Raw genomic sequence first — 55,291 nt, forward strand, 5'->3', positions numbered from 1 at the left:
GGCGTGTAGGGCTATGGCTTTGCTTGGCATGAGTTATTATCTACATAGATTTGGTATAATTCGTCGTCCAGGGTGAAGCCTGCAGCCAGGAACTCTGCCAGGGCCTGCTCCACCTCGCGGTCGCCTGGCGCCGGGTCTAAACGGGCCTGGGGGCCAGAGATTTGCAAGGTTTCGGGTTGGGGTAGGTCGGGGGCCCGGCGGGAGAGGGCCTGGTCGAGCCGCACCATAGGGTTCATGAACTGGGCCCGAATCTCGTCGGCAGCCGCGTGGATATCCCGAATCTGCTGCCGCAGCTTGCGCCGCATCTCGCGGGCTTCCTCGCCCAGGGCGCTCCAGTTCTGGGATTCGAGTGCGCCCAGGATCTGCAGGCTGCCGTCCCGCCGAGGCAGGGCCGCGGTGTACTGGGCCGCCGGGAGGATTTCGTTGATGAGCACCACCACGTCCATGCCCTGGTAGCGGATCAGGCTGCCGTCGGGCAGACCCCAGGCCCGCCCGCGCAGGGTGATGGTGCCGTTGCCGCGCACCCGCCGGGTCTCCTGGCGGGAAAACAGCAGCATCAGGTCGCCGAAGTCGTAGCGCACCCGGCTGCTGTTGGCTGCGGTTTGCACGAACAATTCCTCGCGGGTTTGACTGCCCAGGAGTGATTTGTGGTAGTCCTGGGTCAGCCACAGCAGGGCCCGGTGCTTGAACTCCTCCTCGGTCAGGAGGCGCTCGGGGTAGGGGTCGGGGCCGCCCTCGGCCATCCAGCGGCGGGTGTTGTGCAACAGCCGGGCCAGGCGCTGGTGATCCCGCTCGTGCACATCCGAGCCGGCGTAGCCCGGCAGACCCGCCTCGAACTGTTGGTGGAAGAGACCGAAGAAGCGCTCGATGTTGCCGCGGCTGTGCGAGACGTAGGGCCGCGAGTGGGTGGACTCGATGCCCAGGTCGGCCAGGATGCGCTCGGATTTCTCCGATCGATAAACCTTGCCGTTGTCCCAGTAGATGCGCTCCGGGCGGCCCCAGATGGGCCAGTGGGCCCGCCAGGGCTCAGGCTTTTCCAGCAGGGCCAGCATGAGCATCCGGTCGGTGGCGGCCTGGTCCTCGTCGCGCGAGAATACGAAGGCCGGCACTGCGCCGCTGAACACGTCAATGGCCGCGTGGATGCGCAGCCGCAGCACGTGGTTGGTGTAGGGGTCGTACACAAACGCATCGCAGCGGGTCATGTCCACCATCCAGAGTTGGTTGGCCCGCTCGGTGAGGATTTCCCCGCTCCAGACCCGCAGGTGTTCCTTGCGGGCGCGATCGTCCATCAGCGTGACCCGCAGTACGGGGTCAGACTCCATCTGTTTGCGGATGCGCCGAATGGTGGTTGCGGACAGGACGCTCCAGTCCCGGCTGTTGGGGAAGGGGCGGTAGCGCAGCAGGTTTGGGTCGTTGAGTTCGATGATGCGCCGGATGCGGGGGGCGCTGTAGCGGGGGTAGGTCATCCACAGGCCCACCACCAGCTCGTAGAGTTCCCGTGGCAGCCGAACCACCCCGGCGTCCCGCCGCATACGCCGGGACAGCGCCTGTTCGGACAGCTGGGAATGCTGGAGGCGCTGCACCAGGCGGATCACCTGCCTCTTGGAGTAGCCGTGTTGCTGGGCCGCCTGCTCCAGAAGAAGGTTCTTCTCGCCGGGGTTGGCCGCACGGTATTCGGCGTAGAAGGGCAACAGCCAGCTCATCAGCCGGTGGGCCTGCTGCATGCGCTCAGGGGTGATCTCCGGCTGGGAAGTTGGTGCGGTATCTGATGGGGCAGGCGGCTCTTCCAGGGGCGACTGCAGGATAGGGGGACTGTTCTGCTCGAATACGCGCCGCAGGGAATCCAGGTTGACCAGGCGCTTGCGGGTGTAGCCGCCGCGCTCGAGGGGAACCTCAACCAGGGTGGATTCGACATCTGGATGCTCCAGATATCGTTCGATGGTGCGAATGCCCTTACTAAGGACTCTCGCGGCTTCGGGGATAGAAACAAAACGCGCTGTCATAGACGTGTTGTCTCCATATGTGGCGTTTCAGATGAAAAAAAATCGGTGCTTACGCCGTAAACCTTAGCGATACGCTCTACCACATAGAAGCTGACGCGCTTGCCCCGGCGACCCGCCAGGATGTGCTCGATGGTTCCTACTGCCAGGTTTGCCTTCGCCGCTAGCGATCGTGGAGTATCCCCGTGTTGGCTCATCAGATCGTAAAGCTGCTTTTTCATGTGCAAACACCTCTTGGCAACATATGGAGCATTAGTAAGATGCTACATATGGAACCCACATCTGTCAATGGCCTGGAAGCTGCGCTAGCAAAACGCAAACCAGGGCCGTTACGAGGCCCTTTCAATGATTGGATTCTTGAGACAATGAAGAGGCGAGGTATTAACACCCTTGAGGAGTTCGCTAAGCAGTCGGGTATTTCGAGAGGGACGTTGTATCATCTTGTTAGGGGACGAGTTTCTCCGAAGGGGACTTGGGTAAAGCCATCAGTAGACACCCTGTTAGTTCTTGCTAGATTCCTCGAGCGTCCCATTCAAGACCTAATTTTTCGGCTTGAGCCAGACGCGCCTGGAGTGTCTGAACAGGATCGGACTATCGCCTGTGGGACGGTAAAGGTTTTCGGTGTCGTAGGCGCTGGCCCCGGCCAGTTCGAGCCCACGTTAAAGAGCGTCTACGTTCCCGCCGCTGTGGCCAAAGGGCGCCCGCTTGCGGCATATGAGGTCAGGGGCGACTCGATGTGCGGAGGCAAGCGGCCCATCTGCGATGGCGACATCATCGTGGTAAATATGGCCGATAAGGGTTGCAGCGGCCAGGTGGTGGTAGCCCGCCTTGTGGATGGGAGTTTTGTGTGCAAGGCTCTGAAGGAGGATAAGTTTGGCAGGCGGCTAATGTCGCTCAATCCCCTTTACACCAACTCCGCCCCACCGGTTATTCCTGCTGAGGACGTGGACGAGGTCATCGGGCGCGTGGTCTGGGTGCAGGGGGCGCTGAATGGTGTAGAGGAATAGCTGCGCGGCCCACCGCTACATGCTATATTAGAGATAACCTAGCCAGACATTCCCCGGAGGAAGCTCCGGGGGTTTTGTTTGGCCCAAAGGAGGAAGTGTGTGCTGAAATTCGCATCAATCCTGGCTGTCGCCAAGCTCGTCTACGCCGCGCTGGGCCTGGTGGTGCTGGTCGTGGAAGACATCATGGACGGCCAGCCAGGGGCGCAGAAAAAGGAAGCTGCAATAGCTCGGGTAAAGGAAGTAGTGACGGGCATTCTGGGGTACTGGCCCGGCTTTATTCCCGATGCCCTGCTGGGATTCCTCATTGACTGGGTGGTGAGTCGGTTCAACGCCGATGGCACCTTTCGTAAAAGCTCTGGCCCTCAGACCAGCACCCCAGCCGCATCCTGACGCATGGCCGCTTTCGCCACAGACCGCACGATTAGAAAACCGCAGCTATTGGCGGTTGAAAACGGGTTTGCCTTTGGAGTTGTTCGAGCGGCTCCCCTGGGAGGTTCAGTTTGCACACCCTGACCTCTTCCGGCGTCACTTCGCAGATATCCTTGCAGGACGGTGGCGTCCCTAATCGGATTCCGCTGCATCCGTTCGGTGAGTTTTTCGGCAATGGCCGCCGGTTTGTGTTCGATGAGGCCAGTCTGGCGGCAGTGCGGGAGCAGCTGCGCCAGAATGGCCGGCCCTGGGTGCTCGACTGGCACCACGCCACGCTGGATGTGGAGGCTGGCAAGCGGGACAAAGCCCCAGCCGCTGGCTTTATTCAGGATGTGGTGGTCGAAGAGGGTTATGTGTATGGCCTGGTTGAGTGGACCCCGGAAGGGGCGGCGGATGTGATGAAGGGGGCCTTCGCCTTCATCTCCCCGGTGCTGCTCCACACCGAGGACGGGCACGTCGTCGGCTACCACTCGCACGCGCTCACAAACCGCCCCGGCACGCAGTGGCAACGCCGGATCGGTATGGAGGAAAAAATGGACTGGTTAAGACAGATGGTAGGACTCCCCCCGGATGCCGGGGAGGAGCAGGTGCGCGCCGCGCTGGAGGCTCTGCAAGCCCGAGCCCAGCTGGGCGATCTACTGGTGCAATCGCTCGGCCTCAGCGACGCCACCGTGACCCCCGAGCTGCGGGCCCGGGTCATCCGGTTGGCCGCCAACGAGCAGGTGCTCGACGAGGTCAGCCGCCTGCGCCAACAGTTGGAGCAGGAGGCCCGTCAACGCGAGCAGCAGCGCATCCAGGCCCTGGTGGAGGCCGCGCTGGAGGACGGGCGCATCCTGCCCAACCAGCGTGAGTTGTTCCTGCGCCTGGCCGCCAGCGACTTCGAGGCCACCCGCATGGCCCTGGAAGCCCTGCCCCCCCGCGTGCCCACCCAGCTACCGCAGTTACAGCCTGCCCAGAAGCAGGAGCGCGCCGCGCTGAGCGACAACGATCTGGCCGTGGCGCAGCTGGTGGGCGTTTCTAAGGAAGCTCTACTTAAATACGGAGGTGATGAGTAATGCCTGCTGCTACCACCCCGCGCGACACCTTCATGCGTGAAGGGGATTTATTTCTGATCCCAGTAAAGGCTAACACCAAGATTTTCCAGGGCACCCTGGTCGTGGTGGATGCGGGCTACGCCGCCCCTGGCCACACCGCCCTAAACCTGCGGGTAGTAGGCCGCGCAGAGGAAACCGCGGACAACACGGGCGGGGCCAACGGCGCGGTCAGCGTGCTGGTGCGTCGCGGCGTGTTTAAGTTCGATAACGACTCTGCCGACGCCATCACCCAGGCCGACCTCTGGGCCGATTGCTTCATCACCGACGACCAGACTGTTTGCCGCACCAGCGGTGGCAACACCAAATCCCGGGCAGGCCGCGTTGTGGATATTGAACCCGATGGGGTCTGGGTGGATACCCGCTAATGGAGGTAGTGCGTGATCATCACTGATGCCAACCTTGCCAGCCTGCGTCGCAGCTTCCGCGCGCTGGCCTATGAGGCCCTCGCCCAGGTCGATCTGCAATGGAACCAGATCGCCATGCAGGCGCCCAGCAACACCAGCGCCAACACCTATGGCTGGCTGGCGAACGTTCCAGGAATGAAGGAATGGCTGGACGAACGGGACGTCAAAAACCTGAGCGAGTCCAGCTACACCATCAAGAACCGAGACTTCGAGCTGACCGTAGCGGTCAAACAAAACGACATCGAGGACGACAACCTGGGTGTGTACACCCCCATGTTCCGCATGCTGGGCGAGGAGGTGGCCTATCACCGCGATCAGCTGGTATTCGATGTGCTCAAGGCCGGCTTCACCCAGACCTGCTACGACGGCAAGACCTTCTTCGCCACCGACCACAAGGTGGGCAAGCAGACCGTCAGCAACCGGGGCAACGTGCCCCTGACCGCGGCCAACTTCGAGGCCGCCCTGGCCCAGATGCAGAAGATTCCCAACGCCGCCGGGCGGCCCATGCGCCTGTTCATGGGCACCGGCGAGCGGGCCCCGCTGCTGGTGGTGGGGCCCGACCTGCGGGCCACCGCCGAGAGTATCGTGGCGCTGCGTACCCTCTCCGGTGGCGGGGAAAACCCCAACTATCAAAAAGCACGTCTGCTGGTAGTACCCGAGCTGTCGGGCGCTGCTTCGGCCTACTGGTTCCTGCTCGAGACCAGCCGGGCGGTCAAGCCCCTGATCCTGCAGGTGCGGCAGGAGCCGCGATTCACCGCGCTGGATCGCCCCACCGACGAGAACGTCTTCAAGCGCAAGGAGTACGTCTACGGATTCGATGACCGTAAAAATGCCGGGTACGCCTTCTGGCAGCTGGCCTACGGCAGCACCGGCGCTTAATTAAGAGGTTAGACCATGTTCACCATCGCGGATGTACGGGCCAACCTGGCGGAGGATGTGCTGATCTATCTCGTGGACGACGAGAATGAGAAGGCCATCACCCCCGCCGCAGAGGCCCGCATCCAGGAGGACATCCGCAAGGCGGTGGCCGAGGTCAACTCCTACGTGGCCCAGCGCTACACCCTGCCCCTGCCGGAAATCCCGGATGTGCTGCGCGATAAAGCGATGGACGTGGTCAAGTACAAGCTCTTTTCCCGCCGGGGCATCCGTCCCGGCACCGCCGACGAGACCATCCGCCAGAACTACGAGGACGCCCTGCGCTGGCTGCGCGACCTGGCCCTGGGCAAAACCAGCCTGACCTTCAGCGGCAACAGCGGCTCCGACGGGCCTGCGGTGCCCCAGGGGGTACTGCCCCGCATACGCGCGGCCAGGCGGGTATTTTCCCGCGAGAAACTGGAGGACTTCTGATGGGCGTGCGGATCGTGGGGGATGTAACCCGACTCAACCGCGCGCTGCGCAAACTGGCCGCTACCCGGCTGGATCGCGCGGCGGCCAGCGTGGGGGAGGCCCTGGTCTCCTCCACCATCCAGCGCTTCAACGAGCAGAAGGGCCCCGATGGGCGGCCCTGGGAGCCCCTGGCTGCGGCCACCGTGGCCCCGCGCAAAAAAGATTTCAAGAAGTCTGGTGGGCTGCGAAAGCAGGCACTGGAGCGAATGGAGAAGCGAAAAATCCTGATTCAATCGGGCCGCCTGCGCAACTCCATCACCGCCAGGCGGGACGGCAGCAAAGTGGCCGTCGGCACCAACCTGGTCTACGCCGCCATCCACCAGTTCGGCGGTCTGGCGGGCCGCGGGCGCGGGGTGCGCATTCCGGCCCGCCCCTACCTGGGCATCTCGAAAGCAGATGAGGCCGAGATCGAGCGCATCCTGAAGGAGGCCCTGGGTGGTTAGCCTGGTTCGCCAGCACCTGACCCGCGGCCTGGTCTCCACCGGGCTGCCGGAGCGGTATATCCGTCAGGAACAGCGAAATCGGGGGGAGGCGTATCCCACAGACCTGTCGGCCTGGCTCTACCCGCTGCAGGGCGAGCTAAACCGGGCCGGCAAACGGCTGTCGGTAGAGCAGACCCCTGTGCGCTCCCGCCGCTGGCTGTGGCTGGGCGGGGCCAATATGCGCTGTGAGCTGTACGCCCGCAACGAGCCGGAGCTGAACCAGATTCTCCAGGGCTTTCTGACCTGGCTGTTCGATCACACCCTGGTGGACAGCGCGGGGGTGCGCTTCAAGGTTCCGGCGGAGCGCATCCGCTTCAGCTACCAGGATGAGGAGGGGGTGCTCATTGCCCAGAACGGTATCTGGCTCGAGATCCCGGTCGAAATCGGCATCTACCGCGACAACGCCTGGACCCCGATCACGGTCGAGATCGAGCGCGAAATTGAAGGAGGCGCAAGTGGCGAGTGAGAAGGATAAAGAACCGCTGGAGCTGCCCACGGTGGAGGAGCTGGCAGCTCAGCACGGCGTGGAGGCCTGGGCCCTGGCCGGTGTGCGGGTGCGCGAGCGCTGGCCCATCGGGTTTCGGGTCAAAGAAGAGGTGTTTTTGAAGGCGGTGGAGCGCTTTTTGAAAGGCCCCACCGATGGAGGAAGTAGATGAGCCTGCCGGGTGTTTATCCGATTATTCAGGATGGCGGCCTGGGCGCAGTGGCCCCGTCCGGGGATGGGGCTCGGGTGGTGGTGGGGGTTTCCAGCGCGGGGCCCCTCAACCAGGTGATTGGCCTTTCCGACCTGGGCGCGGTGCCCTCCACCCTGGGCACGGGCCCGCTGGCGCGGGCGGTGGCCGACCAGCTCGCCTATGGCGGGGGCCAGGTCTACGCGGTGCGGGCCAGCGCGGATGTGGCTGGCACCGTGACCCCCGACGCGGGCAACCCCGCCAGCCCTGCGGTCACCATCACGGGCAGCCCGCTGGATGCCTACGATTTGCAGGTGCGGATCACCCGCGCCGGGGCACTGGGCACATCGGCGTTCGTGTACAGCCTGGACGGGGGCGACAGCCTCAGCCTGGAGATCGCCACCGCGGCCACCTACGTCATCCCCGGCACCGGCCTGACCCTCAACTTCGCGGCGGGCAGCTACGTGCTGGGCGATGTTTACAAGTTTGCGGTGACAGCGCCCAGGTGTAGCGTATCGGCGGCCCAGACCGCCATCCGGGCCGCGCTCGGCTCGGCCCTGCTCTACGAGTACATCCAGCTGGCCCAGCCCAGCGACGCCGCCATGTGGGCGGCCCTGGATGCGCTGGCCCTGGAGGCGGAAAACCAATTCCGTTACATCTACTTCGTGGCCGAAACCGTTCCTCCGGGCAGCGATGCAGATGCCTGGGTCAACGCCCGGCTGGCGGAAAAGGCCAGCTTCGCCTCCAAGCATGTGCAGATCGTGGCCGCCTGGGGCGAGGTGGTGGATACCCTGAGCGGTCGCCTCGAGGTGCAGAGTCTGGCCTCGCGGATCGCTGCCCGCAGCAGCCGCAACCCCGTGCACATCAAAACCTCCTGGGTGCAGCAGGGCCCCCTGGCGGGGCTGGTGGTGCCCGCACCCTTCACCACGGGCCAGTACGGCAAGGCCACCAGCTTCAACAACGCCCACGCCCTGGCCCTGGACAATGCTGGCTTCACCACCATCTATAAGTTGATTGGCCGGGACGGCTGGTTCGTGGTGGACGACCGAATGGCCGCCGCCCCCACCAGCGACTACAAGATCGTGCCCAACCGGCGGGTGATGAACAAGGCCACCACCCAGGTGCGCCAGGCCCTGCTCGATTTCGTGCAGCAGGGGGTGGATCCGCTCGATCTCAATGCCTCCCTGGCTACCCTGGTGGCCCGCGCCAATACCCCCTTGCGCATCATGCAGAGCAAGGGCGAGATCGTGCGGGGCCGGGTCATCATTCCCCCCGGCCAGGACATCCTGGCCAGCTCGTCCCTGCGGGTGCAGGTGCGCATCGTCCCGCTGGGCTATCTGCGGGAGATCACCCTGGACATCGGCTTCGAGAACCCCTTTCTGGCGGCCTAGGAGGTGAATCGTGATTAACGGCAGATACTACGACTGGGAACACATCACCCTCAACCTGAAGGGCCGCACCCTGGTGGATGTGAAGTCCATCAGTTACGGCGACGAGCGAGGGGCCGAAAAGGTGTACGGCAAGGGATTGCGCCCGCGCGGATACCGCCTGAAGCGCTACAGCGGCAAGGATGGGCAGGTGGTCTTGCTGCGGGAGGAGTATGACCGCATGCTGGAGGATTCCGAAATCCAGCAGAAGGGCCTGTACAACATCGACCCCTTCGAGATCGTGGTCAGCTACGACAAGGGGGATGGGAACCCCAAGACCGACGTACTGCAGGACTGCATCTTTACCGAGCGCAGCTTCGACAACATCGAAGAAGACGGCGACGAACTGACCGTTACCCTGAGCTTCCAGTACCTGAGCCTGAAGTCCAACGACCAGGACGCCCTGGTGGAGTGAGATAAATGGCCGACAAATCCAACGCCTATCACGTTTTTGAGACCCCGGAGGGCAGGAAGTTTGCCTTCCAGAAACCCACCACCGCCCAGATCGACGCCCTGGTGGCCCGCACCCGCAAAAGCCCCACCCAGGCCACCGCGTTTTTCACCCTGGCCATCATCGAGCCCGCGCAGCGGGCCGAGTGGGAGGCCCTGCTTTCCGACAAGCCGGGCTATGCCACCGAGGTGGTCGAGGCCGTCATGGAGAAGCTGGGTTTTCCGATCAGGGGCTGATCGTAGATGAGGCCCCGAGTCCCCTCGAGCAGTACGCCGCCCTGGTCGAATACTGGTTGCACCAGCCAGCCAGCCAGGACATAGACGAGCTGCGCAGCCAGGTGCGCCGGGCGCTGTGGCTCGAGAAGCGCTACCTCAAACCCCCACCCTGACCCGGGTGGGGGTCAAATCTTAATCTTTTTCTCTCATAATTGCCCTTTATCGTATTAGAATCTCATGATAGTTTTGGCCTATTTATGAGTGCAGCTATTTCACTGTGGCTTTGGTTACTTTTACGCAATATGTTTCACGCCGGGTTGCTTTTGTTATCGCAAAAAAGCAACTTTTTGATGTTTCACCCACTCCGCCAATGTAGCATTGTTCACTTTTGGCGGAGTGGAAAATTATGTTTCACGATTTTTATCTGTTGTACACAGGTTTTTTAGCTTATTTTTGTATGTTTCACCCACTCCGTCATGGCGGAGTGGCGTTTTAAGTAATAAGGTTATAACTTTTTAGGCTGCTGGACGTTGTTTTTTCCACTCCGCCATTTGGTTTTATTTGACTTAGTCTATTTTGGCGGAGTGGCTTTATGAGAAATTTTCTTGACTTAGTACAAAATGGCGGAGTGGCTAGCACTACATTATATACTTAGTACACGCAATGCTATTTTATTTATTTTTGCCACGTTTATCGCATTATTCTAGTGTGTTGGGCTGCTTCGTTTGATTTTTTATTTTTGTATTAGTGACTCTCATTTCTGTTTTTTGCTAAATTTATTGTACTCATTGTTTTCATAATACCCACATAGTGAAAAATAGCGCGTTTCGTTTTGACATTTAGCGTGGCGCAAAATGGGCGTTAGTGACATTTAGCGTGGCGCGCCCCAGTTTTCAGGCGCTTCCACCTCGATCTCACTTTTTTGCAGTTCCATACGGCATTTTTCCGCTTCATTCCGCTTCATTCCGGTTCTTCCACTGGTGACATTTAGCGTGGCGCGTAACAACTGGTGACATTTAGCGTGGCGCGTAACAGAAGCTTATCTCGTAGCAATACAGGATACCCGGCGCCGGGTGTGATGGCGTTTTTATCGTCTTACACAATGTTTTCACGCCCACACCCGGGGCCTTCGGGGGTGGGGTGGATTTGGTGGGAAACCCGCCCAATTTGAACCCCGAAGGTGGGAAAAAGTGGGAGTCAGGTGGGAGATAGTGGTAAAAAGTGGGGATTGCGTGGTACATTACGGTTCAGAACAGCACCTCCGGTGGGAAACGCTCGTGGCGAGACGAGCCCTAAAAACCGAATCTGCACAGGAGAACAGGAGAACACGAGATGCCCTTCGGTGAACACCAGTATAGCCTCGATGACAAAGGTAGGGTTGTGATTCCGCAGCCCTTCCGCTCGTTTATCGAGGATGGGGTGGTGATTACCCGGGGCCTCGAGGGCTGCCTCTACATGTACCCCCTGCTGGCCTGGAGCAACATCGAGCGACAGCTGCAAAACGTACCGCTGATTGATCGGGACGCGCAGGAGCTGGTGCGCTTTTTGTATTCAGGAGCCCACAAAACCCAGATGGACAGCGCTTCACGGGTAACCATTCCCCCGCCCCTGCGCAAGTTTGCCGGCCTCGAGGATACCAACGAGGCCGTTGTGGTCGGCGCCCCTACCCGCCTCGAGCTCTGGAGCGAGAGCCGCTGGTGGGCCACCATCACCAAGTTTGTCGAAAACCCCACCACCCCCGAGGCTCTGCGCGGCCTGATTGGATGAAGCATGTATGCGCGCCATCACCTGTATTTCTCAACCCAGCCTGCCTCGTGGCCGGGAGGGCCAAGCATGAACCATACCCCGGTGCTCTACCAGGAAGCCCTGGACTGGCTGGCAATCCGGCCCGGTGGGGTCTATGTGGATGCTACCCTGGGCGGAGCAGGCCACACCCGGGGCATCCTCGAGCGGGGGGGCAGGGTGGTCGCTTTCGACCAGGATCCAGAGGCCATCGCGCGGGCCAAAGCGCTGGGCCTGCCCAACCTAACCCTGGTCGAGGCCAACTTTAGCGAACTCCTGCCCCAACTGCAAAAGCTAGGTATCGGCCAGGTGGACGGCATCCTGGCCGATCTGGGGGTGTCCAGCTTCCATTTCGACGACCCCCAGCGCGGCTTTAGCTACCAGCTCGAGGGCCCGCTGGACATGCGTATGGGCTCGGGCGACCTGACCGCCGCCGAGGTAGTAAATAGCTATAGCGAGGAGGAAATTGCCGACATTCTTTTCAAATACGGTGAAGAGCCGCGTGCGCGCCGCATCGCCCGCTTCATTGTAGAGAACCGCCCCTTCACCTCCACCACCCAACTGGCCGAGGTCATCCGCCGGGCCACAGGTTTTCGGGAAGCCGGCCACCCGGCCCGCAAAAGCTTCCAGGCCCTGCGGATTTATGTCAACGATGAACTAGGCGCCCTGGAGCAGCTTTTGCGGAGCGCCGAAGCGGTGCTGAGGAAGGGTGGAAGGCTGGTAATCATCAGCTTTCACTCGCTGGAGGACCGTCTGGTCAAGCATTTCTTGCGGGAATCCGCAGTCCTGCAACCCCTTACCAAGAAACCCATTGTGCCTTCCGAGGCCGAACAGCGCGAAAACCCTCGAGCCCGAAGTGCCAAGATGCGCGTGGCCGAGCGCATAGACGGAGGCAACCCATGAAAACGGTATTGCGGTGGGGCATGGTGTATTTGCTGCTGCTGACCGGGCTGACCGCATTGGGGCATTACAATCAACAGCTCAACGCAAACCTGGCCGCTCTGGAACAGAAAGAAGCGGACTTACAGCAAAAGGAGACCCGGCTGCTATTGCAGCGCTACCAGCTCACCGCCCCCCTGGCCTTGCGGGCCTGGGCCGAGGCCAACGGCTTTATCCCCATGAGTCTGGGCCGCTGGGTGCGGCCAGAAAGGAGCACCCCTTGAACCAACTGGGCACCCACGAGCAGGCCACCCTTAACCGAGGCAGGGTGGTGCTATTGGCCATAGTGGCTTTTATGCTGGGGCTGGGGTATGGCTTTTATATCCTGTGGCACAACGCCCCAAGCCTGCTGCTACGCCCCCCTACTGCCCAAGCCGCACCAGCGGTTCGCGGCCGTCTGGAGGCCGCCGATGGAACCCCCCTAGCCCTGAGCACGCCCCAGGAGACCCGGCTGTATCCACTGGGACTCTCAGCAACCCAGTTGGTCGGTTTTGGCGAGCGCAGCGGGGGCAAGGGGCTTTCGGGCCTCGAGCTCGATCTGGAGCCCCTGCTGGCCCAGGGCCAGAACCTGCGCCTGACCATCGACCCCCAGGTGCAGGCCATCGCCGAGCAGGCCTTGTGGAAGGGCCTCGAGGCGGCCAAAGCCGACTGGGGTACGGCGGTGGTTATGGAAAGCCAGACCGGCCGACTTTTAGCGGTGGCCAATGGCCCAGCCTTCGACCCCACGGCCCCCCGGGGCGATATTCGCAAGGACATCGCCTGGCGCAACCACGCTTTTATGTATGCGCTCGAGCCGGGCTCAACCATCAAAGCCCTGACCGCTGCCGTGCTGCTGGAAGAAAACGTGGCCCGGCTGGACACCAAGGTCTATGCCCCCATGAGCCGGCGCGTGGCTGGCTGGACGATCAACGACGTGGTACGGCACCCCGAGACCCTCACCCTGAGCGAGGTGCTCAAGTACTCCTCGAATGTGGGCATCACCACCCTGGCCGAGCGAATTCCACCCAAGACCCTATTCGATTTCTTCAAGCAGCTACACTTTCTGGATGACCAGCTTCTTCCACCGTTGTCCTACCAGCCGCCAATTGCGGTGCAGATAGCCGCCCCCCAGGTGCGCCCTATACAGCGCTGGGGGCCTGCCGAGTACGCCAATGCCACCTTTGGGCAGGGTTTTCTGATTACCCCCCTGCACCTAACCGCTGCCTACAACGCCCTGGCCGCCGATGGTGTCTACCGCCAGCCCATCCTGTTCGAGGGCAACACCTCGCAAAGCAAGGCGGTCTTCCGACCGCAGGTGGCCCGTGCAATCCGCCAGGCCCTCACCCAGGGCATAACCGAGAACGCCAAGCTCCGCGGCTACACCCTGGGCGGCAAAACCGGTACCGCCCAGGTGGTGGTGAATGGCCGCTACAGCAGCAGTGTGTACACTGCCCTGTTCGCCGGCTTCATCCCCTCCGATACCCCACGCGTGACCGTGGTGGTCGCGCTGTACCATCCCAAGGGCAGCCGCATCCACGGAGCCCAGGTGGCCGCCCCCATCTACCGCGAGATTGCGGCCCGGCTCTTCGCGCTCTGGGGCGTTCCACCCCAGCCGCAGTTGGAAGCCTCGCCCAATACCAGTAAACTGGTTCATTGATGTGCATCTTGTGTATGTTGAGCAAAACACTCATATGGGCTTATGGTACCGTCCAACACTCCTAAGGAACTCCGCCCTGAATGGGTGGCCAGTCTGACCGGCGGCCAGGTGCACCCCGGTGCCTCGGTGGCCCACGACCTGCACTGGGACTCCCGCCAGGTTGGCCCGGGGGTGGCCTTTTTCGCCCTGCCGGGCGCCCGAACGCATGGGCGCGAGTTCGGTCAGCAGGCTGTGCAAGCCGGCGCCGCTTTCGTGGTCAGCGACCTGAACCACCCCGGTGCGGTGCAGGTGGCCAGGCCTGAGCGGGCCTTGCTGGCGGTTGGGCGGGCCTTGCGGGATCAGTTCAGGGGAAGCGTGCTGGCGGTAGGCGGCAGCTCGGGCAAGACCACCACCAAGGAATGCCTGGCCCAGGGGCTGGCCTGGCCGGCCCCGGAAGGCAATCTTAACAACGCCCCCGGCCTCACGCGCTTCTTTTTCCACCTGGAGCCGGCCGAAGGCTGTGTGGTGGAGCTGGGCATCGACCGGCTGCTGGAAATGGCCGAACTGACCTACCTGGCCCGACCCGATATCGGGGTGCTCACCGGCCTGGGCGTGGAGCATCTGGAAGGGCTGGGGAACCTCGAGAACGTCGTTCGGGAGGAAAGCTGGCTGTTGCAGGTCAGCCCCCTGCGGCTGGCCAGCGTGCAGGCCGCTGAGCTGCTGGACTTACCCAACCTGGTCACCTATGGCATCGAAGCCGGCGACTTCCGCGCCGAAGGGGTCGAGATGGGCCTCGAGGCCACCCGCTTCCGCTTCGAGGGAAAGGTTGTCCACCTCCCCTACCCCGGTGTGGGGCCGGTGATGGGGGCGCTGGCTGCGCTGGCCGTCGCCCGGATGCTGGACAAGCCCCTCGCCCAGACCATCGAGCGGCTGGCCGCCCTCCGGCTGCCCCCCGGCCGGATGCAGCGCCTGCGGCTGGGTGGTATCGACTTTATCCACGATGCCTACAACGCCAACCCCCTGTCGTTTAAGGCCGGAATGGCGTTTTTACAGGCGCAGCCTGGCCGCAAGTGGCTGGTGCTGGGGCGCATGGCCGAGCTGGGCCAGGAAGCCTTAAAGCACCACCTCGAGGCCGCCCGCCTGGCTGCTGCCGTCAGCCCAAACCTGGTTTTCGTCGGCCCGTTTGCAAAACAGCAGGCCGCCGAAGCCGGTGGAACCGCCGTAGAAACCATCGAGGAGGCGGTGCAGTTGCTTTTTGGCAAAGTTCAACCCGGCGACCTGGTCTACCTCAAAGCCTCGCGCAGCGTGGGCCTCGAGCGCCTTTTAGAGCTCTGGCCCAAGGAGCATCCAGCAGCGGCTGTTCATTCAAAGGAGGGGGCATGAGGGCCGGACTGGCAGCCTGTGGCCTCTGGCTGGTAGCCTACGCACCCCAGCCAGTTACCCCACCCACCAGCACACCCATCCTGATTGAAGGGGGGGTGGTGGAAGGCCGGGTGGTGCGGGCCGGGGCGCTGCAACTGGCCCTGCCCAGTCCCACCCCCTGGGTGGCGCGCAGCGGCTCCACCCTCCTGGCCGCCTATCCCTTCCAGCTTTTGATCTATCAAGATGGCCTCATCCAGGAGAGCCAGCCGTTGCCGGGGGTTCCCGCTTTCGTGCGGGCCAAACCGCTCCCGCTGGTAGGCCTGGAAGACCGCCTCTTTGTGCCGGGGCTGGGCACCCTTCCCTACAAGGCCAAAGACGCGCTCTACACCAAAGAGGGCGTCTACTGGATCGACCAGCAGGGCCTCTACCTGGGGCGCCGCCTGCTGGCCGAAGGCCGGTTTAGCTTTCTGGCCGCCAGCGAGCGCTACGTGTACGCCTTTGGGCGTGAAGCCCTCCGCCTGCCCGATAACCTGCGGGTTCCTTTGCCCGCTGGCGTGCAGGCCGCCGTGGTGCAAGACGACCTCTACGTGCTTACCTCCGAGGGAATTTACCGGCTAAGCCCGGAGGGGCTTCAACTGGGCTTCCGAGCCGGGGTGTACAAGGGCCTCGAGACCGACGGCACCTACCTCTACACGCTCGAGGCGGGCCGCCTGCGCACCCTGCAGCTTAACCTGGATACCGCGCACCGGTTGGAACTCCAAGCAGGTATGGCAAACACCCGACCCCTTTTCCGTTTGGAGGTACCATGAACACCCTCGCAGCGGCACTGCTCCTGAGCTGGTTCCTGGTGGGGCTTTGGATTACCCTCATGCAGTCGCTGCGGCTTGGCAAGCAGGTGCGGGCCGATGGGCCGCAAAGCCACCTGGCTAAGATGGGCACCCCCAGCATGGGCGGGGTGGCGTTTCTGCTGGCGGCGGGGGTTGTGTACGGCCTCTCGGGCGGCGATAAGTGGGCGGGGCTCTGGCTGCTGGTGCTGGGCATGGCCCTGCTGGGCTTAGCCGACGACCTGGCAGGTTCGCTGCGCCGCCCCCTGAGGGCCCGGGAGAAGCTGGTGGTGCAGGCGCTGATGAGCCTGATCTTCGCCGTATGGGCCGCGCGCCAGGTGCAGTACACCCCCTACCCCGTGCTGGATGTTCTGATCTTTACGCTGGTGGTGATAGCCGCCTGCAACGCCTTCAACTTTACCGACGGGGTGGACGGGCTGCTGGCCAGCGTCACCACGGTCATACTGCTGCCCTTCGTGGGCCTGCCCATCGCCCAGGCCATGGTGGGGGCGCTGCTGGGCTTTTTGTGGCACAACGCCCCCAAGGCCACGGTGTTTATGGGCGATACCGGCAGCATGGCCCTGGGCGCGCTGACCGCAGGGCTTTTCATCCTGGAGGGCAAGCTGTGGTGGCTGCCGCTGGCCGCGCTGATTCCGGTACTGGAGGTGCTCTCGGTGGTCATCCAGGTAAGCTATTTCCGCCGTACTGGAAAACGCTTCTTCCGCATGAGTCCGCTGCACCACCACTTCGAACTGTCCGGCTGGCCTGAGAGCAAGGTGGTCTTTCGCTTTGTCGTTGTCACCGCATTGTGCACAGCCCTGGCGGTGCACCTGTGGGGAGGGATGGGATGAGGCGGCTGGTATACGGGCTCGGTCGCAGTGGGCTGGGGGTGTTGGCCTACCTGCAGCGGCACGGCCTCTCGGCTGCCTTCTACGACGACAAGCTCAAGCCCGAGGAGGCTGAGCAGGCTCTAAGGCTGGGGTTTGCCCTCGAGCCCAACCCCACCCCCGGCCTTTACGACCAGGTAATCGCCGCCCCTGGCGTCCCCATCCAGCACCCCCGGCTGGCCGCGCTCAGGGAGGGAGGGGCCGAGGTGATCGGCGAGGCCGAGCTGGTCTACCGGCATTCGCAAACCCCGCTCATCGGCATCACCGGCACCGCCGGCAAGACCAGTTGCACCCTATTCACCGGGCACTTTTTGCGGGCGCTGGGCTTCAAGGCGGTTGAAGGGGGTAACATCGATCCCCCCCTGGCCAGTGTGGTGGACGACGCCGAGGTGGTCGCGGCCGAGATGAGCAGTTTTCAGCTCGAGCGCGTCGTGCATTTCCGGCCCAGGGTGGCGGTACTCCTACTGCTGGGCGTGGATCACCTCGACCGCCACGGCAGCCTCGAGGCCTACCACGCCGCCAAGCTCAACCTGATCAAGAACCTCACCGCCGAGGATGCCCTGGTCTACAACGCCAAAGACCCCAGAATTCTGGCAGGCATCGAGGGAAGCCCAGCCCGTCGCTACCCCTTTGAGCCGGCCAATAGCCCCCGCGAAACCAATCTGAACGCCGCCCTGCAAGCAGCCCTGGCCTATGCCCAGATCGTCCAGCGCGAGCAGCCAGGCCGAACCTGGGCGGTCGAGCCCAGCGCACAGGGCCTGGCCCCGTACCGGGCCAGCGCCCCCCAGCCCGAGGCCCGCTACGAGGTGTTTGCCCGCATGGGCGGTTTGCAGTTCATCGACGACTCCATCGCCACCCGCCTCGACTCGGTGCGCATGGCCCTGGAAGCGGCCCCCGGGCCGGTGGCCTGGATTCTGGGGGGTGTGGACAAGGGCGCACCGGCCGCCGAGCTCCTGGGGGTGGTGGAGCGCAAGGTGCGGCTGATTCTGGCGGTGGGTCGGGATGGCCCCCGCCTGGCCGCGCCGTTTCGGGGCCGGGTGGAGGTGGTGGAGATCAGCGAGCCCGACGGGCGCAAAGCCCTGCGCGAAGCGGTGCTCGAGGCCCGCCGGCGGCTCACTACCGGCAGCGTGCTGCTGGCCCCCCTGGCCACCTCCTTCGACCAGTTCAAAGACTACAAGGAGCGCTCCAAGGTATTCCGGGAAGTGGTCATGGAGCTGGGAGGAAGCCATGGATAGCATCCTGCTTCTGGCCCAGCTCCTGCTGTTTGCCCTCTCGGCCCTGGGGGTGGCCACCTCCGACTGGATGCGGGCCGCCCCTGAGCAGCACAGCCTGGAGAACCTGCGCAACATCGCCCTCTCGCTGGCCCTGATGCTACTGGTCTCGCGCCTGCGCCCCCAGTGGGCCCTCCAGACGGCTCGGCCCATCTTTCTGCTATCGCTGGGGCTTTTGCTCGCCAACCTGCTGGTAGGTTTTGGGCCGGGCAGCGAGCGTCGCTTTATCGACCTACCCTTCACCTCGTTCAACATCCAGGCCTCGGAGCTGGCCAAGCTGGCGGTGGTGCTCTACCTGGCTGCCTTTTTCCACAACAAACCCACCGACTACCCCATCATCGGCCCCATCCTGGCCATCAGCCTGGCGGCCGGGCTGATCATCGCTTCCCCCGACCTGGACACCGGCCTGTTCGTGTTGCTCCTATCAGGCTTCTTGCTGATCGTCATCGGGGTGCCCTGGCGGCGTTTGCTGGCCATTGGGCTGGCGGCCTGGGTGCTGGCGCTCTCGGTCTCGGGGCTGTACCTGCACCGCTTCGAGAAGGTGCGCGACCGTTTCGAGGGCTGGAGCACCTACATCAGCGGGCGGGTTGACGAGCTGAGCCCAGAGGTCATCCGGGGGCCGCTATACCAAATCACCCAGGCCCACAAAATCATCGTCAACGCCGGGCCGTTTGGGCAGGGGGTGGGTTCGCGCATGCCCAACCTGCCGGAGTCCCACAACGACTTTATCCTGGCCTCAATCATCTGGTCGGGGGGGTGGCTGGCGGGCTTTATGGTTTTGCTGGCCTGGTGGCTCATTCTGGCTCGAGGGCTGCAAATCGCCGCCAACCTAGAAGGCGCCCAAAGCGTGCTGGCCCTGGGTCTGACGCTGTACCTGGTGTTGCAAGCCGCCCTCAACATCGCCGCCGTGATCGGCACAGTACCCATCGGTGGCTCGCCGCTGCCCATGGTCAGCATGGGCGGCAACTCCATGCTGATGGCCGGGGTGGCTATGGGGCTCTTGCAGGCCCTCTCGAGGGAAGCCTTTGCCGGACAAAGCAAGACTCGCAAACAGGAGGCGCACCCATGAGGTTGCACAAGCCCTCTGTACCACCCACTCGAGGAGGCGCATGGTGATCGTTACCGGCGGCGGCACCGGCGGCCATCTCTATCCGGGGCTGGCGGCGGCGCGGGCCCTGCTGGCCGCCGGCGAGCCGGTGACCTATGTGGGGGCCCTGGGGGGCCTCGAGGAGCGGGTGCTCCCGGAATCCAGGCTGCCGTATCGGCTCATCCCGGCCGGCAAACTCTCGCGCGAGGCGCTGCGTCCGGGTGAGGGGGTGAAGGTGCTGCGGGGCCTTTGGCAGGCCCGGCGGGTGGTGCGGGAGCTGCGGCCCCGGGCGGTGCTCTCTATGGGCGGTTACGCGGGCTTTCCGGTGGCTTTCGTGGCCGCACTGCTGGGCATTCCCATGGTAATTCACGAGCAAAACGCCAGGCTGGGACTGGCCAACCGCATCCTGGCCCGGCTGGCCCGGCGGGTCACCCTCTCCACGCCCATACCACTGGAGCCCCGGCTGGCCGCCAAAAGCCAGGTGGTGGGATACCCGGTGCGCGAGGAAAAACACAGCCCGGCCGAGGCTCGAGCCGCCCTGGGGCTAGATCCCACACGCCCCACCATCCTGATTCTTGGCGGCAGCCAGGGCAGCAAGGAGCTCAACGAACAACTGCCCCAGCGGCTCTATCCCCTCCTGGGCGCGTGGCAGGTTCTGCACCAGTGCGGGGTGCGTTGGGAGGGCGAGCTCAAGGCCCGGGAGCGGGCGCACTACTTTGTGCGCGGCTATGTGGATAGCGCGCTGGCCTGGAGCGCCGCCGATTTTGCCATCACCCGCGGGGGGGCTGGCACCTTATCGGAAGCGGCCTTCCACCAGGTACCGGTGCTGGGCGTACCGCTGCCACGCCACCTGGACGGGGGGGCGCAATGGGCCAACCTGGGCTTTTATGCCGAGCGGGGCGCGGCCCGGCTGCTTCACTCCTGGGATCAGTTCGAGGCCGAGCTTAATGCTTTGCTCGACCCCTCCACGCGGGCCCACATCCGCGATAGACTCAAGGGGTTGTCGCCAGCCGGAGCCGCCGAACGGCTGGCCCGGATTGTCTTGGAGGTAGCGTGAAGCATTATCACCTGATGGGCATTGGGGGAATAAGCATGAGCGGGCTGGCCCGCATCCTGCGCAAGGACGGGCATCTGGTGAGCGGCTGCGACAGCCAGCCCTCCGACCTGACCCGGCAGCTCGAGCGCGAGGGCATCCGGGTCTACCAGGGCCACAGCCCCGAACACCTGCACGCCGTGGACGTGCTGGTGGCCTCCACCGCCATCAAGGACAGCGAGCCCGAGCTGGTCACCGCCCACACCCTGGGCATCCCGGTCTGGCGGCGGATCCAGGTGGTAGCCGAGATTTTGCGCGGTGGCTTCAGCCTGGGCGTCACCGGCTCGCACGGCAAAACCACCACCACCTCGATGCTGGCTAGCATTTTTATCGCCGCTCAGACCGACCCCACCGTGCTGCTGGGGGCCGAGCTGGGCCTGATCGGTGGCAGCGCCAAGGTGGGCTCGGGCCGGTATCGGATTGCCGAGGTGGACGAGTCCGACCCCTTGTTCCGTTTTTTGGAGCTGGACGTGGCGGTGCTGACGAACCTCGAGGCCGACCATGTCTCGCCCGATGGGCAGGCCCGCCCCAACTACCACACCTCCTTCGAGGCCCTGCAGAAGGCCGTGGGTTCCTTCGCTGGTCGGGCCAAGCACGTCATCTACAACGGCGAGCCCCGCTGGCAGTTGCTGGACGCGCTCACCCAGGGCCGCCCCCGCAGCAGCTTCGGGCTTTTGACAGGCGACTGCCACGCTAAAGAAATTGCCCTCGAGCCCTTCGGCAGCCGCTTCGAGCTGGTCTGGCAGGGTCAGGTGCTGGGCCCGGTGCACCTGCAAGTCCCCGGCGAACACAACATCACCAACGCCCTGGCCGCCTCCACCGCAGCCCTGGTGGCCGGGATACCCTTCGAGGCCATCCAGCAGGGCCTCTACCAGTACACCGGGGCCAGCCGTCGTTTTGAGAAGATTGGCGAACTCAACGGGGCCCTGATCGTGGACGACTACGCCCACAACGCCACCAAACTGTTCGCCCTGCTCAAAGCCGCCCGCAACACCGGCCTGCGGGTGCGGGCGGTCTTCCAACCCCACCGCTATGGCCGCAGTGAGCAGGAATGGCCCCTGTACGCCCAGGCCCTCGAGCAAGCCGACGAGACCCTGCTCCTCGATGTCTACGCCGCCGGGGAAGCCCCCCTCCAGCTCACCAGCGCCCAGATTGCCCAGCGCATACTCGAGCACCTCCGCGCCAAGGGCCGCCGGGCTTCCTATCAGAGCTGGGAAAGCGCCCTCGACTACCTGCGCCAGAGCGCCGCACCGGGTGAGCTGATTCTGACCATCGGGGCCGGCAACGTCTTCAGGCTGGGGCGGCTGCTGGTGACCGAAAAGGAGGCCGTGTGAGGGGTTTGGGAAAGGCCACCAATCTGAGGTAGGAATTATGAAAATTGCGCGCCTGCCACTCGCCAAGCTCACCACCATCGGGGTGGGGGGGGAGGCTGAGGTCTGGACGGTAGAGACGCTGCGTGATCTCAAAACGGCCACCCAGGCCCCCTACCGGGTGCTGGGCAACGGCTCCAACCTGCTGGTCTCGGACGCGGGTGTTCCAGAACGGGTCATCCGGCTCTCGGGGGAGTTCGCCGAATGGCGCCCCGACCTCTCGGGCTGGGTGGGGGCGGGCGTCCTGGTGCCCAGCCTCTTGCAGGCCGCGGCCCGGCTGGGTCTGAGCGGCCTCGAGGGCCTGCACGGGGTGCCGGCCCAGGTGGGCGGCGCGGTCAAGATGAACGCCGGTACCCGCTTCGGCGAGATGGCCGACGCCCTCGAGCTTGTCGAGCTGTACCACGATGGCGGCCTGCATGTGTACCGCCCTTCGGAGCTGGGCTTCCGCTACCGGCATTCCGAGCTCCCCGAAGGCAGCATCGTCACCCGCGTCAAGCTGCGCCTGACCCCTTCCACCGAAGAGGCCGTACGGGCCAAAATCGCCCTGGTGGACGCCGCCCGCAAGGGCCAGCCCAAAAAGAAGAGCGCGGGCTGCGCCTTCAAAAACCCCCCCGGCGACTCGGCGGGCCGCTTGATTGATGCAAACGGCCTCAAAGGCACCACCATAGGCCGGGCCATGATCAGCCTCGAGCACGGCAACTTCCTGGTCAACCTGGGTGGGGCCACCGCCGCCGAGATGTACGCCCTGATCCGCAAAGTACAGGCCGTCCTGCCCCTCGAGGTGGAGTGGGAAATCTGGGGTGAGATCGCACCTGCTGAGACAGAGGTGAGCCGATGAGGACAGGTATGTTTCCAGAAGGGAGGTTGGCGTGATCCGGGCCGGGCTTCTAACCCTGCTGCTGGCCTCCCTGGGGGTGGGTTCGCTGGTGGTGCTGCCCATCGAACGGGTCGAGGTGGTCGGCCACCGACAGCTCTCCCCCACCCAGGTTCAGCAGATCACCGGCCTCGAGCCCGGTGCGCCGTGGCTGTGGGCCTGGCCTTACAGGCTAAAGCCCCTGCTGGACAACCCCTGGGTGCGTTCGGCCACCCTCGAGCGCCCCGCGCCCGGGCAAATACGCATCGTGTTACAAGAACGCACCTCGATAGCCAACCTTCTACTCGGTAAAACCCGAATGGGCCTGAGTGCAGATGGCGTTCTGCTGCCCAATCCACCGGCCCAGACCCCGGTGATTGAGGGGCGGGGTGATGTGCCCATTGACGATCTGCTGCTCCTGGTACAGGCGTTCCCCAACGCAAAGCACATCCGCTACGATGTGGGCGGTTATCAGATCTTGGCCGATGGGCTTAATGTTTGGGGTAAGAACGTCAAAGAGTTGCAAGATTGGGCTAAACTCAGCAGAATAGGCAAAAGTGACGCAAGCGCGGTTCTTGCGCACCCCGCCGCGTGGTCAAACGGCCGTATATATGTGTATTCTTGGGGGGTGAGTGCTCGCCGATGATTCTCGTAGGCCTAGACGTTGGAACCACCAAAGTAACAGCAGTCATCGGTGAACTGTCCGCGGATGGCATCCTCGACATTATCGGGGAGGGCACGGTGCCCTCCCATGGGCTCCGCCGCGGCGTGGTAACCAACCTCGAGCGCACCACCGAGTCCATCCGCCAGGCCATCTTCCAGGCCGAACGGGTGGCCGGGGTCAAGGCCGAACAGGTCTGGGTGGGGGTGGCCGGGGCCCACGTGCGCAGCGTAACCAGCCATGGCCTGGCCGCCATCCGGCGGGGCCAGCAGATCACCGCCACCGACGTAGAGCGGGCCATCGAACAGGCCAAGGCCTACCCCTTCGAGGGTGATTTCGAGCTAATCCACGCCCTTCCACTGGAGTTCCGGGTGGACGGCCAGGAGGGCATCCGCGATCCCATCGGCATGGCTGGGGTGCGGCTGGAGGTCGACGTTCACCTGGTAGCCGGTAGCAAAGGCCCGCTCACCAACCTGCGCAGGGCCGTCGAGGACGCCGGCCTCGATCTCCAGGGCATGGTCTTGCAGGCCTACGCCTCGGGGCTGGCGGTGCTCTCGCCCGAGGAGCTCTCCATGACCATCATGCTGGTGGATATCGGCGGCGGCACCACCGATGTGGCGGTCTTCCGCCAGGGCCGGCTGGCCCACTCGGCCGTCATTCCGCTGGGGGGCGACCATGTCTCACAGGATATCGCCAAGCTGCTGCAAATCCCGGTGGAGGAAGCCGAGCGGGTGGCTAAAAAATACGGCGCCGCCCTGCCTGAGCTCGCCGATCCCGAGCTGGTGCTCGAGGTGAGCCAAGAGGGCACCGCCCAGATCTCTTACCAGGCCCCCGACCTGGCCCGCATCATCCGGCCCCGCCTGCGGGAAATTCTGCACCTGGCCCGTCAAAGCGTGGATGAAGCCCTGGGTCCCCTGGAAATCACCGTGGGCAAGGTCATCCTGACCGGCGGCACCAGCATGGTACGCGGCCTGGAGGAGCTGGCCCGCAAGCAGTTCAACCTGCCGGTGCGGCTAGGCAAGCCCATCGGTGTGCAGGGCCTTACCGACGTGGTGGCCTCCCCTACCCACGCCACCGCCGTGGGCCTGGTGCGCCACGCCGCCAGCCTGGCCGCTCAATCCCACCCTGTCCGCAGCCACCGGCCCAGCCGCAGCAAGGCCGGCCAGGCCAGCAAACCCCTGCTGAACAGCGAGAACGCGAGCAACGCAGCCAGCGGCCTCTGGGAGCGCATTAAAGGGATGTTCAAGAACTTCTTTTAGTTATTTTCGTGTTGGTGCGGTAATCTAGTGCAATAAACCAGGAGAGATTATGGGTGACGTGCAGATTAAAGTGATCGGGCTTGGCGGCGCAGGCAACAATGCGGTCAACCGCATGATCGAATCGGGCCTTACCGGCGTTGAGTTCATCGCAGCCAACACCGATGCACAGGTTCTGGCCAACAGTCTGGCCGAGGTACGCATCCAGTTGGGTGACAAGCTCACAAGGGGGCTGGGGGCCGGGGCCAACCCAGAAATTGGTGAAAAAGCAGCCCAGGAAGCCGAAGAGCTGATTAGCGAGTACCTCGAGGGCGCCGATATGGTCTTCATTACCGCCGGGATGGGCGGTGGCACCGGTACCGGCAGCGCCCCTGTGGTCGCACAAATCGCTAAAAACCTGGGCGCCCTTACTGTGGGGGTGGTGACCCGCCCATTCTCCTGGGAGGGCCCCCGCCGCCTGCGGGCGGCCGAGGAGGGCATCAAACGCCTGCGCGAACAGGTCGATGCCATGGTGGTCATCTCCAACGACCGCCTGCTGGGTGCACTGGACAAAAAGGTCTCGGCCAAGGATGCCTTCATGATCGCCGACCGGGTGCTCTACCACGGGGTCAAGGGTATCACCGACGTCATCAACCTGCCCGGCCAGATCAACCTCGACTTTGCCGACGTGCGCACCCTGCTCACCGGGGCCGGCCAGGTCTTGATGGGCATCGGGGCCGGCCGGGGTGAAAACAAGGTACAGGAAGCCGCCCAGTCGGCCATCCAGAGCCCTTTGCTCGACCGCTCGGTGGAGGGGGCTCGTAAACTGCTTGTCAACGTGGTGGGCGATGAAGATATCTCGCTGATGGAGGCCAGCAGCGTGGTCGAGCAGATTCGGGAAGCCACCGGCGTGGAGGACGTGGACGTGCTGTACGGTCTGACCTACGATAACCGGGCCCAGGACGAGATGCGCGTCATTCTGATCGCCGCGGGTTTTAACGAAAGCGCCGTGGTCGCCAAGCCCGGCGGGCGCCCCCTCATCGACTTTCCCACCAGCAATGTGGACATCAGCAACTTCGACATCCCTGCATTCATACGCTATGGCGATGGCGACTACCCACCCAAGCGGGGCAACTAGTCTGTAAAACCGATTCCCAAGCCTCCACGCCCAATGATCGTCTTAGGCATTGACCCTGGCATCACCAACCTGGGGATCGGTGTGGTAGAGCAGGCCGGAAAACAAACCCGGATGCTGCACGCCGAGGTGGTCAAAACCACCCACGGTGAAACAGCGCCCGAGCGGGTGGGCAAGCTTTATCGGGCGGTCTACCAGGTGGCTGCCACCTACCGCCCCCAGGCCATTGCGGTAGAAGAGCAGTTCTTTTACCGGCAAAATGAGCTGGCCTACAAGGTGGGCTGGGCCATGGGAGCGGTGTTTTTGGTGGCCGATCAGCTCGAAATTCCGGTCTATGGCTATGGCCCCCCCAAGGTCAAACAAGCCCTGGTGGGAACTGGCCAGGCCGACAAGCACCAGGTGGCCTACATGGTACGAGCCCTGCTGGGCCTAAAGAGCTTGCCCAAACCCACCCACCTGGCCGATGCCCTGGCTATTGCCCTTACACACTGCTTCTATCAGCCGCTGGCCCCAGGCCAGCCGGTTAGCTAGGGTGCAAATATGAACCAGACTGAAAGCCCACGCGCTCTACAATGACTTCTGCTATGAATCGTCTAGTCGGCGTCATGGTCTTTATCTTGATGTGCGGTTTTTCCTGGTCGCAAGGCGTGCGCAGCCTGGGTATGGCCGGCCTGGTCTTGCCCGGCCCCGAGGCCGCGTACCTCAACCCTGCCTACGCCGCCTATCCCGCCGGGCGGTATGGCAGCGATCAGGGCTTCCGGTTACCAGTGGGACTTCTGGGCCTGTTGTTGCGGCCCGAAAGCAGCCCGCTGCCTGCCCTCTCGGGCCTTTCCAACCTTACCAACGAGAACAGCCCCTTTGACCTGCTGACTTTTTACGATCAGCTCACCCATCTGAACGAGTTTCTGATCAACCCCGCCTCCTCGAGGACCTTTATCAACCCCGATACCGGTTATCCCGAAATCCAGATCAATGTAGCGGCCAACGGCATCCAGGTCACCGATTACCAGGGCAACCGCATCCTGCACGACCTGGGGCTGGGAAGCCAAACCTCCATCAGCAGCACCAAAGCCCTCACGCCGGCCCCGCTTTTTCGGGTGCCGCTGGCCCTGGAGAACAACCTCTACCTGGATTTCGGCGCGTATGCCGGGGGCTTCGGCCTGAGTCTCTCGCCCAACGCCAGCCTGCGGCAGGCCTTGCAAGGCAGCCAGCTTCAGCCCAACACCGAGTATGCCGTGATTACCAATGCCAGCGCCCAGGCCGGCCTCAGCCTGGGGTTTGGCTATGCCTCCCAGCTACCCGATCTACCCATCCCCGAGGTGGGTCTCACCAAGGTGTATGTGGGGGCGCGGGGTGAGGCTTTTTATGGGCTGACCTACCTCGAGGGCAACTTTAGCATTGGGGTGCAAACCGACGCCCAGGGACAGATTGACCCCAACCAGCCACCGGTGTACAGGGGCACCGCCTTTTACACCATCCCCGGCAACGGCAACGGCTTTGGAGCCCGGGCCGATCTGGGTGTGGTGATGGAAGCCCAGGGCACCACGGTGGGGCTGGGCATCCGCAACGCACTGGGCTTTGCCCGCTGGAGCGGCACCGAATTGCAGTGGAACGGCTCATCCGCAAGCCCCACCTCAACCCCCAGTGAACGCAGCAGCTTCGGCTTCGTGCCGGCCTTCTACCTGAACGCGGCCACCCAGGTACCCCTCGAGACCGGTACGCTGCTGGTAGGAGGAGACCTGGGCTACGAGGGTAGTCTGTTCGGCCGTATCGGCGGCGAGTACAGCCTGGGCCCGGCCCGCTTCCGCGCTGGACTGGGCTTCGACAATGGCTTCCGCTTTGGACTGGGCGCTGGCTTTGTGGCCCCCGGGTTCAGCCTGGACACCGCCCTGACCACCCACCGCGCCCCCATCGTAGGCCACACCGTCTTCGGCATCGCCCTGAGCCTTGGCTTTAACTTTTGAGGTAGACCATGCCCAGAATCGCCTTCGCTCTACTGCTTCTGCTCCTGACCGGGTGCAGCGCCAGCACCCGCTACAACTTCAAGTTTGATATCCTCAGCTTTATCCCACAGAACCAGCGCAGCCTGAACATTCCCAGCGGTTACTACCCGACAGTGTACCCCAACCTCGAGGGTCAGCTAGTACCCCTACCGATTAGCCTGGACATCCTCGAGCGCGGCCAGCTAACCATCCAAGGCAGCCTTGTCAACAACGGAAGCATCCCTATGACCGGAAGCTACGAAATCCGTCTGGCTCCGGAAAGCGACAACAACCTCAACGACAACTCGGGCGGGGATGTGGGTCTGGGCAGCAACAGCTTCAACGTCGCCGCCGGGCAAAGTCAGTCGATCGCCACCTCGGTTAATCTCAGTGCCACCGATAACAGCGCGGCGTTTAACATCATCAAGTCGGGCTCGTTCCGAATCGCCATCCGGGTAGAAGTCAACAGCAACGGTGGCCGCTTCAATCTCACCACTGCCCAGGTCACAGTCATCGGGCGCCCATTTGCCCTAATCAAGTAGCCCGTTTCCCGCGCCTGGATGTGCGGCCTCCGTTCTGGAGGTCGCACAACTTCTTGCTTTAGACGTACCTACTTAACCTCAAGCTGGCGGCGGGCCAGCACAATCTCCTTGGTCGGAATGCGGCTATGAATAAACCAGAAGCCCACCACCCCCACCAGCAAGACCAGCACCTTAACCCAGAAAACCGGGATAAAGAAGATGGCGCTGGTTAGGGCAAAAAAACTCAACATGCAAAGCGCAAATATCTTGGCCCGGCGTGACATCCCCAGGCCATTGCGGTAGTCCCGCACGATGGGCCCTACCTTGGGCAGGTTGAGTATCCAGTTGAGAAAGCGCTGGCTGCTTCTAGAGAAAAAATACGCGGCCAGAATAAAAAAAACCGTCGAGGGCATCCCAGGCACCACCGTGCCGACAAAACCCAGACCGGCAAAGAAAAACCCAAGGGAAAGCCAGAGGGGTCGCAGAGGATCAAGGGGCGATCGCATAACCTCTAAATAGTATGACAAAACCCCCACGGGGATAAATGTACCCGCGACCCTCAAAAGTAATCAGCCGACACGTGACGTATCGGCTGACCCCTGAACGGTTTGAGAGCTAGGAGGCTTTAGAGCAAACCGGCCTCACGCAGCAGCCTGAGCGCAGTATCGAGGGGGAGCTTCTCAAAATCCACTTTGGGGCTCTTGGCCACTGCCTGGTTGATGGGCAGCAGGCTCGAGCTGAGCACAACCCCCTGGGTCACCGGATACTCGATGATCTCGCTAGCAAAGAACTGCTGACCCTTGGGCGAAAGCAACCACAGCAAGAAACGGTTGGCCGCCGCTGGGTTTTTGCTGGTTTTGAGAATGCCAGCCCCGGTCACCAGGGCCAGGCCGCCCACATCCCCATCGGCAAAGTAGTAGGTGGCAATACGCTGCCCCGCCCGGGCGACGCGCTGAATGTAGTAGTGGTTGGTCGTGCCCAGGTCGATCTCACCAGCCCGGATGGCTTCCATCATGGCTGGGTTGGAGGCGTAGGCTTTGGGCTCGAGGGCCTTCATATCGGCTATCCACTGCCGAGTGCGGGCCTCACCATGCTGTGCCACCATAGCCGCAATCATGTCCTGGAAGCTGCTGTAGGTCGGCGTCCAGCCAATGCGCCCTTTGTACTGGGTCAGCTTAGGCAGATCCATAATGCTTTTGGGCAGGTCTTCGGGCTTGACCCGGCTGGGTTCATAGGCCAGCACCCGCAAACGAACGGTCAGAGGCACCCACAGGCGGCTGGCCGGCACAAAATAGGCCGGCGTGCGCGTGATGGTATCACCCAGGCGCACCAGCAACCCTCGCTCAGAAGCCACGCCCAGCGCACCCGCCGTGTTGGCCCAGAAAATATCGGCCGGACTGCGGCTGCCCTCTTCCTGTAGCGCAGCCAGAATCTCGGCATCGCGCCCATAGCGCACATTGACCTTAATACCGGTCTCGGCTTCGAACTGTTTTACCAACGGCTCCACCAACCCCTGTCCACGGCCCGTGTAAACAGTAAGGCTTTGCTGCTGAGCCTGCGCCAAACCTAGCAAGGTTAGAAGGGCGGTTACAAGAACAGCTTTTTTACGCACTGTACTCCTCCTGCAGTTATTTAAGCCGTCTTCGGCTCGAGGGTGAGTCTATGAACGAGCGGGCAAAATGTCAAGTATTCCAGTCGGATTTATGTAGTTAGAAATGGTATTCATTCTCAACAAGCCCGTTCTCCAGCGCATGCCCTGGTGCTCAAGGTAAACTGGAGCAATGCGTAGGTTCTTCACACCCCCTGTAATTCGGGCCATCGGCCAGATCCTGGCAGTTTCCTACCCTTTGCTGGCGCTTTCCGCTGGAGCTCGCTCAATCTACCAGCTATTCTTCAAGCCCGGTGTGACCGACTACCTACCCCCTATCCTCTCAGCCATCGCGGCGACGGTCTATCTGGTAGCCACCGTTGCTTTTGTTATACGAAAACCCTGGGCCTGGTGGGTTTCAGTCGGTGCCCTGAGCTTCGAGATGGCAGGGGTTTTGCTGGTGGGCACCCTAAGCCTGCTCATGCCAGAGGTGATAGGCCGCACCGTCTGGCACGACTTTGGCATCGACTACGGCTTCCTGCCCCTCATCCAGCCGTTGCTCGGGCTCATCTGGCTGCTCTGGCCCGAGAACCGCAGGCTTTTTTTCGACCCAGCCCCCCGGTCGCCGGCTCGGTAGAGATCAGGGCGAACCACCTTCAGAATCGGGCGACCGGACGGCCTCGGCGATGAAGGCCCACAACACGCCCATCAGAAGCCCCAGCACACCAGCAACGACGGTAAAGAGCGCTGGCCTGGGGAAACTGGGGCGCAACGGCTCAGCCGGGGGCACCAGAACCTGCACCAACAAAGTCTGATTCACCAGTTGGCTGGTTGATTGGGGCTGCATCAATAAGTCGTTGAGAGTGTTGATGCGGGCCTCGAGCTGGGCAATCTGCGAACGCAACCGCGACTCATCGAGGCTCAGGCTGGTGTAGGCGGGGTTGGTCGCCCGGGCGGTCTGGGGGTCGTTACCCCGGGCCTCGAGGGCCGCGGCCACGGTGGGGTTGGAGACCACCTTGTCTGGCGCCTGGGCGAGCTGGGCCTGGATGCTCTTGAGCGCGTCCTGGGCGGCCTGGAGGTCGAGCCGGGTCTGGGCCAGGGCCGCCCGCAGGTTGGCCTGGGCGCCCTCGAGCAGGTTGCGCTCGAGATACTTTCGCGCCACCTCGAGAATCCGCTCGGCACGCTCGTTGGCCTCAGCAGCAGTGCCCCCTTCTGCGGTGAGGAAAAGTAATCCCCGCTTCTCGTCGAAGCGGGCCTTATAGAAGCGCGTGGGGTCATCCACGCCAAGCTGGTTGGCTAGCAGCTTGGTCTGCTGCAAGTCCACAAACCCCTGGGCCAGCCCCGGAAGGGAAGGCAGGTTGTTTAGCAGGCCCTGGTTGGACTGGTTGGCCAGACTCAGGCTCACTACCACCTGACTGGTGTAGGTTTTAGGCCAGAGCAGGCTAAAGGCCAGGGTAAGCAAGGCCAGCCCCAAGGTCACACCGACGATAAGCCGGCTGCGGCGCTTGAGGATCAGGTACAGGTCGCGCAGGGAAATCTCGTCAGAAGAAGAAGTTGCTTCACTCACATCGGTATTGTACATGCCCCAGTGCCCAACCTACTGCAATCCACAGCGTGCCAAACACCCCCGCATAAAAATAGCTATAGTCGAGAATATTTAGCCCCAAGGCTAAAACCCATAAGGCTACTACCGGCCAGCTTCGACCTGCTACCAATCGGTAGAGCACCCCCACATTCAGAAGCAAAAAGGCCACCAGCAAGGTAATCCCTCCCTCGGCAAGCAACGACAATACCAGGTTGTGGGCATGGGTCGGAAGCTCGATGAAGTCCGGTGGCGGATTTTGCAGAAAGAAAAGAGGAAAATGGCTCCATCCTATACCCCACACTGGGTGTTGCAAAAAAGCCTCCCAGGCCACCTGCCAGAACTGCAAACGAGACTGTCCGCTGGAGTCCAGACCAAGCTGACCCAACCGGCCCAGCACCTCGGGCCAGCGCCAAAATACCAGCATCGAAACTCCCAGCGTCAGGAGCACCCATCGCCGTCCCCTAGGCAAACTCCAAACCCAGAAAAGACCCAGTGCCAGCAATGCCAGAAAGGCCGTCCGACTTCCCGAGACTGCAACCCCAAGGCCAGCCCCCAGCAAACCCAGTAAGCCAATCCGCCATCCGCCCAGCAACTGCAACAGTCCCCCCATCATCACCGCCGTGTGGCCTAGCAGATTCGGCTGCGGTGTGAGTCCCCAGGCACGTCCCAGGTTGTGATCCTGAAGCTGCCAAAGCGCGTAACCCAGATGCAATGTCAGTCCCAGTAGCACAAACCCCACCACCCAGCGGACATCCACATATCTGCGCCAGAACCACCCCCCCACCAGCACCAACCAACCCAAGAGCATCTGGCTGCCCCACGCCCAGGCCCTCTGAAGAGAGGATTGCTCCCCGGTATGGCCGGGCCGATAAGAGCCGGGCTCAGTGCCTGCCTCGAGCTGCGCCCAGCCAATCTCGAGGTAAGTAAAGTCTCCCCCCTGGTTCAACAAATCGATGGCCCGTACCGAGCTATCTCCCTCTTTTGCGGTATAGCTGCCCCAGACACGGTATACCCCGGTTCCTACAGACTCCACATAAGTGGGTACGGGATTATGTTGACCTCGATTAGTGAAAAAAGTGATTTGCAGGCGAGCCTGCTGACCATCGTGGCGGAGGTAGAAACTCTGAGTGTAGGTCTGCCCAGGCTCCACGGGATACCAGTGATCAGTCAAGAACTCCGATTGCTCACGCCCGGACTCTGGGTTGTAACGCGGCAGTCGCCAGAACCCATCCCCCAGGGGGACGGCCCAACCCCCTCTTTCATCGCTATGGTTCCAACCATGCAAAGCGTTCAGATCGAATGGTCTGATCAGGTTGGATGCCTGGGGCTCTGATTCTGTTTGCTGTATGTACTCCGGCAAGGCCGGGACGGTATACAGGCTTGTGGGGGTTAGGAACTGTCCTCCCATCCCTAGCAGCGCTGCGAGTCCAAACCAGCCCGCCAAAGGTCGCAAACCTCGCATTACACCCCAAAGCCCAACCAGGGCCGCCACAGCCATGAACCAAGCCGGTTGCAGGGGCAATAACACAAAAGGTAAAGCCCAGATCCATTTCAAGGCTAGTAGGCCCCCTTGGCATACAACACCACCCAGACCGTACGGGCCAGGATGTAGAGGTCTAACCAGGGTGACCAGTTTCGCACGTAGTAGGCATCCATAGCCACTCGCTCAGCGTAAGTGGTATCGTTGCGCCCGGAAACCTGCCACAATCCGGTCAGGCCTGGGCGGACTTTGGTGTACAGAGCAAAGAGAGGGCCGTAGCGGCGCACTTCCTCCTCGACGATAGGCCGGGGCCCTACAAGACTCATCTCTCCTCTGAGCACGTTCCAAAGCTGGGGCAGCTCATCCAGGCTGGTCTTGCGGAGAAAACTACCTACACGGGTGATACGAGGGTCGTTCTTTAGCTTCTGATCACGGATCCACTCCTGCATAAGTTCAGGGTGCTGCCTCAGGTACTCCTCCAACTTGCGGTCTGCGTCCGGCACCATCGAACGGAACTTCCAAGCAAGAAACTCTCTACCCTGGAAGCCCAGACGCTTGTGTCCGTAAAAAATCGGCCCAGCAGAGTCCAGGCGCACCAGCAGACCCAGTATTCCCACGGACACAAATAAAAAGGGGGCTAACAGCAAGCAAAAAGCAATGTCCATAGCACGCTTAATCCACTGCGGCCCTGGCTGGAGAAGTCGCTGCCGAACCTCGAGGCCCAGCACACCGCCAAGATCCCGTGCCGAGACCCACAGACTCGACAGACCGAATAGATCTGGTACCAAAAGAAGATGGGGGAACACCGTCCCGTGGCGCTCGAGGAGCTCCAGCAACTGGTTTCTGGGAACCCCTGGCATGGCAACAATGGCATATTTCACCCCTTGACGGGCCAGTTCACCCGCCCGATCCAGTCCTCCCAGCACACGAACGCCCTCTATATCCTCCCCTTGCTTGGCGGGGTCGTCGTCGAGCAGCCCCACTGGTTTTAGACCCAAACCCGGCTGCTTGTTTAGGGCGCGTATCACACCCCGCCCGGTCTGACCCGCTCCCAGCACCACTACCGGAACACCCCACCAGGGCTTTCGCACCCACCACTCCCGTACCAAAGCCCGCGCCAACGGCGCGAATAGCATCATCAAAACCCAAGCAAATACAAACGCACCCCGCGAGTAGTCGGCCCCGGCCTTATACATGAAGGTAGCCCCACCCAGCACAACAAACACCAGGCTGGTTGCATAACTCAACCGACGCAGCTCTTCGGGCGGGGCAATTCCCACCCCATACAGCCCTGCCAGCCCATAGGCTATCGGAAACAGGAACAACGCAGGCCACAAGTCCAGGTAGACCTCCCAAAGCAACGAACGATCCCACAGGTAGCGCAGCCACACCGCCAGCAGCAAAGAGGCCACCACTGTCAGCACATCTGTGAGCAACAGAACCAGCGCCGTGCGGCGGGGTGAGGCCAAGGGAGCTGATAGGCCGAGTTGGGCTTCGTGGCTCAGCAGTTGCATATGCTTCACAAGCTTACTACGCTCTGCGATGTTACTTAGTTCCTACGGGCAAAGTATTTCTTGTTCATCGCCAAATGCCGCTTCAGCCAGCCAGGCAAATAGGCTTCTGAGCGGCCCAGGCGGTACGCCCCATATTTCAGAACTGTCCGCAGCAAGGCCGAGGGTATCTTTTGCGGTGCATTCTGCAGCAAGTAGGCCATCTCGGAGCGCAAAAACCGCAGACCCTCCCCTTCTGCCCTACCGAATGCCGCCAGTAGCGCACGTTCTCGAGCATGAAAAACCCCGATGTCGAAGTAGCGTTCGAACTCTTGCCTGAGGGAATAGTCGTGCGAATGGTAGACCTGTGCCTCGGCAACGTAGGCTACTTTCCACCCCGAGAGCAGCATTTTAGCTGCTACATAAGAATCTTCCCCGAAGATGATGTCGCGCGGGAACCCCCCCACCTGCTCGAGCGCCCTTCGGCGATAGCAAGCAAAGGAATCGGAGTTGAAGGCAGCTTTGAGCCCCTTAGAGGCAATATCTTGTTGACTGCGAACCTCCGAATGTGCGGGATAGTTGAACAACCGAGCGTGAGCTCCAATTGGGCCTGCACCTGGGTGGGGCAGTTGCCGCCCGTAGGCCACTCCAACCCCTGGGTCTTCAAAGGCTTGTACCAGGCGTTCCAGTGCATCCGGTCTCGCCAGAACAGCATCCTGGGTCATGTAGATTAGCAGCTCTGCCTCGGGCAGCAGGTCTGCCGCAAGTTGGCGTGTACCGCCGTGGTCAAATGTGTGGGGTTCAATTGGTATTACCTTAAAGCCAGCTTCGGCTGCCAAATGAGCGGTATCGTCCACGGAAGTCGAATCTATGACCAGGGTGTACTGGGGTTTAAAGGTCTGAGAGGCGTATGCCTTAAGCCACTTAATAAAATCTGAGCCAGCATTTAGCGTAGGAACTACCAAACCGACGCTGCTCATAAATCATCTCGTGGGAACTCTTGGGAAAAGCACAAAGCCCCGGATTCTAGAAACAATCGAAAGCCGGCGTTTGCGAAATTCCCTGCGGTCAGTTCGAAGAAGCGATTTGGCAAGGCCAAAAGCGTGGTAAAGCAGTACACCCAAAAACCAATACAACATGACGGGCGAAAGGTGTTTACGGACCAAAGCCCCAAACCCCAAACCATATTGCTGTAACTTGTTCTCGTCAAAGACATGGATGTTCTGATCCTCGTGCCAAACTTCTACGCTCGGATCGTACAGTGCGGCCCCATCTCGCAACAAAACCCTATAAACAAAGTCGGCATCTTCGTAGGAGCCAAAATAGGTTCCCACCCCTATACGCTCGTCAAACAGAGGGCTCTGTCTGGCGAAAATCGTAATGGAACTGTAGTGAGTCAAAAAATTCGATTTGGTAATTTTCTTGACTTTCGAGGGCCAGTTGCGAAGCATGGACTTTCCTGACTTGCGATCCACCACACGACCCAAAACCAGATTGACAGTCGGGTTTCTCTGGAAAGCAGCCCATACTTTTTCGAGGGTGTCCGGGTAATACGTGCAGTCATCATCTGGGAAAGCTACCACCTGCCCCTCAGCCACCCTAAGCCCTATGTTTCTATTGAGAGAGAGGCCCGTTTTGGAGCTAGGGATGTGCACGATATGAAGCCTGTTTTGGTACTGATTTAAAATAGGTTTTAGGTCTATTTCCTTATTCTGATCTACCACAATCACCTGAACTGCCGAAAGATCGAAGGTCTGCCTGGTAAGGGACTTCAAGAAAGTATTCAGCTCTTCTTCACGCCCAAGTGTGGCAACAATAAGGGAGATGAGGGGCTTGTGTGGTCTGTTCTGCATAACAAGTCTATGTACCTATAATAGGGCTCTGTCGCCGCTTTGGGTTGTCAAGGCGATTCCTGGTTTCCTCAGACACTGCTGGCACTTGAAGTATTAGCCATGCAGCCGCTAAGTACGCCATGATGTCGTTGTCATAGCCTACATATTGAAGGCTGATACAAGCCAGTAAAGGAAGCAAAAGTAGAAGTCTGGTAGACAAGGCTTTTGGACGAGCAAATATAATGACGAATAGCAACGCATATAGTACCAGTCCAACCACACCGGAGTCTACAAGATGGTTCAGAAAGGCATTGTGGAAATTGTCGTTTCCCAAAAAAGCGATTTCAGATGAGACCTCAGAAAAATAGTATCGACCGTACTGAATGCCGTTACCCCACAGAAAGTTGAAGTTGCTCAGGTTGTTCAAAAAAGACGTCCATAAAAACAGGCGGCCCCGAAAGCCGTCGTCCTGGGTACCTTGCGAAAGATCGAACAGCGACCAGTCGAACCGCAGCAGGCCAGCCAACCACTGGAGAATAAATGGAATCAACAGCAAGATCGCTCCCAGTAAGGCATAGCGTGCCAGTCTTTGTCTGGAGCTCAGAACTATCAAAAAAATAAACAAGGCAAGTCCAACAAATGTTGTCAGCTGGGCTGTTCGACTAAAGGTATACAAGACGCTAAACAAGCCCAATCCTATGACGATCCAAGACGTCCAGCTTGTGTTTCGCTTGACCCAAAGAATGCCAATATACAAGCAAACTACAAGGGCAATTTTGGTAGCCCAGATGTTTTTTTCCGCCCCTCCAAAGAATACCCCCGGAGTAACAATCAGATATGCGGCGGACGAGTTGGATACCTGCCCACTGAACGGCCACAACCAGGCATTAAGCAACACCACGTTAAGAGCGACCTGAGCTGCGCTCAACACAATGAGCAAGGTCAATAGACGCTTAAGCGAGGAAAACATAGAGCTTAGGCGATGCCGATGCATCTCAAAAAAAACGACCGAGGCTAGTAGGAAAGAGCTGTTGAGAACTAGCTTAATGTATTGTTCGTGGACTGAAAAATCTCTGTTCAAAATAAAACTTACGCTGGCCCACATGATGTAAGTGAACCCGACCAGCAGCAGAGATACGATAGGGGGCCGAACCAAGGCAAAATGTGCGCGCAAAATAGCCAACATCGCCACAGAAAAAATGAAGAGTGTGAAAAGAGGAACGTAGAACTGAATGGGGATAAATAGCGAAAAGATACAAACTAGCCACAAGCCAAAGGTTAGGTTATCTAACCTTATATCAAATCGTTTTGCAGTTGTTACGAAAATAGTGGTCATGTATATAAATGAACGAATCGTAGTAACCTATTAGTATTTATCTTCTTATCGCCATGATACCTGAACGCAAGTGAAGCTCAAGATATGGAATCGACGTAGGTCAAGGCCACTTTTCCTCAATTACAGCTCCCCTTAGTTTCGCTTTACCAATCTGATACCCCTTTAGAGTAGCCCTCACTCGGTTCCAATCTCCCTTTAGCATCCGCTTTAATAGTCTGCCTACGGTACCCACCGTAATGGGTAACATTGGAAAACGAGCATGTCTACTAAAGAATCTAACTGCCGTAGAGTTGAAAAATACATCCATTCGCGCACTTTTCTGGCCGGTGCTTGCTGAGTCTTTGTGATAAACAATTGAATCGGAAGCCACTGCCAAAGCCCAGCCAGCTTTACGAACCCGAAAGCTATAGTCGACATCATCCCAATACATAAAATAATTCTCATCAAGCAAACCCACCGTTTCCAGTACCTCACGACGTATGAGCATACTTGCACCGCTTATATAATCTGGTTGACCTGGGGACGTAAGGAGCCATGGGCGACCAGAATACAAACTGACTTTCCCCCCACCCCAAGCTTGAATCCTCCCTGGCTGATCCATGTAAATAAGAATAGATCCGACCAAGCCTATTCTGGATTCCTCTTCGGCACATTTGACCAAGAAACTGAGGGCTTGGGGATCGACCTTTGTATCGTTATTCAGTAACCATACGTATTTTGCACCTTTCTCAAGGGCGTAGCGAATCCCAACGTTATTCCCACCTGAGAAACCAAGATTCGCTCCGGTTTCCATGAGGGTAACATCTGGATGCACCTCACGAATACGCGCCACAGAGTCGTTTGTAGAGGCGTTGTCCAGAACCACTATCTCGTAGTTGGGATATGTAAGGGATTTGAGCGACTCAATGCACTTGACTGTATCTTGCCAGCCATTCCAGTTGAGTACCAGCACAAAAACAGTCGACTCATTTTTATTATTCGGATTCGACATTCCTACCCTTTCACATAAACCACAGCCGCCGTCTTATTAGAACCAGCCACATCGCGCTTGCTCCAAGAACCTCTGCCACAACTACACCGGCCGCCAGACCCATCGACCCCATTCTAGGAATGAGCACAAGAGCCAAAATAAGGTTTATTAGCCCTGCTGCAATATAAACTTTAGTAAGCTCTCGATCAAGCTTATTTGCGATCATCCATTGTGTTCCCCAGACACTTGCAAGTGAGACAGGGAGAATAATCAAGCCCAATACATACATAATTTCCACAGAAGGCTCATAAGCATGGCCCAAAAAAAGCTTGACTGCAAACGGAGCGCTAACCCATACCGCAATCGTACCTCCAACCCCCAAAAAGAGGAGAAGTAACGTATTGCGCTTGAAAAGTGAGCGCGCCGCAAGAGGATCATGTTCAACCAAATGACTGAATTTGGGCAAATAAACTCGAATCAAAGGCTGAAGTAGCGATAAGAATGCTCTAATAAGTTTGTCTGCACCAGCAAAAAAGCCGACCTGTTGGGGCGGAACAAACAACCCGAGAATAAAACTATTAGCTGACGTATAAAAACTAATAAAGGCTGTAGCAAAAAAAATACGCCAACCCGCATGAACAGATGTCGTAATCATAGAAAAATCCGGCCATAAAAACCCAACCTCTTGCCAAGCCCATCGCCATGCTATGGCCGAAGCAAGCGCAGCAAACCACCCCTGGACAAGTAGTACCTTGTAAGCATCCGCAGGTTCACGCACCACCAAAAATATGAAAATAACCCCCAACGCCTTCGCCAGAACTTCCAGAATGGCCACTAGGCGCAAGCGTTCACGACCCTGGAAGTACCAAATAGGACTAAAACCCAGAGCAATTGCCCAAAACACACCCGACCAAAGCAGTAATGGGTGTTCACGCAGAACTGGAACCCACATTCCTAAACTAAAGGCAATGAGGACGACAATTAGGCTAAGGAAAAGTCGAGCCCCCAGCACACCTGAGAGAATCCTAGCCAATCGGTTAGGATCATTGCGATGTTGAGCAACTTCGCGGGTACCAGACAAACTGTAGCCATACTCCACTACCAAAGATAAGTACTGAGCTAGGGATTGCCCAATAGCTAACATGCCAAATCCATCTGGTCCCAGAACTCGAGCCAGATAAGGAAGCATTACTAGCGGTAGCAAATAGTTGGCAAACTGCACACCATAAAGGGCTAGGAGGTTCTGTGCAGTGCGCCCCCTGAGGAGCCGACTCAATTGACCCGTAATGCTCACAGATCCCCCCAAAGGATCACGAGCCGCCATCGCATTAGGTATATATACTGGGATGGGCAGGCTAACAAGGCTTTACGGGCCATGGAAAGCCTCTGTGCAAACCCATCCACCCCACCCCTTCCTTCTCTACGCACATCAGCAGCGCAGGCGGCGCATCCAACAGGTCTACCAGCACCCAGCAAAGCAAATTTGTATTCTTCCAGACGCTCTCTCAGCCCAGACAAGAGTCCCACCGGAAGAGGAGCTGGTTGACAAATGCCTATATCCAGGTTGGAGCAACGGTTAGCGATGCCTCGAGCGTGAGAGCCAAAGAGGTAGACCCGCTCCACCCCCATCGCACCCAGCCGCTCCCGTACTAGCTCGAGCCACACCACCAGGGCATTTTAGCAGAAGCCCAGCTCAAACCCCTGGCGCAGGGTTCCAGCTACGGGATAGGGCTCGCCAGCGGCTAATGTCCAGCGAGACGTCCTCCGGCAGCGGAACCGCCGCCTCCTTGCGGCTGGCCGGCTGAACCTCTGGGCGGGTGCGTTGCGCCAGCGCAAAGGCCGACTTGCGCTCGGTGGCAATGTGCAGGGTGGTATAGGGGATACGCTTCAGATTGCGCAGGGCTTGCGCGATCTCCGGAGCGATGACCTCGAGGTAGTCCTGGCTGGTGTAGAGGTCCGTATAGGCCCTTGGGTAAGGCCAGGGTGAAGGACGGAAAGAGGTGCGAATAATCAGGTAGCGAGGAAGCACTCGTACTACCTCCTCGGCAGCCAGTTTAGATAAGGCATAGTAGTTACGCACTGGCCCAACCGGGTCATCCTCGCGGTAACCACCTTTATCACCCCAAAAGACGTAGTCGGTGGAGATATGCACAAAGTGAGGGTTATACTCCAGGGCAGTTCGCACCAGGTTACGGGTACCCTCTACATTCACTTTCCAACACAGGGTTTTCTCGGTCTCGGCCTGAACCACATTGGTATATGCAGCCGTGTGGACGACCACCCGGGGCTGGTAATGCTCAAATGCCTTTTGAACCGAGCCCAAATCAGTTATATCCAGTTCTTCCCTGGTAGGTGCAACCAGTTCAGGTATTAACTTACGAAGGGCAGAACCCAGGCGGCCAGTTCCCCCTGTAAGTAAAATGTTTCCAACTTTTGTCATGCCATCTTCACCACAGGGCATTTCAACGTTGCTCATACCAGGCTTGCATTAAGCTCTGATGCTCTTTTTTCGCGCGTACCCGCTGCCACCAGCCCCGGTTTTGCATGTACCATTCGATGGTCTCTCGCAACCCCTGACCAAAGGAGTAGCGGCGTACCCAGCCCAAAGCCTCAGCTTTGGAAGGATCAACCGAGTATCGGTAGTCGTGACCAGGTCGGTCAACAACAAATCGCTTGAGAGATGAGGGTTTCCCCAGGGCTGCCAGGATAGCATCTGCAACCTGCACACCAGAAATTTGTTCGCGAGCACCAAGATTGTAGGCTTCACCTGAAGCTCCCAGATGTAGCACGGTATCAATCCCCGAGGCGTGGTCTTGAGCATGCATGTAATCTCGAACTGCCGAGCCATCACCATACAGAGGCAGAGGCCGGCCCTCAAGCGCATTGGTGATAAAAAGCGGAATGATCTTCTCGGGGTACTGATAAGGCCCGTAGGTGTTGGATCCCCGCGTTACCACTACATCCATACCATAAGAAATGCCATAGGCAAATACGAGGTGCTCGGCACCAGCTTTGGAGGCAGAGTACGGTGAGCGAGGACGGAAAGGGTCGGTCTCGAGGGAGTGGTGGTCAGAACCGTGCAGGTCACCATATACCTCGTCGGTGGAGACTTGCAAAAAGCGTTTTACCCCTTCTTTGCGTGCAGCCTCGAGCAGTACCAGCGTTCCCTCAACATTTGTTCGTACAAAAACTGAAGGATCCATCAGGCTGCGATCCACGTGACTCTCGGCAGCAAAATTTAGCACCGCATCAGCACCGCGCAGAGCCCTATGAACATCAACAGGATTGGTGATATCGCCCTGAATGAACTCAATCTGGTCCATCACAGATTCCAGGTTTTCTAAGTTGCCAGCATATGTTAGCTTGTCCAGTACCACAATCTGCCAGTCTGTGTGAACGTTCAGCGCATAGTGAACGTAGTTGGCGCCAATAAAGCCAGCTCCTCCAGTTACGACAACTCGTTTGAACTTCATCACATCTCTCCTTCTTAACCTTTATCATCTGCCCACAATTCAGCACCAAAGAAGTCCCATGGAAGGCGACCTTCATTAGGATCGGAAGGGTTAAATTGGTCGTTCATTGCGTAAAGAAGCAATGCGCCTCGGTGGCCCGCTCGGTAGCCATGGGCTACTCCAGAAGGGATGTACAGCAGTGAAGGTGCTTCACCCGAAAGCAGAACAGGACGTCGGGTGCCTTTCGTTGGGGAATCGGCTCTCAAATCTACCAACCAAACCAGTAAGGTACCCTCCAGAACACACCATAGCTCATCTTGGATGCGCTTGGGGTGGATATGAAAAGCATTGATGCGGCCTGGGACTGCCCAGGACACCGATATTTGTCGGGCCTCAAACGGCGTTGATAATCCTTCGACAAGGCCGTTATTCAGCCGGAGATGTTCCATAAAGGCACCCTCGAGTGAACGGTGCTTCTTAAGGGGTTGAAGTACAACACCTTCTATAGCGGGTGGAACTGTGTAATTCTGGTAACTTAGGACAGCCTGAGCCTGTTCATCCAGCTTCATATCGTTCTTTATCCTAAGGCATATACCAGCAACGATGCACGAATGGGGCGCCACATGAGTAAAGACTTTTCCATAATTGTGATATCCCACAATACCAAGGCCATACTTGGCGAGTGCTTGCGGCGAATTGAAGCCTACTATCCTGAAGCCGAAAAAATTGTTGTGGACACAGATTCCAAAGATGGAAGTGTGGAATGGGTCCGTCAGCACCACCCCAACGTAAAAGTCCTTCAAGTTTCCAATAGAGGTTATGCTTTTGCAGTTAACCAGGGTCTAGAAAATGCCACACGTCACTGGATTGTGGAGATGAACAGCGACATATATCTGGAGAAAGGAGACCTTGAGGCCTTACAAATTGCCCTGTGCAACAATCCCAGAGCCGCGCTGGCTGCCCCAACTTTGCTAACCGCACGAGGAACAATACAATCTCACGGGCTGTTTTATGCACCATACTACTGGAATCTGCTTCAGCCTCGTGCCGTAAGCTGGGTGTCTGGCGCACTCATCATGACTAGGAAAACCACGCTAGCAAGCATTGGGGGCATGGATGAGCGATTTTTCTTCTATAACGAAGATATCGAGTGGTGCACCCGTGCCCGGCGCAAGGGCTGGCAGGTGCTGCTGGTACCTCGCCGGGTGCTGCACTTAGGCGGCAGCTCCACCCCCAAAGACCCCCGCTTTATCGCCGAGGGCTACCGGGGCGGCCTGCTCTTCACGCGCGACTACTACCCCAGCCTGCACGGCCTGCACCAAAAAGCGGTCTGGCTCGAGGCCCACCTGCGCCTGCACCTCGACCCCAGCCCGCTGCGGCGTGAAGGCTACCGGCAGATTCTCAAGATGCTGAAGGAGGGGAACCTCGAGGTCTCACTCCTTACCCCTTAGCGGTCACACCAAGCTTTCCAGCCGCAAAACATCGTCTTCACCCAGGTACTCGCCTGTTTGCACCTCGATCAAAAGCAGTTCTAGCAAGCCCGGGTTATAGAGCTGGTGAGCTACCCCAGCCAGCGCACCCACCGACTCACCGGGCCTGATTATGCGCACCTGGCCGTCCAGCCAGACCTGGCCGGTACCGCGCAAAACCGTCCAGTGTTCGCTGCGGTGATGGTGCAAGTGGTTGGTAAGGGCCTGACCCGGCTTGAGGGCCACCCGGCGAATCTTAAATCCGCTGGCCTCTTCCAGGGTGACGTAGTTGCCCCAGGGCCGCTGGATGGTGCGGTGTCGTCGGACAGAGGCGTGGTTGTTGTGGGCAAGCTGCTCTACAACTTTTTTGACTTGCTGCACGCTATCGCGCCGGGCTACCAGCAGGGCATCGCGGGTATCCACGATTACCAGGTCGCTGGCGCCAATGACCGCTACCACCCGGTCTTCGCTTTGCACAAAGGTGTTTTTGGTCTCCAAAAGCACCGCCTCGCCCAGCACCCGGTTGCCATCGGCATCCGGCGGCACCATCTGGGCTGCCGCATCCCACGAACCCAGGTCGCTCCAGCCAAAATTGGCCGGTACCACAGCCACTTTTGGGGCTTTTTCCATCACGGCGTAGTCCACCGAGATGTCGGGTACCTGCGCGAAGAGGGCCCGATCCAGGTAGGTTCGCTCTCCTTTCTGGCTGGCTTGCCAGCAGGTCTGTATGGCCTGGTACAGCTGGGGTTGCAGGTGCTCTAGCGTCTGCAAATACACACCCGCTTTGAAGCAGAATATGCCGGCGTTCCAGTAGTAGCGCCCGCTGTTCAGGTAGGCCTCGGCCGTGGGCTGGTCGGGCTTTTCCACAAAACGCGAAACCTGGTAGACGCTCCCCTCCAGGGCCTCGCCCCGCTCGATGTAGCCAAAGCCGGTGGCCGGATAACTCGGCTGGATGCCAAAGGTGACCAGATAGCCCTGCTGGGCAGGGTGCTTGGCCTGGGCCACCGCTTGGGCAAACGCTTCCTCGTGCGAGATGAGCTGGTCGGCAGAAAGCACCAGCATCAGCTCGTCGGGGTTGCGCTCAGCAATCCACAAGGCAGCCATGGCGATGGCCGGTGCGGTGTTGCGGCGCAGCGGCTCGATGATGTAGTAGGTCTGCACCTCAGGCAGACCCAGGGCCTGATACTCACTTAGCGCGCTATAGTGATGCTCCTGGCCCGTCACCGTAAGCACCTCGCGTGCCCCGGCCTTCACGGCCCGCAGGAAGGCCTTTTGCAACAGGCTTTGGCCGTCGGGAAGCTTCATGAAAGGCTTTGGATAAAGTTCCCTGGAAACCGGCCACAGCCGAGTTCCTGCGCCACCTGCGAGAACCACAGCAATCATCCCCCTATCTCCTAAAGCCTCACCCGGCTGCGATCCCCCAGCACCAGCTCTAGGGTGTGGCGGCGCGTATTGCCCTGCCCATCCACCACCACCCCCTGACCCAGAATGCTGCTGTCCAGGCGGTAGGGCAGCGCGTGCACCTGGGCCTCGTCCATCAGAATGGAGTACTCGACCTCGCTGGCAATCACCCGAGCCCCCTTACCTATAGCGGTGTAGGGTCCGATAAAGCTATCCTCAATCAGGGCCCCGGCCCCCACATACGCCGGGCCACGCACGGTGCTGCGCACCAGGCGGGCTCCGGGCTCTATCACCACCTCGCCTACCACCTGGGCCTCCTCGAGCACCCCCTCGACGCGGCGAACCACCGATGTGAGCGCCAGCCGGTTGGCATCCAGCAGGTCTTCGGGCTTGCCGGTGTCTTTCCACCAACCCCGCACCTGGTGGGCCACCACCCGCAAACCCGCGTCCACCAGGCCCTGGATGGCCTCGGTGATCTCGTACTCTCCCCGGCTCGAGGGTTTGAGGCGCTGGATGATGGGGTGGATCTTTGGGCTAAACAGGTACACCCCCACCAGGGCCAGGTTGGAGGGGGGCTCCTTGGGCTTCTCCAAGAGCTGCACCACCTGTCCGGCCTGGTCGAGCACCACCACCCCAAAGGCCCGGGGGTCTTCTACCGGGGTTAGCAAAACGATGGCCTCAGGGCGGGTCTGGCGGTACTCCTCCACCAGGTGCTGGATGCCCCCCGAGAGCAGGTTGTCGCCCAGGTAGAGCACAAAGGGGCTGTCTGCCAGGAAGTCCTGGGCGGTTCTGACCGCATGGGCGATGCCCAGCGGTGCTTCCTGCACGATGTAGGTAAGCTTCACCCCCCAGTGCGAGCCATCGCCCAGGGCCGAGCGAACCTCGTCGCCGGTTTCGGGGCTTAGGATCACGCCAATATCGCGGATGCCGGCCTGCAGCAGGTCTTCCAGCGCATAAAACAGGTTGGGCTTGCCCCCAATCGGAATTAGCTGCTTGGCGCGGGTGTAGGTAAGAGGGCGAAGGCGGGTGCCTTTGCCGCCAGCAAGTAACAGTCCCTTGAACTCCATAGCGGCCTATAGTTTATCCCATTGCGCCAACTTACCAGGCTATACCCATAACGTCTGGCCAAGCCCTTTGCTTGGATCAGGAGGGCGTGTTGCGGCCAGGGCGTTTGAGGATCTTACCGTAGCGCTTTTGTGTGCGGTACCCCTAGGTACATGACAAAAGCCTCAGAAACCTCCAAGGTCTGGTAAAATCCAATGAGCCCCACAAATCTCAAACAAGGCATATGGAGGGCAAAAATATGGTGCAGTCCAGAGACAACACCAATCCCACCCTGGAGCAGTCGCCACCGAGCTTTGTTGTGGTCGGCCAGCCCACCACAGGCCTCCGCTTCCTGGCCGAAGCCCTACCTCCGGTAATGATGGCCGCCGGCTACCACTTTGAACCCGAGGCCGAAGCGCCCAGAGCGGTGCTCAACTTCATCCAGGCCGAAAAACCCACCCCTTACCGGCGCAGGGCCCAGGCCACCATGGTGGTCTCGTTTCTGGAGCTGCCGCAATTGCCCGCCCAACCCATTACGGCACTATATCCCTATCTGGTACGGGCCCTATCCAACATGCTGGTGGTGTACGTACCGGGGCAGGGGGCGTATTTTTTGACCCTCGAGCTCGGTCAGTACCACGAACCCGAAGGCCCCCGCTTTGCCGAGCGGCTATTCGAACGCATCCACCCCATCGCTTCTTCGGTGCTGGTGGTGAATAACCGCTTTGAAGCCGACCTCGAGCCCGAGCTCTGGCAGGGTGACGAGCTCACCGAGGAACTACGCCAGGCCGGGCGTCGTCTGGCCGAGTGGAATCTGCTCCCAGCGGCTTTTCCCATCGAAGAAATTCTGCCGCCCGAAGACCTTCGTCACGTCAAACGGCTCTATGGCATCGGGGGGCTTTCGTATGGCAACCTCTCGGTGCGTAAGGACGAGCGGCGCTTCTGGATGTCGGCCAGCGGGGTGGACAAAGCCAACCTGCGCGAGGTGGGGCGGGACATCCTGATGGTCACCGACTACGACCCCATCCAGAACGCCATGCGCCTCTCGGTGCCACCGGGCCTCGAGCCCCGCCGGGTGAGCGTGGATGCCATTGAGCACTGGATGATCTACCGCGAACACCCCCAGGTAGGGGCCATCATCCACGTGCACGCCTGGATGGAGAACATCCCCTCCACCCAGTTCAACTACCCCTGCGGCACCTATCAGCTCGCCGAGGCCGTGGCGCAAAAAGTACGCGAAGCCCCCGACCCCGGCCGGGCGGTGGTGGGGCTCAAAAACCACGGCCTGACCATTACCGGGCAGAGCCTCGAGGAGATTCTGGAACGCATCGAGGGCCGGCTTTTGCGCCAGGTGCCCATGTCGTGACGACTCCCCGTTCTAAAGAATGGGGCTTCTCGGTTCTCACGGGACGGCCCACGCCGTACCCATCCCCGAAGGCTCCGTCCGAGCCTTGGCCAGGATATTGATGGCCGCAGCCACATCCCGATGGAAGTGGCCGCCGCACCCCGAGCAGCGAAACTCCCTGACCCACAACGGTTTCCGCTCTCGGTGCCCGCACACCGGACAATCCTGGCTGGTATATTTAGGGTCTACCTTTATAACCCGCCTACCAGCCTCCTCCGCTTTGTAGGCGAGGATTTGCAAAAACCGTCCCCAACCCGCGTCCAGCACCCCCTTGGCCAGCCGGGTGCGGGCCAGGCCGAGGATGTTCAGGTCTTCGTGGACGATGGTGCCATATTCGTTGACCAGCCTCCTGGCTATTTTGTGGTGGAAGTCTTTGCGCTGGTTGGCAATTTTGCGGTGCAGCTTGGCCACCTGTCGTTGGGCCTGTTTACGGCGAGAACTACCCCGCTTCCTCCTGGACAGGCTGTGTTGGGCTCTGGCGAGCTTGGCCTGAGTTTTCTGATAATACCGGGGGGCTTCCACCATCCCCCCCTCCGAGGTAACCAGGAAGTGGGGGTTGGTTCCCAGGTCTATCCCGATGGCCTGGTCATTGGAGGGAAGGGGCCTGGGCTCGACTTCACAGGTAAAGACGAGGTACCAGTGTTCCCCTTCCCGCTTCACTGTGGCCGCCTTGAGTCTGCCTTCCAGGGGGCGGTGCAGTTTGACCTTGACCGAGCCGATGCCGTAGATGAGTACCCGTTTGCCACCCTCCTGGAGTTTGACCCCGGTTTGGCGCGCCTGGGGGAAGGTGAAGGAGTCGTAGCGCTCCCGTCCCTTGAAGCGGGGGTAGCCCGCTTTCTGTCCCGCCCTGACCCGGCGAAAGAAGCCCTGGAAGGCTTTATCCACCCGCTCGATGACGTTCTGCAAGACCTGGGAGTGGATGCCCTTGTATTCCGGTAGTTCGGTGCGTATCTCGGGCAACCACCGTTTTTGCTCGTAGAAGCCCACCGTTTTGCCCGCTTTCTGGTAGGCCTCCCGTCGCTCCTGCAAGGCCGCGTTGTAGAGGTGGCGGCACAGCGCAAGGGTGCGCTCCAGGTCGTTGCGCTGGGGCTGGGTGGGGTACAGGCGGTATTTGAACGCCTTCCTGGTCATCGTCCACCTGATGCTTAGCGCATCTGCCGCTCACTATGCTATGTCCGCCTCCGCCGGACGCAGGAATCCATGTATCCTCGGTTTGCAAACCGGGGGATTATAGTCCCCACACCTCCTCTTCTCTAAAGCGCATCGGCTTTGGTTGCTTGAAGGGCCTCGACCCGAGCGCGTAAGCGTCGGGCCCGCTCCACAAGCGGCTCGGCCCGGCCCGCAAGCTGGGCCTGAAACTCCAGCGCCACCACCTTGCCAGGGGTAAAAGCCCGTCCGTCGGGGTTGGGAAACAGGCTATTCAGCAGGTCGAAGTCTTCGTCTGAGCGCCAGTCGGCTTCTTTTTTGAGGCGATCCAGGTAGCCCCACTGGAAGCGCTCCTCGCTGAGCTGCCCCGTAATAAAGCGCTCGAGCAGATCCAGATAGGCCTGGAACCCCGCCACCGCGGGGTTGCGCACGGGTTTGCCGATGTGAACCGGCAGGTGCTGCAACAGTAAAGGCTCTAGCTGCTCGGGGTTGATCTTCCAGTTGTCGAGGTCGAAGAGGGGCCGGGCCTGACGAAAAAGGATGAACTGCGGGCTCTGGTGCCGGATGCCGGTGCGGGCTTCGACATGGCTCGAGGCCGGGCGGTCTTCGGGGATGCGGATGATGCCAACGGCTACGTCCGGGCGGGGCTCGAGGTACTTCTGCACGTAGCGCATGGCCTCGAGGGTCTTGTCACTGGTGCTGGCTTTGAAGATGGCCGTCAGCTCAAAACGCTCCAGAAAAGCGTCCACATCCTCGGGCGTTCGGAGGGGAAAGACCCGTTCTCGCAGGCTCATAAGTTCTATGTTAACCGCCAGCGGCCGGGGAATCCGTGGGGTGCGCCCTGGTTTTGGACAATGCCTGCTACCCACCATCCCCCTTCGCATGCCAGGTGTGACCAAGGGCAAAGGCAATTCTCATGCTTTGCGTTATCCTGGACTTCTGGAATGGAGCGGCTGCCCCCACCCCGAACCCTACCCGCACTGCCGGTATTGCTGGCCTTGCTGCTGCTGGCCGGCCTGCTGTTTGGTGCCTATCTCGTATTCCCTGGCTTCAAAGGACGCGTCGATGAGATCTATAACCTGCTTGCCAGCGGGAATCAGCAGGCCATCCAGGCCTGGGTGGCCGGGCTGGGCTGGCTGGGCCCCTTGAGCATTATCGGTCTGATGATCGCCCAGACCCTGGTCTCGGTGGTGCCCATGTCCCTGGTGATGCTAATCTCGGTACTGGCGTTTGGGCCGGTATTCGGCGGGATTCTGGGTTGGATTGGGGCGGTTATCGCGGCCATGGTGGGCTATAGCCTTGCCAGGCTGCTGGGCCCGGTGGTGGTGGATCGCTTCGTTAGCGAGGAGATCCGGCGCAAGGTGGAGGCCCAGGTCGAGCGCTACGGCCCCTGGGCCATCATCGCCCTGCGGCTCTCCTTCGTGGTACCCACCGACAGCGTGAACTTCGTGGCCGGGCTGGTGCGCATGCACCCCCTCAAGTTCTTGCTGGCTACTGCGCTCGGGGCCCTGCCGGTTGCGGTGGTGATCGCCTGGCTGGGTGCCGACTTCTCCCGGCTGGGGCCCTTCCTGCTGGCCGCCTCCATCGTGGGTTTGGTGGCCCTGGGGGGCTGGATTCTCTACGACCGAGCCCGGCAGCGCAAGTCATCTTAAACCATCCATCAGGGCTTCCATGCCCTCCACCGCGCCCATCCGGAGGGAGCAGTCGGCCTGGCTCGAGAGCGGGGTGGGGTTGGGGTTAATCTCGATCAGATAAGCGCCGCTCGAGCGCGCCAGCCACCCCAGGCTGGCCGCGGGTTCGACCTCGGCGCTGGTGCCTATTACCAAAGCCACCTCGGCAGCAGCAAAGGCCCGCTCGGCCTGCTCAAAAGCGCCCGGTGGCAGCATCTCGCCAAACCACACCACATCGGGGCGGCCCCGGGCCTTGCAGGTCGGGCAATAAGGCGGCGGCACAAAACGGGCCGGATCGGGCAGGGGAAACCGCTGGCCGCAGCGCTCGCAGCGGCCCCTGGCAATGTTGCCGTGCAGTTCGACCAGGCGCTGGGAGCCAGCCCGGCTGTGCAGGCCATCCACATTTTGGGTCACCAGTAGAAAGCCCTCCCCTACCCGCTGCTCCAGCACGGTCAGCAGCGTGTGGGCCCGGTTGGGCTCCGCCTGCATGACTTTTTGATAACGCCAGGCATACCACTCCCAGACTTTTTGGGGGTTGCGGGCGTAGGCCCAGGGGGTGGCGTATTCTTCGATATCGAAGTCCTTCCACAGCCCCGCGGCATCGCGAAAGGTGGGAATACCCGAGGGCTGGGAGATGCCCGCCCCGGTGAGCACCGCAACCCGGCGGGCAGTCAACAAGCGCTTGCGGGCAGTATCCAGGTTCATGGGAACAGTGTACGGGAGGGGCCAGGCTTCGTAGAATACAGCCAGCCTGTAGCGAACATGCGACTCTATACCGCCCAAGCCATGCGCGAAGCCGACCAGCGGGCCACTGCCCTGGGTTATCCCAGCCTGGTCTTAATGGATACCGCCGGAAGACGAACCGCCAAACGGCTTTTGCAGCACTATGTGGGGCGCAAGATTGCCGTGCTTTGCGGCAAGGGCAACAACGGCGGCGATGGTCTGGTGGCCGCCCGCTGGCTGGCCTACTGGGGGCACCCGGTGGCCGTGTATGCCGCCGAGGGCCAGGAAGGGGACGCGGCCACCATGCGAGCGGCCCTGCAGGCCCACGGCCTGGCCATAGCCCCCCTCTCGTCCTGGGAGCCCGAGAACCACACCGTGGTGCTGGACGCGCTCTTCGGTACGGGCTTGCGGGGGCCGCTGGAGGGCTTTTATAAAGCGCTGGTCGAGAAGGTTAACCGGTCTGGCCTACCGGTGGTGGCAGTAGACCTTCCTTCGGGGCTGCCCTACCAGCCCCACATTCGCGCCGACCTGACCGTGGCCCTGGGCGGCCTCAAGCCTGAGCACCTGTTTTACCCCCACCGCTCGGCCTGCGGTCGGATTGTGCTGGATTCTATTGGAATGCCTCCCCGGGCGCTGGACAACCCTGAGCTACCCGAGCTGCTCTGCCAGGCAAGCATGCGCCCTTTGTTGCCTATCCGGCCTGGCAACGCCCATAAAGGCGCGGTAGGGCGGGTGCTGGTGGTGGGGGGGCATCGCAGCTATACCGGCGCGCCCAGCCTGGCAGCCCTGGGGGCCTACCGCAGCGGGGCGGGGCTGGTCACGGTGGCCTACCCTGCCGACTGCCAGGTTAACCCGCCCCTGGAGGCGGTCAGGCTGCCCCTATTGGAGTGGAACACCACCCACCTGCAAACCACCAGGGCCGAGGCGGTAGCGGTGGGTATGGGCGCTGGCGAGGGGGGCATGGAGGCCGCGCTGGCCGCGCTGGGGCTGCAAAAGCCTACAGTGCTGGACGCCGACGCGCTACAGGATAAGGTTTTGCAGGCCTACCGCAAAGCCGGCCTCCCCACCGTGCTAACCCCCCACCCCGGCGAGGCCAGCCGCCTGCTGGGCCTTCCCAGCGAACAGATTGCCCACTCTCCCCTCGAGGCTGCCCAAGCCCTGGCAAGGCGCTACCCTGGGCTGGTGGTGGTGCTCAAAGGAGGCCCCACCGTGCTGGCCTGGCTACCACCCCAAACACCCACCTCCCAGCCCCTACTCGCCGTCAACAGCACCGGCAACCCCAGCATGGCCACCGGTGGGATGGGCGATGTGCTGGCGGGGGTTATCGCCGCCTTGCTGGCAGCAGGACTTTCGGCTTGGGAGGCCGCCCGCCTGGGGGTTTATGTGCACGGGCTGGCCGGGGACCGCGTCAGCAGAACCGGACTGCTGGCCCACGAGGTGGCCGAGGCCATACCCGAAGCCCTGAAGCAGCTAGGCTCCGGCGTGGTCAGAGACTTCTGGGAGCCTGGGTCTTATTGATGCCCAGCAGCAGCACGCTCATCGCCAGCATCCACAAAATATCGTAGGTCACGATGGACCACTGGGCGGGCGGTACACCCCCCAGAAGGTAGACCACTCGAGCCAGACTACCCAGCACCAGCGCCCACACCACCCCCTGCAAATAGCGCCCAATGCGCCCCCCAGCCAGCATGGAGGTTTGCTGGACAAAAAGCAGGGTCAGGTAAAAAGCCGCCCCGGCATAAATCAGCTCGGTCACGCTCAGAGGACGAAGCAGGGTGCTAAGGGCCGAAAGCAATACCCCTCCCAGCCCAGCCACCAGGGCCAGGCGCTGCGAAAACCCCAGGGGATAAAAACCCTGGCCCTCCATGCGGAAAGGAAGCAGGCTACCCATTAGCAGCAAGAGGGCCACGCCCACCAGGTAGACGCCCTCGCGCACCTCCTGGGTGCTGAGGCCGGTGACCACCTGGTAGGTAAACAGCAGGTCGCCCGCACCCAGAAACAACAAACCCACCGCCAGGCCAGACAGGGCTGCGCGCAAAATGACCGGCGAGCGGGCCGCAACCTGCCACAGCGCGTAGGCCCCAACAAAGTTGGACAGACTCACAGCCAGGTTGCGGGCATAGGAATCGCCCAGCAAACCCATCAACCAAACCAGCCACAGCAGACCCAGCAGACCGTACATCATGAACCCCGCCATCATACGCCTTTTGCCACAGCTGCGTGTCAAAGTAGCCCGCTACAAAGTGGGTCGCAGCAGGCGGTCGAAAAGGATGGCTGCGCCAGGCTCGAGGCTCTCAATCAGCCAGCGGCGCAGGTCTTTTTCAAGGGCAGTGGGGTCGTCGGCGGGGTAAATTTTGCGCAGGCGCTCGAGGGCCGATGGCGCGCCGCGCCCCATGTACTCCTTGAGTACCTCATGGGCGGCGTTCCACACCACGTTCAGCCGGATGCTCCGCTCTTGCTGGTCTTCCTGCCGGGCCAGCTCGAGCAGGTCGGGGGGGGCCTGGCTGGGGGCCTGCACCAGGTGCAGGTGCCCCTGAGGAAACTCTTGCGGCAGCTCTGAGGCAAAAAGACGCTTTCCACGGGCAAAGAACCAGACCCGCCCCACCAGGCCATCCTCGTGCACCAGCGCTCCAGTAAACTGTTCCTGCGTCAGCGAGTCCACCAGGTCTGCAACCACCACACCGCCGGCGGCCATCCCGCTCATGCGCAGCAAACCCTGGGTAAGGGCTACCAGCGGGGGCAGGTCATCGGGTTGAAGGGGGTAGAGCGAGAGCGTAGCCTGGCCCAGTTCACGCAGCAAGGCCCTATAGGCCACAGTACCGCTCAGGTGGCCGTAGGTCATCTGCCGCCAGGCCCCCAGGAGCTGGCCGCGATAGAAGGCCAGCCAGCCCCGCTCCTCCCCCGAAAATCGGGCCAGCGCGTAGCCGCAAAAGCCCTCCCCCTGCAACCGCTCGACCAATTCGGCGGCCAGCAAGCCGCCCGGCACACCCTCGGCCAGGGGATCGCGCTTTGGCAGCGCGTCGAGCAGGCGGCCCATCAAAGCGGGCGAGATGTGCTCGAGCAAACCCCGGTTCTCACCCACAGCCCCTCCTACCCTCCAACCCAGGCTTGCACAAAAGCCGTGAGCCCCAGCCAAACACCGCTGCCACGGGCTGCCATCCGAGCGCCCAAAGCCTCATTGATGCCCGGCTGGCTTTTAAGAAAACAGGGCCGTAAAGCATGCGCAAAGATGGTCTCGTTGTACCATCCAGCCTGGACATTGCAAGAGGTGCCCACTATTGACCCAAGGCTTTCTGGCTTGCAAAACCGTGGCCCGAAGCATATCGGTTCCAGAGCTGGCAAGCGCTATACCCCATCATTAGCTTGTAGTATAGCCTGCTTCCGCTGTTTTTGCCGCCGATGCAGGGCAAAAAAGGGTATCTCTGTGAAGCCGGTATAAGGGTATGATGGCTAAGACTACCGCCCTCAAGCGGGAGAGATATGTCTGGCGAAACCGTGCACGTTCTAGTTCCAGCCACCCTGGCCAACCTGGGTTCCGGCTTCGATGCGCTGGGGGTCGCGCTCGACCTGTACCTCGAGGTTCACGCCACCCCGGCCCCTACCAACCAGCTGCACTACAGCGGCCAGGGGCATGTTCCCAATACCCCCGACAACCTCATCCATCAGGGCTACCGGGCAGCCTGGCAGGCCCTGGGCGAGGCCCACCCCCCGGCCCTGTCGGTCTGGGCCCATAATCCCATCCCGCTGGCGCGTGGCATGGGCAGCAGCTCGGCGGCCCTAGTGGCCGGGGCAGCCCTGGCCGACCTGCTATCGGGTCATCAGCTGGGGAAGGATGGAATTTTCCGGGTAACCGCAGCCATCGAGGGACACCCTGACAATGTGGCGCCGGCGGTTTATGGGGGTTTTGTGGCCGCGCTGGCCGACCCACCCCTGGCCTTGCCGCTGCCTTCGCCCAGGGGGCTGCGCTTTGTGCTGGGCGTGCCGGCCTACGAGGTGCCCACGCCGCTGGCCCGGGCCGCTTTGCCCCAAACCATTCCCCACGCCGATGCGGTTTTTAACCTGGCCCGCAGCGCCCTCTGGCCGGCGGCCCTCTACGCTGGACGGCTGGATGCTTTGCGAGAGGCCGCTAAAGACCGGCTGCACCAGCCCTACCGGGCCCATCTGATGCCGGGCCTCGAGGCGGCGCTCGAGCGGGTCTACGCCGCAGGTGCCCTGGCGGCTTTTGTGGGAGGCGCAGGCCCTACCCTGGCCGCCCTGAGCGAAACCCCGCACATCGAGGCCATCCGGCTGGCCATGCAAGATTATGTGGGGCAGGGTTTCACACTGGTGCTGGGTCTGGGAGAAGGTTTGCGATGGAAGGCAGCTTCGACACTATCCCGCTAAGCGATGTGCTCCAGATGATCCACGCCAACAGTGGAACGGGCATCCTGCACCTTCAGTCCAATCGGCTCCCGCTAAAGTTGCAATTCATGCTGGGTGAGGTGGTGGGAGGAAGCATCCTGGACTGGGAAGGCTTC

General features: G+C 60.9%; 60 protein-coding genes (1 of these 60 cut by a window edge). 37 read left to right on the forward strand and 23 right to left on the reverse strand.

Annotated features, from left to right (window positions below; translation table 11 throughout):
- Positions 1-11: 11 nt before the first annotated feature.
- Together ABWU19_RS01070 and ABWU19_RS01075 are read right to left on the reverse strand one after the other, a co-directional pair.
- On the reverse strand, positions 12-2,003 hold the full coding sequence (locus ABWU19_RS01070) for a DDE-type integrase/transposase/recombinase (RefSeq protein WP_435899953.1): 1,992 nt from the start codon (positions 2,001-2,003) through the stop codon (positions 12-14).
- A complete protein-coding gene (locus ABWU19_RS01075; RefSeq protein WP_027877645.1) occupies positions 2,000-2,221 on the reverse strand; it encodes a helix-turn-helix domain-containing protein in 222 nt (73 codons plus the stop codon). The genes ABWU19_RS01070 and ABWU19_RS01075 overlap by 4 nt, the downstream gene beginning before the upstream one ends.
- 144 nt (positions 2,222-2,365) lie before the next feature.
- On the opposite strand from ABWU19_RS01075, the gene ABWU19_RS01080 reads away from it, so the two are divergent.
- The 30 genes from ABWU19_RS01080 to ABWU19_RS01225 all read left to right on the forward strand — a co-directional run bounded on the left by ABWU19_RS01080 (position 2,366) and on the right by ABWU19_RS01225 (position 28,204).
- A complete protein-coding gene (locus ABWU19_RS01080) occupies positions 2,366-3,007 on the forward strand; it encodes a helix-turn-helix domain-containing protein (RefSeq protein WP_435899998.1) in 642 nt (213 codons plus the stop codon).
- A 99-nt stretch (positions 3,008-3,106) separates the two neighbouring features.
- Positions 3,107-3,397: a hypothetical protein gene (locus tag ABWU19_RS01085; protein ID WP_277188926.1), complete on the forward strand. Its 291-nt coding sequence runs from the start codon at positions 3,107-3,109 to the stop codon at positions 3,395-3,397.
- Between the two features lie 110 nt (positions 3,398-3,507).
- A complete protein-coding gene (locus ABWU19_RS01090) occupies positions 3,508-4,491 on the forward strand; it encodes a phage protease (protein WP_435899954.1) in 984 nt (327 codons plus the stop codon).
- Positions 4,491-4,895 (forward strand): hypothetical protein, encoded by a 405-nt coding sequence (locus ABWU19_RS01095; protein WP_435899955.1) that lies wholly within the window; start codon positions 4,491-4,493, stop codon positions 4,893-4,895. Before ABWU19_RS01090 ends, ABWU19_RS01095 begins: the two co-directional genes overlap by 1 nt.
- A gap of 12 nt (positions 4,896-4,907) precedes the next feature.
- Positions 4,908-5,813, forward strand: a complete 906-nt coding sequence (locus ABWU19_RS01100) for a Mu-like prophage major head subunit gpT family protein (protein WP_435899956.1) — start codon at positions 4,908-4,910, stop codon at positions 5,811-5,813.
- Positions 5,814-5,828: 15 nt separating this feature from the next.
- A complete protein-coding gene (locus ABWU19_RS01105) occupies positions 5,829-6,281 on the forward strand; it encodes a gp436 family protein (RefSeq protein ID WP_051529382.1) in 453 nt (150 codons plus the stop codon).
- Complete coding sequence (locus tag ABWU19_RS01110) at positions 6,281-6,763, forward strand: phage virion morphogenesis protein (RefSeq protein ID WP_187388602.1); 483 nt, start codon at positions 6,281-6,283, stop codon at positions 6,761-6,763. Before ABWU19_RS01105 ends, ABWU19_RS01110 begins: the two co-directional genes overlap by 1 nt.
- Complete coding sequence (locus ABWU19_RS01115) at positions 6,756-7,268, forward strand: hypothetical protein (protein ID WP_043982031.1); 513 nt, start codon at positions 6,756-6,758, stop codon at positions 7,266-7,268. The genes ABWU19_RS01110 and ABWU19_RS01115 overlap by 8 nt, the downstream gene beginning before the upstream one ends.
- Complete coding sequence (locus ABWU19_RS01120; protein WP_043982033.1) at positions 7,258-7,458, forward strand: hypothetical protein; 201 nt, start codon at positions 7,258-7,260, stop codon at positions 7,456-7,458. The genes ABWU19_RS01115 and ABWU19_RS01120 overlap by 11 nt, the downstream gene beginning before the upstream one ends.
- The gene (locus tag ABWU19_RS01125; protein ID WP_435899957.1) at positions 7,455-8,864 is read left to right on the forward strand and encodes a DUF2586 family protein; all 1,410 of its coding nucleotides are present in this window, start codon (positions 7,455-7,457) and stop codon (positions 8,862-8,864) included. Before ABWU19_RS01120 ends, ABWU19_RS01125 begins: the two co-directional genes overlap by 4 nt.
- A 10-nt stretch (positions 8,865-8,874) precedes the next feature.
- On the forward strand, positions 8,875-9,315 hold the full coding sequence (locus ABWU19_RS01130) for a hypothetical protein (protein WP_027877654.1): 441 nt from the start codon (positions 8,875-8,877) through the stop codon (positions 9,313-9,315).
- 5 nt (positions 9,316-9,320) lie between these two features.
- On the forward strand, positions 9,321-9,587 hold the full coding sequence (locus tag ABWU19_RS01135; protein WP_027877655.1) for a DUF6848 family protein: 267 nt from the start codon (positions 9,321-9,323) through the stop codon (positions 9,585-9,587).
- Between the two features lie 1,311 nt (positions 9,588-10,898).
- Positions 10,899-11,333: a division/cell wall cluster transcriptional repressor MraZ gene (mraZ, locus tag ABWU19_RS01140; protein WP_027877656.1), complete on the forward strand. Its 435-nt coding sequence runs from the start codon at positions 10,899-10,901 to the stop codon at positions 11,331-11,333.
- A gap of 66 nt (positions 11,334-11,399) precedes the next feature.
- On the forward strand, positions 11,400-12,251 hold the full coding sequence (gene rsmH / locus ABWU19_RS01145; RefSeq protein WP_435899958.1) for a 16S rRNA (cytosine(1402)-N(4))-methyltransferase RsmH: 852 nt from the start codon (positions 11,400-11,402) through the stop codon (positions 12,249-12,251).
- Complete coding sequence (locus ABWU19_RS01150; RefSeq protein WP_013014252.1) at positions 12,248-12,511, forward strand: hypothetical protein; 264 nt, start codon at positions 12,248-12,250, stop codon at positions 12,509-12,511. The genes rsmH and ABWU19_RS01150 overlap by 4 nt, the downstream gene beginning before the upstream one ends.
- Positions 12,508-13,923 carry a peptidoglycan D,D-transpeptidase FtsI family protein gene (locus ABWU19_RS01155; protein ID WP_435899959.1) on the forward strand — a complete coding sequence of 472 codons (1,416 nt, stop codon included), beginning with the start codon at positions 12,508-12,510 and terminating at the stop codon, positions 13,921-13,923. Before ABWU19_RS01150 ends, ABWU19_RS01155 begins: the two co-directional genes overlap by 4 nt.
- Before the next feature lie 42 nt (positions 13,924-13,965).
- Positions 13,966-15,285: a UDP-N-acetylmuramoyl-tripeptide--D-alanyl-D-alanine ligase gene (locus tag ABWU19_RS01160; RefSeq protein WP_024050299.1), complete on the forward strand. Its 1,320-nt coding sequence runs from the start codon at positions 13,966-13,968 to the stop codon at positions 15,283-15,285.
- Positions 15,282-16,073: a hypothetical protein gene (locus ABWU19_RS01165; RefSeq protein ID WP_435899960.1), complete on the forward strand. Its 792-nt coding sequence runs from the start codon at positions 15,282-15,284 to the stop codon at positions 16,071-16,073. The genes ABWU19_RS01160 and ABWU19_RS01165 overlap by 4 nt, the downstream gene beginning before the upstream one ends.
- A complete protein-coding gene (locus ABWU19_RS01170; protein WP_024050301.1) occupies positions 16,070-16,939 on the forward strand; it encodes a phospho-N-acetylmuramoyl-pentapeptide-transferase in 870 nt (289 codons plus the stop codon). The genes ABWU19_RS01165 and ABWU19_RS01170 overlap by 4 nt, the downstream gene beginning before the upstream one ends.
- Entirely contained in the window at positions 16,936-18,210 is a 1,275-nt protein-coding gene (gene murD / locus ABWU19_RS01175; RefSeq protein ID WP_024050302.1) for a UDP-N-acetylmuramoyl-L-alanine--D-glutamate ligase, read from the forward strand. The genes ABWU19_RS01170 and murD overlap by 4 nt, the downstream gene beginning before the upstream one ends.
- On the forward strand, positions 18,203-19,315 hold the full coding sequence (locus tag ABWU19_RS01180; protein ID WP_024050303.1) for an FtsW/RodA/SpoVE family cell cycle protein: 1,113 nt from the start codon (positions 18,203-18,205) through the stop codon (positions 19,313-19,315). Before murD ends, ABWU19_RS01180 begins: the two co-directional genes overlap by 8 nt.
- A gap of 40 nt (positions 19,316-19,355) precedes the next feature.
- Entirely contained in the window at positions 19,356-20,390 is a 1,035-nt protein-coding gene (locus ABWU19_RS01185; protein ID WP_036199824.1) for a UDP-N-acetylglucosamine--N-acetylmuramyl-(pentapeptide) pyrophosphoryl-undecaprenol N-acetylglucosamine transferase, read from the forward strand.
- The gene (murC, locus tag ABWU19_RS01190) at positions 20,387-21,760 is read left to right on the forward strand and encodes a UDP-N-acetylmuramate--L-alanine ligase (protein ID WP_036199821.1); all 1,374 of its coding nucleotides are present in this window, start codon (positions 20,387-20,389) and stop codon (positions 21,758-21,760) included. Before ABWU19_RS01185 ends, murC begins: the two co-directional genes overlap by 4 nt.
- 37 nt (positions 21,761-21,797) lie before the next feature.
- Positions 21,798-22,634: a UDP-N-acetylmuramate dehydrogenase gene (locus tag ABWU19_RS01195; RefSeq protein WP_036199819.1), complete on the forward strand. Its 837-nt coding sequence runs from the start codon at positions 21,798-21,800 to the stop codon at positions 22,632-22,634.
- Positions 22,635-22,665: 31 nt separating this feature from the next.
- A complete protein-coding gene (locus tag ABWU19_RS01200; RefSeq protein ID WP_036199817.1) occupies positions 22,666-23,295 on the forward strand; it encodes an FtsQ-type POTRA domain-containing protein in 630 nt (209 codons plus the stop codon).
- A complete protein-coding gene (gene ftsA / locus ABWU19_RS01205; protein WP_024050308.1) occupies positions 23,292-24,569 on the forward strand; it encodes a cell division protein FtsA in 1,278 nt (425 codons plus the stop codon). Before ABWU19_RS01200 ends, ftsA begins: the two co-directional genes overlap by 4 nt.
- Before the next feature lie 49 nt (positions 24,570-24,618).
- Positions 24,619-25,683, forward strand: a complete 1,065-nt coding sequence (ftsZ, locus tag ABWU19_RS01210; protein ID WP_013014264.1) for a cell division protein FtsZ — start codon at positions 24,619-24,621, stop codon at positions 25,681-25,683.
- A 33-nt stretch (positions 25,684-25,716) separates the two neighbouring features.
- Complete coding sequence (ruvC, locus tag ABWU19_RS01215; protein WP_036199815.1) at positions 25,717-26,211, forward strand: crossover junction endodeoxyribonuclease RuvC; 495 nt, start codon at positions 25,717-25,719, stop codon at positions 26,209-26,211.
- Between the two features lie 53 nt (positions 26,212-26,264).
- Entirely contained in the window at positions 26,265-27,644 is a 1,380-nt protein-coding gene (locus tag ABWU19_RS01220) for a TetR family transcriptional regulator (protein ID WP_235438209.1), read from the forward strand.
- Between the two features lie 8 nt (positions 27,645-27,652).
- Positions 27,653-28,204 (forward strand): hypothetical protein, encoded by a 552-nt coding sequence (locus ABWU19_RS01225; RefSeq protein ID WP_435899961.1) that lies wholly within the window; start codon positions 27,653-27,655, stop codon positions 28,202-28,204.
- Between the two features lie 68 nt (positions 28,205-28,272).
- Here the strand turns inward: ABWU19_RS01225 and ABWU19_RS01230 are convergent, their stop codons facing one another.
- Positions 28,273-28,689, reverse strand: a complete 417-nt coding sequence (locus ABWU19_RS01230; protein ID WP_435899962.1) for a YbaN family protein — start codon at positions 28,687-28,689, stop codon at positions 28,273-28,275.
- A gap of 119 nt (positions 28,690-28,808) precedes the next feature.
- Positions 28,809-29,795 (reverse strand): iron ABC transporter substrate-binding protein, encoded by a 987-nt coding sequence (locus ABWU19_RS01235; RefSeq protein WP_027887268.1) that lies wholly within the window; start codon positions 29,793-29,795, stop codon positions 28,809-28,811.
- A gap of 169 nt (positions 29,796-29,964) precedes the next feature.
- Here ABWU19_RS01235 and ABWU19_RS01240 point away from each other — a divergent pair, with 169 nt between their 5' ends.
- On the forward strand, positions 29,965-30,408 hold the full coding sequence (locus tag ABWU19_RS01240; RefSeq protein WP_027887267.1) for a hypothetical protein: 444 nt from the start codon (positions 29,965-29,967) through the stop codon (positions 30,406-30,408).
- Positions 30,409-30,411: 3 nt separating this feature from the next.
- On the opposite strand, the gene ABWU19_RS01245 is transcribed toward ABWU19_RS01240, so the two are convergent.
- The 12 genes from ABWU19_RS01245 to ABWU19_RS01300 all read right to left on the reverse strand — a co-directional run bounded on the left by ABWU19_RS01245 (position 30,412) and on the right by ABWU19_RS01300 (position 42,719).
- Positions 30,412-31,338 carry a Wzz/FepE/Etk N-terminal domain-containing protein gene (locus ABWU19_RS01245; protein WP_435899963.1) on the reverse strand — a complete coding sequence of 309 codons (927 nt, stop codon included), beginning with the start codon at positions 31,336-31,338 and terminating at the stop codon, positions 30,412-30,414.
- A complete protein-coding gene (locus tag ABWU19_RS01250; RefSeq protein ID WP_435899999.1) occupies positions 31,331-32,854 on the reverse strand; it encodes an O-antigen ligase family protein in 1,524 nt (507 codons plus the stop codon). The genes ABWU19_RS01245 and ABWU19_RS01250 overlap by 8 nt, the downstream gene beginning before the upstream one ends.
- Before the next feature lie 59 nt (positions 32,855-32,913).
- Positions 32,914-34,350 (reverse strand): undecaprenyl-phosphate galactose phosphotransferase WbaP, encoded by a 1,437-nt coding sequence (wbaP, locus tag ABWU19_RS01255; protein WP_435899964.1) that lies wholly within the window; start codon positions 34,348-34,350, stop codon positions 32,914-32,916.
- 35 nt (positions 34,351-34,385) lie between these two features.
- Complete coding sequence (locus ABWU19_RS01260; RefSeq protein ID WP_435899965.1) at positions 34,386-35,306, reverse strand: glycosyltransferase family 2 protein; 921 nt, start codon at positions 35,304-35,306, stop codon at positions 34,386-34,388.
- A 3-nt stretch (positions 35,307-35,309) separates the two neighbouring features.
- The gene (locus tag ABWU19_RS01265; RefSeq protein WP_435899966.1) at positions 35,310-36,179 is read right to left on the reverse strand and encodes a glycosyltransferase family 2 protein; all 870 of its coding nucleotides are present in this window, start codon (positions 36,177-36,179) and stop codon (positions 35,310-35,312) included.
- A gap of 7 nt (positions 36,180-36,186) precedes the next feature.
- The gene (locus tag ABWU19_RS01270; protein WP_435899967.1) at positions 36,187-37,494 is read right to left on the reverse strand and encodes an O-antigen ligase family protein; all 1,308 of its coding nucleotides are present in this window, start codon (positions 37,492-37,494) and stop codon (positions 36,187-36,189) included.
- A gap of 100 nt (positions 37,495-37,594) precedes the next feature.
- On the reverse strand, positions 37,595-38,485 hold the full coding sequence (locus tag ABWU19_RS01275) for a glycosyltransferase family 2 protein (RefSeq protein ID WP_435899968.1): 891 nt from the start codon (positions 38,483-38,485) through the stop codon (positions 37,595-37,597).
- A 10-nt stretch (positions 38,486-38,495) separates the two neighbouring features.
- Positions 38,496-39,788, reverse strand: a complete 1,293-nt coding sequence (locus ABWU19_RS01280) for a flippase (RefSeq protein ID WP_435899969.1) — start codon at positions 39,786-39,788, stop codon at positions 38,496-38,498.
- A complete protein-coding gene (locus tag ABWU19_RS01285) occupies positions 39,755-40,132 on the reverse strand; it encodes a nucleotidyltransferase domain-containing protein (RefSeq protein WP_435899970.1) in 378 nt (125 codons plus the stop codon). The genes ABWU19_RS01280 and ABWU19_RS01285 overlap by 34 nt, the downstream gene beginning before the upstream one ends.
- Before the next feature lie 25 nt (positions 40,133-40,157).
- On the reverse strand, positions 40,158-40,940 hold the full coding sequence (locus ABWU19_RS01290) for an SDR family oxidoreductase (RefSeq protein ID WP_435899971.1): 783 nt from the start codon (positions 40,938-40,940) through the stop codon (positions 40,158-40,160).
- Positions 40,927-41,937 (reverse strand): dTDP-glucose 4,6-dehydratase, encoded by a 1,011-nt coding sequence (gene rfbB / locus ABWU19_RS01295; RefSeq protein WP_435899972.1) that lies wholly within the window; start codon positions 41,935-41,937, stop codon positions 40,927-40,929. Before rfbB ends, ABWU19_RS01290 begins: the two co-directional genes overlap by 14 nt.
- Before the next feature lie 14 nt (positions 41,938-41,951).
- Positions 41,952-42,719: a dTDP-4-dehydrorhamnose 3,5-epimerase family protein gene (locus tag ABWU19_RS01300; protein WP_435899973.1), complete on the reverse strand. Its 768-nt coding sequence runs from the start codon at positions 42,717-42,719 to the stop codon at positions 41,952-41,954.
- Here ABWU19_RS01300 and ABWU19_RS01305 point away from each other — a divergent pair.
- Positions 42,603-43,367, forward strand: a complete 765-nt coding sequence (locus ABWU19_RS01305) for a glycosyltransferase (protein WP_435899974.1) — start codon at positions 42,603-42,605, stop codon at positions 43,365-43,367. The genes ABWU19_RS01300 and ABWU19_RS01305 overlap by 117 nt on opposite strands.
- A gap of 3 nt (positions 43,368-43,370) precedes the next feature.
- On the opposite strand, the gene ABWU19_RS01310 is transcribed toward ABWU19_RS01305, so the two are convergent.
- Both ABWU19_RS01310 and ABWU19_RS01315 read right to left on the reverse strand, forming a co-directional pair.
- On the reverse strand, positions 43,371-44,768 hold the full coding sequence (locus tag ABWU19_RS01310) for a mannose-1-phosphate guanylyltransferase/mannose-6-phosphate isomerase (RefSeq protein WP_036259336.1): 1,398 nt from the start codon (positions 44,766-44,768) through the stop codon (positions 43,371-43,373).
- A gap of 11 nt (positions 44,769-44,779) precedes the next feature.
- On the reverse strand, positions 44,780-45,853 hold the full coding sequence (locus ABWU19_RS01315) for a glucose-1-phosphate thymidylyltransferase (RefSeq protein ID WP_435899975.1): 1,074 nt from the start codon (positions 45,851-45,853) through the stop codon (positions 44,780-44,782).
- Positions 45,854-46,089: 236 nt separating this feature from the next.
- Between ABWU19_RS01315 and ABWU19_RS01320 the strand changes: the two genes are divergently transcribed.
- Positions 46,090-47,196 carry a class II aldolase/adducin family protein gene (locus ABWU19_RS01320; RefSeq protein ID WP_435899976.1) on the forward strand — a complete coding sequence of 369 codons (1,107 nt, stop codon included), beginning with the start codon at positions 46,090-46,092 and terminating at the stop codon, positions 47,194-47,196.
- A gap of 36 nt (positions 47,197-47,232) precedes the next feature.
- On the opposite strand, the gene ABWU19_RS01325 is transcribed toward ABWU19_RS01320, so the two are convergent.
- A complete protein-coding gene (locus ABWU19_RS01325; protein WP_435899977.1) occupies positions 47,233-48,366 on the reverse strand; it encodes an RNA-guided endonuclease InsQ/TnpB family protein in 1,134 nt (377 codons plus the stop codon).
- 122 nt (positions 48,367-48,488) lie between these two features.
- Positions 48,489-49,175, reverse strand: coding sequence for a monothiol bacilliredoxin BrxC family protein (locus tag ABWU19_RS01330; RefSeq protein ID WP_435899978.1), 687 nt, complete (start codon positions 49,173-49,175; stop codon positions 48,489-48,491).
- Between the two features lie 150 nt (positions 49,176-49,325).
- Here ABWU19_RS01330 and ABWU19_RS01335 point away from each other — a divergent pair, with 150 nt between their 5' ends.
- On the forward strand, positions 49,326-50,033 hold the full coding sequence (locus ABWU19_RS01335) for a TVP38/TMEM64 family protein (RefSeq protein ID WP_013014290.1): 708 nt from the start codon (positions 49,326-49,328) through the stop codon (positions 50,031-50,033).
- Here ABWU19_RS01335 and ABWU19_RS01340 read toward each other — a convergent pair.
- A complete protein-coding gene (locus ABWU19_RS01340; RefSeq protein ID WP_435899979.1) occupies positions 50,025-50,756 on the reverse strand; it encodes an SIR2 family NAD-dependent protein deacylase in 732 nt (243 codons plus the stop codon). The genes ABWU19_RS01335 and ABWU19_RS01340 overlap by 9 nt on opposite strands.
- A gap of 57 nt (positions 50,757-50,813) precedes the next feature.
- Between ABWU19_RS01340 and ABWU19_RS01345 the strand changes: the two genes are divergently transcribed.
- Positions 50,814-52,292, forward strand: a complete 1,479-nt coding sequence (locus ABWU19_RS01345) for an NAD(P)H-hydrate dehydratase (RefSeq protein WP_435899980.1) — start codon at positions 50,814-50,816, stop codon at positions 52,290-52,292.
- Here ABWU19_RS01345 and ABWU19_RS01350 read toward each other — a convergent pair.
- Together ABWU19_RS01350 and ABWU19_RS01355 are read right to left on the reverse strand one after the other, a co-directional pair.
- Positions 52,261-52,959, reverse strand: coding sequence for a hypothetical protein (locus ABWU19_RS01350; protein ID WP_435899981.1), 699 nt, complete (start codon positions 52,957-52,959; stop codon positions 52,261-52,263). The two genes, ABWU19_RS01345 and ABWU19_RS01350, sit on opposite strands and share 32 nt — an antisense overlap.
- A gap of 51 nt (positions 52,960-53,010) precedes the next feature.
- Positions 53,011-53,856 (reverse strand): hypothetical protein, encoded by an 846-nt coding sequence (locus tag ABWU19_RS01355; protein ID WP_027877905.1) that lies wholly within the window; start codon positions 53,854-53,856, stop codon positions 53,011-53,013.
- 398 nt (positions 53,857-54,254) lie between these two features.
- Between ABWU19_RS01355 and thrB the strand changes: the two genes are divergently transcribed.
- Positions 54,255-55,157: a homoserine kinase gene (thrB, locus tag ABWU19_RS01360; protein ID WP_027877906.1), complete on the forward strand. Its 903-nt coding sequence runs from the start codon at positions 54,255-54,257 to the stop codon at positions 55,155-55,157.
- Positions 55,127-55,291: the start of a DUF4388 domain-containing protein gene (locus ABWU19_RS01365; protein ID WP_435899982.1), read on the forward strand. The gene runs 588 nt beyond the window's last position; 165 of the gene's 753 nt are visible here — the first part of the coding sequence; it begins with the start codon at positions 55,127-55,129; the stop codon falls past the right edge of the window. Before thrB ends, ABWU19_RS01365 begins: the two co-directional genes overlap by 31 nt.

The sequence above is a fragment of the Meiothermus cerbereus genome (assembly GCF_051297115.1).
GTDB lineage: Bacteria > Deinococcota > Deinococci > Deinococcales > Thermaceae > Meiothermus > Meiothermus cerbereus_A.

Coding starts and splice junctions, on each gene's coding strand:
- ABWU19_RS01135 (WP_027877655.1), top strand. CDS start 9,321: ATGGCCGACAAATCCAACGCCTATCACGTTTTTGAGACCCCGGAGGGC.
- ABWU19_RS01330 (WP_435899978.1), bottom strand. CDS start 49,175: ATGAGCCTGCGAGAACGGGTCTTTCCCCTCCGAACGCCCGAGGATGTG.
- ABWU19_RS01225 (WP_435899961.1), top strand. CDS start 27,653: ATGCCCAGAATCGCCTTCGCTCTACTGCTTCTGCTCCTGACCGGGTGC.
- ABWU19_RS01230 (WP_435899962.1), bottom strand. CDS start 28,689: ATGCGATCGCCCCTTGATCCTCTGCGACCCCTCTGGCTTTCCCTTGGG.
- ABWU19_RS01335 (WP_013014290.1), top strand. CDS start 49,326: ATGGAGCGGCTGCCCCCACCCCGAACCCTACCCGCACTGCCGGTATTG.
- ABWU19_RS01240 (WP_027887267.1), top strand. CDS start 29,965: ATGCGTAGGTTCTTCACACCCCCTGTAATTCGGGCCATCGGCCAGATC.
- ruvC (WP_036199815.1), top strand. CDS start 25,717: ATGATCGTCTTAGGCATTGACCCTGGCATCACCAACCTGGGGATCGGT.
- mraZ (WP_027877656.1), top strand. CDS start 10,899: ATGCCCTTCGGTGAACACCAGTATAGCCTCGATGACAAAGGTAGGGTT.
- ABWU19_RS01105 (WP_051529382.1), top strand. CDS start 5,829: ATGTTCACCATCGCGGATGTACGGGCCAACCTGGCGGAGGATGTGCTG.
- ABWU19_RS01165 (WP_435899960.1), top strand. CDS start 15,282: ATGAGGGCCGGACTGGCAGCCTGTGGCCTCTGGCTGGTAGCCTACGCA.
- ABWU19_RS01070 (WP_435899953.1), bottom strand. CDS start 2,003: ATGACAGCGCGTTTTGTTTCTATCCCCGAAGCCGCGAGAGTCCTTAGT.
- ABWU19_RS01275 (WP_435899968.1), bottom strand. CDS start 38,485: ATGTCGAATCCGAATAATAAAAATGAGTCGACTGTTTTTGTGCTGGTA.
- ABWU19_RS01125 (WP_435899957.1), top strand. CDS start 7,455: ATGAGCCTGCCGGGTGTTTATCCGATTATTCAGGATGGCGGCCTGGGC.
- wbaP (WP_435899964.1), bottom strand. CDS start 34,350: ATGCAACTGCTGAGCCACGAAGCCCAACTCGGCCTATCAGCTCCCTTG.
- ABWU19_RS01110 (WP_187388602.1), top strand. CDS start 6,281: ATGGGCGTGCGGATCGTGGGGGATGTAACCCGACTCAACCGCGCGCTG.
- ftsA (WP_024050308.1), top strand. CDS start 23,292: ATGATTCTCGTAGGCCTAGACGTTGGAACCACCAAAGTAACAGCAGTC.
- ABWU19_RS01350 (WP_435899981.1), bottom strand. CDS start 52,959: ATGATGTACGGTCTGCTGGGTCTGCTGTGGCTGGTTTGGTTGATGGGT.
- ABWU19_RS01220 (WP_235438209.1), top strand. CDS start 26,265: ATGAATCGTCTAGTCGGCGTCATGGTCTTTATCTTGATGTGCGGTTTT.
- ABWU19_RS01345 (WP_435899980.1), top strand. CDS start 50,814: ATGCGACTCTATACCGCCCAAGCCATGCGCGAAGCCGACCAGCGGGCC.
- rfbB (WP_435899972.1), bottom strand. CDS start 41,937: ATGAAGTTCAAACGAGTTGTCGTAACTGGAGGAGCTGGCTTTATTGGC.
- ABWU19_RS01170 (WP_024050301.1), top strand. CDS start 16,070: ATGAACACCCTCGCAGCGGCACTGCTCCTGAGCTGGTTCCTGGTGGGG.
- ABWU19_RS01265 (WP_435899966.1), bottom strand. CDS start 36,179: ATGCAGAACAGACCACACAAGCCCCTCATCTCCCTTATTGTTGCCACA.
- ftsZ (WP_013014264.1), top strand. CDS start 24,619: ATGGGTGACGTGCAGATTAAAGTGATCGGGCTTGGCGGCGCAGGCAAC.
- rsmH (WP_435899958.1), top strand. CDS start 11,400: ATGAACCATACCCCGGTGCTCTACCAGGAAGCCCTGGACTGGCTGGCA.
- ABWU19_RS01080 (WP_435899998.1), top strand. CDS start 2,366: ATGAAGAGGCGAGGTATTAACACCCTTGAGGAGTTCGCTAAGCAGTCG.
- ABWU19_RS01195 (WP_036199819.1), top strand. CDS start 21,798: ATGAAAATTGCGCGCCTGCCACTCGCCAAGCTCACCACCATCGGGGTG.
- ABWU19_RS01095 (WP_435899955.1), top strand. CDS start 4,491: ATGCCTGCTGCTACCACCCCGCGCGACACCTTCATGCGTGAAGGGGAT.
- thrB (WP_027877906.1), top strand. CDS start 54,255: ATGTCTGGCGAAACCGTGCACGTTCTAGTTCCAGCCACCCTGGCCAAC.
- ABWU19_RS01250 (WP_435899999.1), bottom strand. CDS start 32,854: ATGGCTGTGGCGGCCCTGGTTGGGCTTTGGGGTGTAATGCGAGGTTTG.
- ABWU19_RS01180 (WP_024050303.1), top strand. CDS start 18,203: ATGGATAGCATCCTGCTTCTGGCCCAGCTCCTGCTGTTTGCCCTCTCG.
- ABWU19_RS01150 (WP_013014252.1), top strand. CDS start 12,248: ATGAAAACGGTATTGCGGTGGGGCATGGTGTATTTGCTGCTGCTGACC.
- ABWU19_RS01075 (WP_027877645.1), bottom strand. CDS start 2,221: ATGAAAAAGCAGCTTTACGATCTGATGAGCCAACACGGGGATACTCCA.
- ABWU19_RS01290 (WP_435899971.1), bottom strand. CDS start 40,940: ATGAGCAACGTTGAAATGCCCTGTGGTGAAGATGGCATGACAAAAGTT.
- ABWU19_RS01280 (WP_435899969.1), bottom strand. CDS start 39,788: ATGGCGGCTCGTGATCCTTTGGGGGGATCTGTGAGCATTACGGGTCAA.
- ABWU19_RS01185 (WP_036199824.1), top strand. CDS start 19,356: ATGGTGATCGTTACCGGCGGCGGCACCGGCGGCCATCTCTATCCGGGG.
- murD (WP_024050302.1), top strand. CDS start 16,936: ATGAGGCGGCTGGTATACGGGCTCGGTCGCAGTGGGCTGGGGGTGTTG.
- ABWU19_RS01160 (WP_024050299.1), top strand. CDS start 13,966: ATGGTACCGTCCAACACTCCTAAGGAACTCCGCCCTGAATGGGTGGCC.
- ABWU19_RS01315 (WP_435899975.1), bottom strand. CDS start 45,853: ATGGAGTTCAAGGGACTGTTACTTGCTGGCGGCAAAGGCACCCGCCTT.
- ABWU19_RS01325 (WP_435899977.1), bottom strand. CDS start 48,366: ATGACCAGGAAGGCGTTCAAATACCGCCTGTACCCCACCCAGCCCCAG.
- ABWU19_RS01340 (WP_435899979.1), bottom strand. CDS start 50,756: ATGAACCTGGATACTGCCCGCAAGCGCTTGTTGACTGCCCGCCGGGTT.
- ABWU19_RS01270 (WP_435899967.1), bottom strand. CDS start 37,494: ATGACCACTATTTTCGTAACAACTGCAAAACGATTTGATATAAGGTTA.
- ABWU19_RS01260 (WP_435899965.1), bottom strand. CDS start 35,306: ATGAGCAGCGTCGGTTTGGTAGTTCCTACGCTAAATGCTGGCTCAGAT.
- ABWU19_RS01320 (WP_435899976.1), top strand. CDS start 46,090: ATGGTGCAGTCCAGAGACAACACCAATCCCACCCTGGAGCAGTCGCCA.
- ABWU19_RS01310 (WP_036259336.1), bottom strand. CDS start 44,768: ATGATTGCTGTGGTTCTCGCAGGTGGCGCAGGAACTCGGCTGTGGCCG.